The following is a 57,671-nucleotide window of genomic DNA, read 5'->3' on the forward strand; positions in this document are numbered from 1 at the left end:
ATATAGACGATATCAAAAATGACTTGCAACAAGCATTTGATAAAATAAAATAGTAGAATACCTAGGAGAGATTAAGTTAAAGCATGAGTGTTACATATTACAAATCGGAAGAGTCCTTCCAATTCGAAAACGGTTCTAGTCTGGAGGAGCTTTCTATAGCTTACCATACCTATGGAACGTTGAACGAAAATAAGGATAATGTGGTGTGGGTTTGTCATGCATTGACGGCAAATTCTGATGTTTTCGATTGGTGGCCGGGATTATTTGGTGAGGGGGAACTCTTCAACCCGGAGCAGTACTTTATCGTGTGCGCAAATGTATTGGGGTCGCATTACGGTACAAGCAATCCATTGAGCATCAACCCAACGACAGGAAAGCGTTATTTCTTGGACTTCCCACAATTCACTATCCGTGATATTGTGCGTACCAACCAACGTTTAGCCGACCATTTGGGCATCAAAAAAATAGAAATATTAATTGGAGGTTCCCTTGGCGGGCAACAGGTGTTGGAGTGGGTGGCTGAAAAAACAATAGCCGTAAACAGGCTTATTGTTATTGGCAGCAGCGCGCAGGCATCACCTTGGGGCATCGCCTTCAATGAGAGCCAGCGCCTAGCGATAAGCGCTGACCCGACCTTCTATGAACAAACACCAACGGGTGGTGCTAACGGACTAAAGGCGGCACGTAGTATAGCTTTACTATCGTACCGTAATTACCAGACTTATACCAAGACGCAGCAGGAAACAGAAGCCGACAAAGTAGATCAATACCGCGCTTCATCCTACCAGCAGTATCAAGGGGATAAACTGGTGAACCGCTTCGATGCCTACAGTTATTGGTATTTAACCAAGGCTATGGATAGCCACAATCTTGGAAGAGGAAGAAACTCCGTCGAGGAAACATTGCAAGACTTTAAAACGCAAACATTAGTAGTCGGGATACCGACTGATCTTTTGTTTCCCGCAACGGAACAAGAATTTATTGCGCAGCATATTCCTGGAGCATCGTACTACGCCTTAGACTCTTTCTATGGTCATGATGGGTTCTTAATTGAGACAAAAACCCTAACCGATGTTATCGGGAAATTCCTCCAAGAGACAGCAACTGAAACGCAAAAAGAAGCAGAAAAAGAAACCGTATAAAAGCATATAACTAAACCTGTAAAATGAGTAAAAAATTAATTATCGGTATGTTTGGATTTGGTGTGGTAGGACAAGGACTCTACGACATTATCAAAACCAAAAAATTAAATCTAGAAATAAAGAAGTTCGTCATCAAGAATGCAGATAAAAAAAGAAGTTTACCTGCCGAACTATTTACTACAGATGCCGATGTTATCCTGAATGATCCAGAGATTAATACCGTTGTTGAGCTTATTGACGATGCAGAAGCGGCTTTCGAGTTTACAAAAAGAGCCTTAACAACAGGTAAAAATGTGGTATCGGCCAACAAGAAAATGATTGCTACACACCTCGAGGAGCTTGCGCAAATTCAGCAAGAGCATGGTACGTCACTACTTTATGAAGGTGCCGTATGTGGTAGCATCCCTATTATTCGTAACCTAGAAGAATACTACGACAATGAACTTTTGCACTCCGTGAGTGGAATTTTCAATGGCTCATCCAACTATATTCTTTCTAAAATATTCAATGAAGGTCAGAGCTATGGCGATGCCTTAAAGAAAGCACAAGAGCTTGGCTTTGCCGAAACGAATCCGATTTTAGATGTGGGCGGTTACGACCCTAAGTACAAATTGGCTATCGTTGCTTCACATGCTTATGGTATCTACGTAGATCCAGAGAAAATATTAAACCTAGGTATCAATAACCTTGGTGATGATGATGTACGCTACGCACGCGAAAAGAACTTCAAAATTAAACTGGTTCCATTAGCGAAAGAAATTAACAACAATAAAGTTGTGCTTTATGTATTGCCTAAATTCATCAGTAAAGATAACATCCTCTACAACGTAGAGAATGAAAACAACGGTGTATTGGTAAAAGCAGCCTTTGCCGACGAGCAGTTTTTCTTTGGTAAAGGTGCCGGTGGTCACCCTACAGGATCGGCAGTACTTTCTGATATTGCAGCTTTACGTTACGATTACCGTTATGAGTATAAAAAACATCTAGACGCAGAACAAGTGCAATACAGTACCGACTATGAGTTGAATGTTTACTTACGCTATAGCGATGAAGAATTCGTAAACAAACTAAACTTCAATAGCATATCTGAACGCTTCTATGGCGAAGGATTTAAATATGTAATTGGAAAAATTAATCTCCAAGAGATTATTGATAAACGAGACCTTATTAATCAACCTGGAACCTTTATAGCAGAAGTAGTCTAGCTATAAAGTAAAGGAGCAACGTTCTGTTGCTCCTTTCTTTTTTCTTTACGTGGACACACTATACTTTAACGTATGCGACGCTGAATAGATAAACATATCTATGAATACATGCGGCCATAAACATGCGACCCCGCTGGGGTCGGTTATACAGCTCTCCTATCTCTTTCTATAAACATATGACTTCTATAAACATATGACCCCTCCGGGGTCGATTACATAATTCAATTATTTTATGTAAATGTGTTTCCTAAAGCTTGGTAATGAATGAAACATGATAGATCACGTAATCACCGATCTATAAAATCACTCCGGAGGATTGACATATTTATAACCGTAGTACATTGGTAAAATATGCCCCGAGAAGGTAATGAATGAAACATTATAAATCACGTAATTACCAATCTATAAAATCAATCCGAAGGATTGACATATTTATAGCCGTAGTACATTGATAAAATACGACCCGAGAAGGTAATGAATGAAACATTATAGATCCCATAATCACCGATTCATAAAATCAATCCGGAGGATTGACATATTTATAGCCATAACACATTGATAAAATAAGACCCGAGAAGGTAATGAATGAAATATTATAGATCACGTAATCACTGATTCCTAAAATCAATCCGGAGGATTGACATATTTATAGCCATAACACATTGATAAAATAAGACCCGAGAAGGTAATGAATGAAACATTATAGATCCCATAATCACCGATTCATAAAATCAATCCGGAGGATTGACATATTTATAGCCGTAGTACATTGGTAAAATACGACCCGAGAAGGTAATGAATGAAACATTATAGATCCCATAATCACCGATTCATAAAATCAATCCGGAGGATTGACATATTTATAGCCGTAGTACATTGATAAAATACGACCAGAGAAGGTAATGAATGAAACATTATAGATCCCATAATCACCGATTCATAAAATCAATCCGGAGGATTGACATATTTATAGCCATAACACATTGATAAAATAAGACCCGAGAAGGTAATGAATGAAACATTATAGATCCCATAATCACCGATTCATAAAATCAATCCGGAGGATTGACATATTTATAGCCGTAGTACATTGGTAAAATACGACCCGAGAAGGTAATGAATGAAACATTATAGATCCCATAATCACCGATTCATAAAATCAATCCGAAGGATTGACATATTTATAGCCGTAGTACATTGATAAAATACGACCCGAGAAGGTAATGAATGAAACATTATAGATCCCATAATCACCGATTCATAAAATCAATCCGGAGGATTGACATATTTATAACCGTAGTACATTGGTAAAATACGACCAGAGAAGGTAATGAATGAAACATTATAGATCCCATAATCACCGGATTCATAAAATCAACCCCGAGGATTGACATATTTATAGCCGTAGTACATTGATAAAATACGACCCGAGAAGGTAATGAATGAAACATTATAAATCCCATAATCACCGATCTATAAAATCAATCCGGAGGATTGACATATTTATAGCCATAACACATTGATAAAATACGACCCCGACGGGGTCGCATAACAATCACGCGGATAAAGCCTTTTTTATAATGTAACGGGATAATAAATTGTACCAAATGCGGAGAGCTCATCCACATTGCGTTGTTCAGAAAATAACGCAAATAAAGAAGAACCAGAGCCTGACATGGAGACGTAAGTTGCTCCAGCAGCGTACAAAGCATCTTTCAATTCTTCAACAATCGGGAATTGTGGGAATACCGAATCTTCAAAATCATTTTTCACACGCCCTTCCCATTCATCAACAGGAAGCCTAACCAAGTCGCGCAAGTCTGCAGCGGGAGCTTTAGCTTGCACATGGCGATAAGCCTCTGCTGTAGAAACATGCACATCAGGTTTTACAAGTACCATATAATACGAGGATAAATCCAAATCAAACGGACTTAACTCGGTGCCTATACCTTCCGCGTAAGCGACCTTATTTTCAATAAAGAAAGGACAATCTGCTCCCAGCGTAGCAGCTAGCGCTTCACGTTCATCTACAGGGAGATTAAGGTCATACTTACTGTTCAGCATATTGATTAATGTAGCCGCATCGGACGACCCGCCCCCCAAGCCAGCACCAAAAGGAATCTGCTTGTGCAAATGAATATGTATAGCCGGCAAATCAAAACGCTCTTGCAGCAAACGATAGGCACGCAAACAAAGGTTATCAGGCTCCACCGGCAAGTCTAATCCGGTAATGGTTAAATGCGTGTCGCCCTCCTCTTTCTCTGTGATCTCCAAGATATCATACAAAGGAAAAGGATAGAAAATAGTCTCTAAATTATGGTAACCATCGGGGCGCTTTCCGGTGATAGCAAGCCCAATATTTATTTTTGCATTGGCATAAGAAATCATATACAATATTACTCATCTTATCTAACAGTTGGAATAACAAAATAAATCAATACCCTAACCTCGTTAAAAACATGGCCACAGGAGCCATAAACAGCCTTAATTGCCACAGCATTCTCAGGTTTCAACAAAGCTTGAAAACTATTTTTCCTTGAAAAAAATCATCCGTATCTTTGTTTACAATGAATGTAGAGAAACTATTGGAAAGAGCACTCAACTTTGAGTTTTTAAGCAAAGAAGAGGGTGTCTACTTACACCATAATGCGGCAACTGCCGACTTGGTATATGTAGCAAATGAATTGCGTAAAATTCAGGTTCCGCATGGGAAAGTTACGTGGCAGATTGACAGAAATGTCAACACCACAAATGTGTGTATCGCCAACTGCAAGTTTTGTAATTTCTTCCGTCGACCGGGACATGATGATAGCTATATCACCGATATAGAGGTCTACAAACAGAAAATCGAAGAAACCTTCAAATATGGTGGTGATCAGTTGTTATTACAAGGAGGCCACCACCCAGACTTAGGTTTAGCTTTCTATGCGAACATCTTTCGCCAGCTAAAAGAGCTATACCCGAACTTGAAATTGCATGCTTTAGGTCCCCCAGAGATTGCACATATTGCCAAGTTGGAAAACATGTCGCACATTGAGGTCCTTAAAGCACTGAAGGAATCTGGCTTAGACTCTTTGCCAGGTGCAGGAGCTGAAATATTGAACGACCGTGTTCGCCGTCTTATTTCGAAAGGAAAATGTGGCGGTCAAGAATGGTTAGATGTTATGCGTGCTGCCCATCAGGTAAATCTGCCGAGCTCGGCAACCATGATGTTTGGCCACATCGAAACAATTGAAGAACGTTTTGAACATTTGGTATGGATCAGAGAGGTGCAAGCTGAAAAACCTGCAGACCACCACGGCTTTATTGCCTTTATCCCATGGCCATTCCAAGACGACGGAACCCTATTAAAGCGTTTGCGTGGCATCACCAATAACGTTACTAGTGAAGATTATGTACGCATGATTGCCTTAAGCCGCATTATGCTACCAAATATCAAAAATATTCAAGCCTCTTGGTTGACCGTAGGAAAGCGTACAGCACAGCTATGCTTACATGCTGGTGCCAACGACTTTGGATCCATTATGATTGAGGAAAATGTGGTATCAGCAGCTGGAGCACCACACCGTTTCACCTCCAAATCGATACAAGAAGCTATCGCTGAGGCCGGTTTTGAACCGCAATTGCGAACGCAGAAATATGAATTCAGAGAGCTTCCACAAATGGAGGAACAGGTCATTAACTATTAAAATAAAAGAACAACACCTTGAAAGACATCTTACTCCAGATAGAGGCTATTATATTCGCTAGTGAAGAAGGAATATCAGCGAATGATATTCGACAAGTTCTACACGATGCGCTCGCCGTTGAGGTCACCAATCAAGAAGTTATCCAATTGACGAAAATCATTTTCGACAAGTACAATGCTGATGACCAAGTATTCAGTCTAAAGGTGATTGGTAAGCATTATCAATTTTTGACGAAAGAAATCTATCACGAAGCGATAAATCAGCTGCAAGCACATAAGGATAAAAAGAAATTAAGTCAATCGGCTTTAGAGACCTTGTCTATTATTGCTTACCGACAGCCCATTACTAAGCTAGAGGTCGAGCAGATTCGCGGTGTAAACTGTGACTATTCGATACAGCGTTTATTAGAAAAAAAATTAATCCAGATTATTGGAAAGGCAGAAACTATTGGTAAGCCTTTGCTTTATGCGACAAGTGAACAATTCATGAATCACTTCGGAATTAAGTCTACAAAAGAGCTACCGCAATTAAAAGATATTATCGCCGAAGAGAATACGATTGGTGAAATCACAGAATAGTCATATTGAAACACAACAACCTGCAATTCAGTTAATTAAAATTAAAATAAATATTTAAATTTTAAATATTCTTGATTATTTTTACCGCCGGGAACAAATATAGATTTATCATTTTTTAATAAAAAAAGGCTATGGAGCAAGAGGTAGTACAAGAGGTTTTGATTGATGCAGCAATCAATTTTAATGGTCCTGAGGATGATGATGACGATGATTTTGATGATGATTTTGAAATTGAAGAAATGGATTCAATCGGTGATTTGGAAGATTTCGACCAAGACGATTTTTAATCAAGTTCGCAAAAGTATTAATTGAGAAAAGACAAAAAAAGAGGCACAATTCACATTGGGCCTCTTTTCTTTTTTTAGTTACCGCTCTACTTTGATTATTTACTGCGATGTAATTGTTCGTATAGATCAATTACCTTCTTCTGTAAATCAATCACTTCAACTTCTCTCAATTGAAGTTTTTTGCTCAAATTATCGATTTCATCTTGAATTTGTTTTTCTTCTTCTGAATCAGAAGTTGAAAGTAACTGGACTAAAGACAAACCAAATAGTTTAGAGATTTGATTTAAACGAGAAAGGTTTACGTCAGTAATACCTGTCTCAATTTTAGAGAATGCTGGAATGGAGATGTCTAAGCGTTTAGCTACATCCTCCTGGCTCCAACCTTTCTGATGCCGTAATAAGCGGATTTTTTTTCCTAATGCGTTCATGGGTAAATTTTACTTTATTCCAAAAGTAAGAAAAAAAAGTATAAGGTAAAAAATTAAAATTAAGAAATCAAAAATTCTTAAAGAACTTATCCGCAAAACTAACGATATTCATGGTGTTATGCTTAGGCGAAACCATGAACAAAAGATTAAAACCTAGGGACTTAAAGGATTCTAAATAGCCTTCAAGCGCATCCAAATCCGTTAAGAAAACGAAGTCTTTATGTTTAAAAACACGCTTAATATCTTGCTCTAAATCATCTAGAACGATGTTTTTATCCTTTATAGACTCCTTATTAACTAAAACAACAGCATGATCGGATTCATCCATCGATGATGCATATTGGGGAAGAAAATTTTCGTTGATAACATCATAGGGATTGAGCTCCATAATTGTGACCAAACCTTGACAAGGAAACTGCTCCTTGACGGCATGGATGCTCGTTCTAAGCTTGTATGGAGAGAATAAAAAGTCTTGATAAACAACACTTCCGTTCACACTAGCTACAAATTCTAGGTATCGAATCGAACTTTTGAAGCTCGCAATAGCCTTATAAAAGTCATCCCGCTTAACGCCCAACCACTCACACAAGGTGTAAGCACCCGCAATATTAGACAGGTTAAACTTACCAAAAACTTGCAAAGGGATACGATAATCTCCATCATGCAAATAGGTAACACCTTTGTTTATGGAATACTCGGGCATCTTGTAGCCATGACGATTTATTTTACAATCAAAGGTTTGCTCCACAATCTCGCGTAGAATGGTACTTTCCTTATTGTATATTAACGTTCCCTTGGGTACAATCGTCTCAATAAAAGTTTCAAAAAGATTAACATAATCCTCCTTACTAATATTGGTACGGCTATCATTCCATTCTACCCCACTAATCAAGGAGATATTGGGATCAAACAGATGAAATTTAGAACGATGATCGACGGGGGATGCGTAATACTCATCCCCCTCGATCAGAATAATTTTACTCGTTGCTGTAAGCTTAACTAAGCTATCAAAGCCCTCAAGCTGTGCGCCAATGACATAATCAAAAGCGCGGTCGAGTGTCTTTAATACATGCATAACCATACTCATGATGGTTGTTTTTCCATAGGTACCAGCGATGACAACGCGGGTCTTATTCACACAGAACTCATGGATAAACTCCGGAAAGGAGTAAATCCGTATACCTAAGCGCTGCGCCTCCACCAACTCCGGATTATTGATATCAGCGTGCATCCCTAAGATTACAGCATCGATATCTTCCGTTATCTTCTCCGGAAACCAGCCAACTTGCTCAGGGAGCAAATTAGCTTTCTTCAAGCGCGCCTTAGAAGGCTCCACAATCTGATCATCAGATCCAGAAACTTGATGCCCTTGTTCAGCTAATGAAATAGCTAAATTATGCATTACTGCACCGCCTATAGCTATAAAATGAATATGCATATTATTTGTTTCTTACAAATTTTGCTGAACACCAATTCTCCTGCACCTTTTTACTCATAAAGGTAAACCCTTCAGATTCGGCCTTAGCACATAAAATGGCTAAGTCTTCCCCATCATAAAAGCCACTTACGAATAAGAGACCATCGGCAGGTAAACACAGGCGATATTGAGCCAGCTGATCAACTAAAATATTTCGGTTGATATTTGCTAATACCACATCAAAAGAATGGCCTACGATAGCTTCTTTTGACCCTAACGCCGATTGTATCTGTGGTGTATCATTTAACACCTTATTTTCCGCTACACTCGCCACACATACATCATCGTAATCGACCGCCAAAATAGAGCTAGCACCACGCTTAGCGGCAAGAATTGCTAATATTCCTGTTCCGCAGCCCATATCTAAAACAGTCTTTCCTTCGAAAGAGTTTTCCAAAATATAGGATAACATCATAGAGGTTGTCTCATGATGCCCTGTTCCGAAGGACATTTTAGGATTAATTACAATCTCGTATTCCATTCCTGGCTTTGGTTCATGAAATGAAGCACGCACATAGCAACGATCGTCAACAACAATCGGGCTAAAGTTAAGCTCCCACAAGGCATTCCAGTTTTTATCTTCCATATCCTGAATAGTATATTGAACATCAAAACCATCAGCCTCATAAAGCAAAACTGTTTCTAAGGCCTGTACATCCAAATTAGCCGTAGGAATGTAGGCTGAAAAGCCATCACCAATATCCTCAAAGGTATCATAACCGATCCCTCCCAACGCATCAATCAATAAATCCTTTTGCCAATCTTCGATAGCAGGGACCTGAAAAGTTACCGATGAATAACGCATTACTTCGTGTTAAAAGCTTTTACAATACTTAAGAAGTCACGCGATTTTAAAGAAGCACCGCCGATTAATCCACCATCGATATCCGCTTGTGAGAATAAATCCTCTGCGTTGCTAGGGTTACAGCTACCACCGTATAAGATAGTTGTTGCATCCGCTAATTCTTGACCATATTTAGCGGCAAGTGTAGCACGGATAAAAGCGTGTACTTCTTGTGCTTGCTCAGGCGAAGCCGTCAAACCCGTACCGATAGCCCAAACAGGCTCGTATGCTAATACAACTTTTGCAAACTCTTCAGCTGATAAGTGGAAAACACCTTGCTCTAATTGTGTTTTGATGATATCAAAGAAGTTACCTGCTTCACGCTCATCTTTTGTTTCACCGATACAGAAAATTGGCTTTAATTCATTTTTTAATGCCGTGTTAACTTTCTCCGCTAAAAGAGCATCCGTCTCACCAAAATAACCACGACGCTCGGAGTGACCTAAGATCACGTAAGCAGCACCTACAGATTTTACCTGCGAAGCAGAAACTTCACCTGTATAAGCACCTGCATCCGCTTGGTGGATATTTTGAGCACCAACAGCCACTTTAGCAGTAGCTAATTTTGCAATACTAGAAAGGTGAATAAACGGGCTACATACAACAACCTCTTGATCGCCGACAACCTCGTCTTTTACCATGTTTACAATTTCCGAAAACAAGCTTAATCCTTGCTCATAATCTAAATTCATTTTCCAGTTTCCTGCAACAATGTTTTTACGCATAATACTATTATTTAGTCTGTTTTATAAAATCTTCTCTTTGTTTTTTGCTACGCAAAAATACTTCATATAAAATATCTAAGGAACCATCTTCCTGCGGATGGCCGCTATGCAAGGCACGCTGCTTCATCATTTCAGCAAATTTATCCCAGCAGTAGCCTTCCGTTTTCATATCGGTAAGCCACATAAAGTCTGCTACAAATTTGGGAATAATATTGGAAACTGCAACCTGTGCACCTACCCCAATCATCGTTCCTGTAGTAATAGATGAATTGATGCCACACATGGCATAATCGCCCATAAAAAAACCCACCTTTAATGCTCTTGTAGCGCGGTAACTGGCCGTTGTATAATCATACAACGAAACGTTCTTCCAATTATTTTGCAAATTAGAATTCGTAGACCCTCCCCCAACGTTACAGCCTTCACCTAAGACAGCGCAGCCGAGATAACCATCATGGCCCTTTGCCGAGTAGCCCCACAACACGGTATGGCCCACCTCTCCCCCAATCGTGGAGCCAGGACCAATACTCACATTTGGGTATATACGGCTGCCCATTTTAACACGGGCACCTTTTCCTATCGCTATAGGTCCTTTCAAATGGCTACCTTCTTCGATTAGCACATCGTCATCAATAAATATTGGGCCTTGACTACTGTTAAAAGTACAGCACTCCACCTGCACCCCTTTGCCGACAAACAAATCCGACCCGATATGAACATTACTCTCCGGAATCGATTGCGAAACCTTACTTGAGGTCAACAAATCATAATCAAACTGAATCTGCTTCGCATTCTTCAAGAAAATATCCTCCGGAAAGTGCAACACATCCAGCCTATCCGGGTACGAAACGCGGGTAAGAGAAGGACTATCGGGTTCTGCCAACCAACGTTCAGTATGGTAAGCCAACCAATCACCATCTTGCTGCAAACATACACCAACAGGCAACTGCTTCAGGGCTTCAACAAAAGCTAAGTCAGGACAAATATTGGCTCGAATTACCAAGTAAGAAGAAGCTTGGCCGCCCAGCGGGCTTTGAAATTTTAATTGAAGGTAAGGTTCGGTATAGTAACTAACGTCTGCATCAAGAAGCAAACGCCATTTTTCCTGCAAAGTAAGCACACCAACTCGTAAATTGCCGACAGGTCTTGTGTAAGACAATGGCAATAGCGATGTTCGCCAAGGCGCATAATCATGCAGTACAACTTCCATCATAGTAAGATAAAAGTACATAAAAATATCCCGATAAACTTAACTTATCGGGATATTCTTCTGTTAACAGATAACGGTTAAACAGATTATTTTTTGTTGTAACGGCTACGGAATTTATCGATACGTCCGGCTGTATCAACTAACTTCATTTTACCTGTATAGAAAGGGTGTGAAGTATGCGAGATCTCTAATTTCACTAATGGATATTCATTACCATCTTCCCAAGTGATCGACTCTTTAGTAGCTACACATGATTTAGTTATGAAAGAATATTCGTTAGACATGTCTTTGAAAACAACTAATCTGTAGTTTGATGGATGTAAATCTTTTTTCATTTTATCTTATGATTACTAATATTCAACAATTGAGGTGCAAAGATAATTTTTATTTTCTACAAAAACAAAACAATATTTACCCAATCCCTTATTTTAGAGGACGGAGCTCTTTGCATGGCCCAAAGATAAATCTTTATTTGTATAAAGCCTACTATTTCGATACAAAAATCATTAATCACAAAAGAACGACACGACGGTAACGACGCGTTAGCGCCTAAAATTAAGTATACTTAACGCTGAATAGTAGAAAAATACGCTCCCTCTCATTTGTCATAAAAAGCCAAAAGCCCTTTAATGATAGTGCTATTTTCAAAACTACCTATCAAAAATCTTTCTTTTTTGCTATTTTTGCTCCTTAGTAACAATACCACACCTTTCCGCGTTAGCAATCATTACGTTAACATCAGCGTTGAATGGAACGTTTTTTTGACTTTTTACTTATTTATAGCACACCATGAGTACTGTATTATCCGAACAGGAACAACAACGTAGATTAAACCTTCAAGCTATTATTGACTTGGGCATTGACCCATATCCAGCAGAAGAATTTAAGATTAACGTATCTGCTGCTGACATTTTAGAAAACTACGAAAGAGATAAGCTTAACTATAAGAGTATCCGTCTAGCGGGCCGTGTGATGAGTCGCCGTGTGATGGGAAGTGCTTCCTTCATGGAGCTTCAAGATTCTAGCGGACGAATTCAGACTTACGTAAAAAGAGATGATATTTGCCCTGGCGAAGACAAAACTTTATACAATACCCTTTTCAAGAAACTACTCGATATCGGTGATATTGTTGGTGTTGATGGCTATGTATTCACAACACAAACAGGAGAGATTTCTATTCACGTAGAGAAGTTAACATTGCTAACAAAATCTTTACGTCCACTTCCGGTGGTAAAAGAAGCTGATGGTAAAACTTTCGACGCTTTCACGGATCCGGAGCAACGCTACCGCATGCGTTATGTGGATTTAATCGTTAACCCACAAAATAGAGATATCTTCGTTAAGCGTACGAAATTGTTCAACGCGATGCGTAACTACTTCAACAATGCAGGCTATATGGAGGTGGAAACACCAATCCTACAGTCTATTCCTGGTGGAGCATCGGCACGTCCTTTCATCACGCACCACAACGCTTTAGATATCCCTTTATACTTACGTATTGCTAATGAGCTTTACTTAAAAAGATTAATCGTTGGTGGTTTCGACGGTGTTTATGAGTTCTCGAAAAACTTCAGAAATGAAGGTATGGATAGAACGCATAACCCTGAGTTTACAGCGATGGAAATCTATGTAGCCTACAAAGACTACAACTGGATGATGGAGTTCACAGAGAAATTGATTGAAAACTGTGCTATCGCCGTAAACGGAACGACAAAAGCTACTTTCGGCGAACATGAAATCGACTTCAAAGCTCCTTACAAACGTGTAACGATGGCGCAGTCTATCCTTGACTTCACAGGTTTCGACATCAGCGGTAAAACCGAAGATGAAATCCGCCAAGCAGCAAAAGGAATGGGTATCGCTGTTAACGAGACAATGGGTAAAGGAAAGCTTATCGATGAGATTTTCGGCGAGAAATGTGAGGGCAACTACATTCAACCAACATACATCACGGACTACCCTGTGGAAATGTCTCCATTAACAAAGAAACACCGTGACAACCCAGAGTTGACAGAGCGTTTCGAATTGATGGTTTGCGGTAAAGAAATTGCCAATGCTTATTCAGAGCTTAACGACCCTATTGACCAACGTGAGCGTTTCGAAGAACAGTTACGTTTGTCAGAAAAAGGAGATGATGAAGCGATGTTTATCGACCAAGACTTCTTACGCTCGTTAGAGTATGGTATGCCGCCTACTTCAGGTTTAGGAATTGGTATGGACCGTTTGATCATGTTCTTGACGAACAACCCTTCGATTCAAGAGGTGTTATTCTTCCCGCAAATGCGCCCTGAGAAACAAGAGATTGTTGTGGAATTGACGGAAGATGAAAAACTATTATTAGCGCAATTAAGTGAGGAGCCTATCCTATTAGCTGCCGCTAAAGAGGCTACTGCTTTAAGTGGTAAGAAATGGGACGCTGCAACAAAAGGACTACGCCAAAAAGGTTTAATCGACATCCTTGTAGATGGCGATAACAAATCAATTGTCAAAAAATAAAATAGACTTTATATAAAAGAAGAAGGCGTTAAACTAAGTTTAACGCCTTCTTCTTTTATATGGTCTAAGCAAAGTCTCCGAAGAGGCTATCCTTATTTATTTTTTAATAGCCCTTTACAGATATCGCTTACTAAAGCTGGTCCTTCATAGATAAAACCAGTATACACCTGTACCAAAGCAGCTCCAGCTTCTAATTTTTCTATAGCATCGGCTGCCGAATGAATACCTCCTACCCCAATAATTGGGAAGGCACCATTAGATTTTGTCGCCAAATAACGAACGACTTCTGTAGAACGCTTGGTTAAAGGTTTTCCACTCACGCCACCAGCTTCTTGCACTAAAGCGTCCTCACTTTGCAATCCTTCTCTAGAAATTGTGGTATTCGTCGCTATAACGCCAGCAATATGTGTATCACGAACGATATCAACAATATCATCCAACTGAGAATCGGTTAAATCGGGTGCTATTTTTAACAAAATAGGCTTCGGACTTTCTTTCTGCTCATTTAGCTTCTGCAAGGTATTCAACAGGTGCGTTAATGGCGCTTTCTCTTGCAAATCACGTAAACCTGGTGTATTTGGTGAGCTTACATTGACAACGAAATAGTCTACATAGTCAAACAAAGCATTAAAACAGTAGATATAATCATTTACAGCCTCCTCATTTGGGGTAACTTTATTTTTCCCGATATTACCACCAATGATAAGTCCATTTTTATTTTTCAATCTTTTCAATCGACCTGCCGCCACATCAGCTCCTTGATTATTAAAACCCATACGGTTAATCAAGGCTTCATCGGCTACCAATCGAAACATACGCGGCTTATCATTGCCCGGTTGCGGACGAGGTGTAACGGTACCAATCTCAATAAAGCCAAAGCCTAAACCTGCCATCTCCTCGATATAAGCGGCATTTTTATCAAAACCAGCAGCCAAACCAACAGGATTTTTAAACTTCAATCCAAAAACCTCTCTTTCGAGACGTTTATCTTCTACCGTATACAGATTTTTCAATAAGGACTTCGCTCCCCATATTTTTGTGAAGCGTTGTAGGCCTCCAGTTACCGTATGATGAGCAGCCTCAGGGTTAAGGCTAAAGAATAAAGGTTTGACTATTTTGTACATAAGCACAAAGGTAGCCAAAGAAGCAGAAATTATCATTACTTTTGTAGCAAATGATATCAATTAATAATTTAACTTTCGAAATTGGTTCGAGAGCCCTATACGACGAAGCAAACTGGCATATTAAACCGGGCGATAAAGCCGGATTAATTGGTGCCAATGGTGCTGGAAAATCAACATTATTGAAACTGATTGTTGGTGACTATAAACCAACCTCAGGCACCATCTCTATGGCGAAAGACCTAAAGATAGGCTACCTGAATCAGGATTTGCTCTCCTACCACTCCGACAAAAATATTGTACATGTAGCCATGGAAGCCTTTGAGCGCCAAAACCAGCTACATGCAGAAATAGAAGTGCTTTTACAGAAGCTGGAAACAGATTATTCCGATGAAATCCTCAATAAGCTGAGCGATAAACAAATGGAATTTGAAGCCTTAGACGGCTACAATATCGAGTTTCGTGCTAATGAAATATTAGCCGGATTAGGTTTTTCTGAAGAAGAGCAAAAAAGACCTTTAGCTACCTTCTCTGGGGGATGGCGTATGCGCGTTATGCTGGCACGCATTTTACTTCAAGCGCCTGACATCCTATTGCTGGATGAGCCTACCAACCACTTAGACTTACCCTCTATCAAATGGTTGGAAACGTACTTACAATCCTTCGAAGGTGCTATTGTTATCGTATCGCACGATAGGTACTTCTTGGATAAAATCATCAATAAAACGGTTGAATCACGCAAAGGCAAGTTAAATGTCTACGCTGGAAACTACACGTTCTATATCGAAGAGAAATCCTTGCGCGGCGAGATTCAGAGCAATATGTTCAAAAATCAGCAGGCAAAGATAAAGCAAGAAGAGCGCTTAATCGAGCGCTTCCGTTCAAAGGCCAGCAAAGCCAAAATGGTGCAATCACGCATCAAGGCTTTAGACCGTATGGAGAAAGTGGAAGACATCGATGATGATAACCCAGAGGTGAACTTCAGCTTTAAATTTTCGAAACCTTCTGGCCGCCATGTCGTGACCGTAGAGCATGTTTCGAAGTCATACCCGAATCTTGAAATTCTACGCGATACCAGCGCCATCATTGAAAAAGGTGATAAAATAGCCCTTATCGGTGCGAATGGTAAAGGAAAGTCTACGCTATTACGTATTGTTGCTGATGCCGACAATGCATATACAGGTACGAGTACCAAAGGGCATAATGTTTCGCAAACCTTCTTTGCGCAGCACCAATTGGAGTCGCTACATTTAGAAAACTCCATCCTGCAAGAGCTTGTAAATTTCGCTCCGAAACATACAGAAACGGAGCTACGCTCGATTCTAGGCTGTTTCTTATTTACGGGCGACGATGTCTTTAAGAAAATCAAGGTGCTTTCTGGTGGTGAGAAATCACGCGTAGCACTTGCTAAAGCACTTACTGCTGATGCCAACTTCTTGGTGCTCGATGAGCCTACCAATCACTTGGATATGGCTTCCGTAAACATCCTTATCCAAGCTATCCAGCAATATGAGGGTACAGTAATTGTCGTTTCTCACGATCGTTATTTCTTAGATAACATAGCCAACAAAATTTGGTTTATCGAAGATATGGAGATTAAAGAGTATCCTGGCACTTATGAAGAATACGAAATTTGGCAAGCAAAGCGTGTTCCGAAATTAGAAAAGAAAGTAGAGAAAAAGGTTGTTAAAGAAGAGCCTAAAAAGGAGAAAGTACAGCCTTCAGACGACACGAAGAAAATATTGCTACGCAAGAATAAGGAGCTTTCGGCCTTAGAGCAGAAGATTGCCGAAAAAGAGCAACTTGTAAAAGCGCTAGAAATAGACCTTGCCAATGAAGACATCTATGCTGATGCTGTAAAACTGCAAGAAGTAACGCGCAATTATAACAGTACAAAAGCAGAATTTGATCAACTTCAAGAACAGTGGGAAAATCTCGCTGAAGAAATAATGACTTTAGAAGCTTAACATAAAAAGAGGATGTTCGCCATACGAACATCCTCTTTTCAATATTTAAACCTATGAAAATCCTCTTTTTTGTCAGCTTTTGGCTTTGTCAAATTGTTTCCAGCATACTATTTAAGTATGGAGGCATCTACCCTAAGCAACAGTGGAAATTACTTATCGCCGGCAATGTCATCCTTATCTTGGCAAGCTGGTTTCTAGTTCAATTATTTAAAACAGTACCTCAACCTATTGTAATAGCATTATGCTCCGGAGGAACATTCCTAACGGTACAAATAGCCATGTCTGTTTTTTTTAAACAACCCCTCTCGTGGGTTCAAATAATTGGATCACTAATTATTATCGTTGGTATGGTTATGGTAACCTTTGGCGATAAAAGCAACTTAACAAACTAATAACCTTCATAAGGCGAGGTATCCTCACCTCGCTGTATTTCTTCTAGGCGAACAGCATTCATATTCTGAATACTTTCAAAGATAACTTCCAATTCCTTACATAAACTGAGAAGCTTGTTTACATTAACATCATTTAAGTTTTCAAAATGATCTAATTCAAAGGTATAATAGTCTCCTTCCTCAAACAACTCCATTGTTTCTCTCAATTCTCCGTCTGACGCAAGATTAACCAACTGCACAAACACTTGATTTCTAATATCCTCCAACAAGTGTAGCGTTTCAATTACCCTATATCTATAGACCATGATCTAAAAAGTTAAATTTAACCTCTAATTTTTGTTGTATCTCGAAAGATACGTCAATGCTAATTAAGATAATTGTTTTGGACATCGCTCTTAAAATAAATTAAACATGCATAAAAAAAATCATATAAAACAAGCGTTGAGCCAGTTAACATGATGGTTAGCCTCATAATAAATAATGCTTGAAGATATTAAAAAAATGTAGATATTAACTTACATTTTGAAATTTTTTTTCTAAAAACAAAACAATAAATTCTGTCTAGTTAGACAACAAGCGCATATTTTTCAAATAAAAACCTAAAATTTATTTTTTTGCACAAAAAAAATAAATGCAAAAATCTATAAAACAAACAGTTAAAACATTTATTTGTTTTAAAAACAGTATATACAAAGTTCATAATTATGAAACGCAACCACCAGCTTAACAAGCATCTTGCATTTTCATTTGTGCTGCAAAAGACAGCAATTATTTCTTTTTTAACAAATAAGAAAACAAGTTCTTATAAAGAAAATAAACAACCTATTTACTATGAAGCAGATATATTTCAAATTTCTTAAGAAATGACGCGTAATAGCATCCCATTCTTAGGCATAGTAAAATATATAGGGCCGCCCAAATCAAAACGACACTAACCTGTTAAAAACATAACGTAGCGACTTATCTATGGACATCTTGACCGAAAAACAAACAATCACGCTCCTAACGACAATTCATACATTTACTTTCTACAGCTTAAAAAAAAGAATTAAGGACTAAGTCTTTTAGCTTTATAATCAGTAGACAATTTACAAAAAAACAAACACAATCAAAACTTATTTAAAAAGCCATGTACCAGGCGTCATCTTCGACCAAAGAGGGGTTAAAAACAAGAACGCTATACAGTATATAAAAATAGAGCCTAGCATAAACAAGGCTCTATTTAGTAGAATAAGTAATCCGAAAACTTAAAATATGACGCCTTTACTTTTGTAAAGACAAGCCAGCTGCTTTGGCCATCTTCTTCGGGATATCTGTATTTTCCATTTTATGAGAATAGGCTTCAGCACCTGCCCCTATTGCAAAAACAGGAATGTAAGCTGCGGAATGGTTGCCTGAGGCCCAAGCCACAGATCCTACTTTGTTTAATATCTTGATAGCTTCTGCGGCTAACTTTTCATCGGTAGCATATAAACTCTTTGTGGTAGCCTCTTCATGTGCGATAAAGCTCTTTTGATAGATTTTAAAAAGTGCTTCTTCATCCTCTTTACTTACTTTAACAGTACCAAATAAGCCTAAATTAGTGCTCAGCAACTCTTTAACAGCATCCCATGATGCATTTTCCGTTGATAAACGGTAGTTGCTAACCACCTTAGATAACTCGCCCAACGATAGTTTTTGATTTGCTAATATTTTTGTGTTCAAACGGCTACTACCATTACCAACGATAACACCGCCCGTTTCATGATCCGCCGTTACTAAAATAAGTGTCTCTTTAGGATGTTTTAGGTAGAAGCTATACGCACGTTTCACGGCTTCATTAAAGTCCAACATTTCTCTAACCGTCGTCGTAGCATCATTCGCATGTGATGACCAGTCGATTTTTCCACCTTCAACCATTAAGAAAAAGCCTTTATCATTCTTGTAGGTCAACGACTTTATCGCTGCATCAGTAATCTCTGCCAAATTCAAATCACCAGGCTCCTGATCAATAGCAAATTTTAAAGCTTCAGGATCTGTACCCTTTTTATCCATCAGAATTGTCTTCTTTCCTGGATTAGCAATCTTATTAAAATCTGCTAAACCATAAGCCAACTGGTAGCCTGCTTTCTCAAACTGAGGAAAAAGTGAAGGCACCGTTTCATCCTTATAACTTGTTGTAGGCTTTAAGAATCCAGAACCTGCAAAAAAATCAAAATTAGAACGTATTAAATCCTGACCGATTTCATAGTACATATTACGGTCTGGCTGATTAGCATAGAACGATGCTGGTGTCGCATGGTCGATACTCACGGAGGTGGTAATACCAACCTTCATTCCTGCCTCTTTAGCAGCATAAGCTATGCTACGGTAAGATTCTATTGCCGAGCTATCCATCGCTAAGACACCGTTTTTAGTTTTCTTACCAACAGCCAATGCAGTTCCCCCTGCTGCAGAATCGGTCACACCGTGCGACAACGAATAAGAAGTGGCAAAAGTAGCGTACGGAAAAGTAGAGAAAGAAAGTGGGAAAACGGTATTTCTATCTTCTTGCGCAGCAAGAAAGATCTCTGTTAAATTAATTTGATTAAGCCCCATTCCATCACCTATCATAAAGAAAATGTATTTAGGCTTCTGTTGTCCAAAAACAACAATATGGAAAAGAAAAAGACAAAGTAAAGTGGTTATTTTTTTCATAAGTAACAGTTTGTTAAGCCACAAATATAAAAGGCTAATATAAACTCTATGTTAAAATCATGCTTGAATAAGCAATCAACCCAAAATAACTACTAAACTACGTATTTAACACGTAGAATGAATCATCAAAAAGGTAAAATCTATTTTTATAAGAGACACAAAACAAAAGACTTAAGGATTTGTTCCATTATAATAATATACTAAAAAATTATGGAAAATCTATTATTAAATTCAGCAAAGGGTTTCTTTAACGATGAAATCCTTCACCTACTCAGTAGCAATACGGGTGAAAACCCAGATAATGTAAAAAAAGGTTTAGACGCTATCATTCCAGCGGTACTCCTGGGCTTGCAGAGCCAGGGACAGTCGGGGTTATCAGGCATCCTTGATAAAGCAAAACATCTATTCAACTTCGGTAACTTTAACATCAATAGTTTCTTCGAATCAGACGATAGCAGCAAAGAGGGCACAGCAAGCCATGACCTTCTAGGTAGTATTTTTGGTGGCGGTGCGTTGACAGGAATTGTAAGCTCCCTTTCCGGTTTTTTTGGCATTAAAGGAGACTCCATCACGAAACTATTGGGCGTCAGCTTACCAGCTGTATTCTCAAGCATCACTAACAAAGGTACAAACTGGGATGCATCGAGTATCTCTTCCTTATTAGACAGCAACAAAGACAGCCTTCTATCGGCTCTTCCTTCAGGCTTAGGCCTAGCGAGTTTGGGTCTTGGTAGCCTAAGTGGATTAGGCAAAGGTGCTAAAGACCTTGTCGACAGTGCTACAAAAACAATATCTAAAGCAGCACACGAAATACCAACAGCAACACAAGTAAAACATGTCATCGAAAAGGAAAAAAAAGGCGGTGGTCTTTGGTGGCTACTTATCCCATTAATTCTTATTGCGGCTTGGTTATTATTTGGTAAAGGATGCGGGAGCGCTGATAAGCCTGTCGCAGACACAACTGTACATGTAAATACAGTAGACACCTCAAGCCTTACAGCAACAGCCCCATCGCGCGAAAACGTGAGTCTTAAACTTCCGAATGGACAAGATCTATCGGCATGGACAGGTGGCATTGAAGATCAACTGATTAAATTCCTTCAATCAGGCGATTATAAAAATTTATCAGAGGCAGACTTAAAAGACAAATGGTTTGACTTTGACAACCTAAACTTTGAAACAGGAACGGCAACTATCCTTCCAGAGAGTCGCCCACAGTTAGCCAACATCGCTGCTATATTAAAAGCATTTCCAGATGTTAAGCTAAAAATCGGAGGCTACACGGACAAAACAGGAAATGAAGCCGTTAACAAGAAGATATCGAATGAGCGTGCGGAGTCTGTAAAAAAATATTTAACAGAGCAAGGCCTAGGTGCTCAAGTAGCAGGTGCTGAAGGCTATGGTTCAGAGTTTGCTAAGTATGAAGCTTCAGCTCCAGAATCTGACCGCATTAAAGATAGGAGAGTATCCATCAGCATTCGTAAATAATAAAACCCTTTTACGACGAAAAAGCACCATTCATGGTGCTTTTTTGTTATGAAACCTTATTTTTGTGCAAGATGACAGCACAACAAAAAGAAATGATTATTGGGGATTTTGAACGCTATATGCGCTATACAATCCAAGAGAAAATAGCCTTTACCCTTGATAAATTTATCGCTTTAGCTACCTCGTTGGTCAACTTCTACGAAGGTAGTGACCTCATCGCGACGGCCGAACGTGAAGATGCTGCCCTCCTACTTTTACAGGCTTTTAATGCGGGTATTGGCAACCGCATCAGCAACGATGATTTGCTAGAAATCACCGGGCTAATAATTTCGGAAACCACTCTTGATTATTCCATGCTAAATATTATATTTGCACAGCAAAAGGGGGATTAGCTCAGCTGGCTAGAGCGTTTGGCTGGCAGCCAAAAGGTCATCGGTTCGACTCCGATATTCTCCACATAACAAAAAATAAGCCCTTAAACATACCCTGTTTAAGGGCTTATTTTTTTGCATCAAGCAGGGCTTACTAACGCCGTCGACCTCACCTAATGCGGAGCACTATTCCTACTAAAAATTGTTTGCGGAATCATAAATACCTAATTCCCTATAAATACCTATTTTTGTAAAAAAAACAATTGTATACAAGAGAGGAAGCTAAAAAGCTAAAAGAACAATTTTGGACCAGTTTTGGGCAATTCATGTCATTAAACTTATCCGAAGAAGGAACGAAAGCCAATTGGGTTAATTACAAAACAGGCATCAAGCATATCTTTTTCCGCATGGATGCAGATAACAAATCGGCGAGCATATATGTGGAAATCAACCATCCCGATGCAGGAATACGAGAGCTTATCTATGAACAATTTGTAGCGTTCAAAACAATATTTGAAGATGCGCTAAATGAACCTTGGGAATGGGATGCTATCTATCACGATGCCTACGGAAAACAAACGGCACGTATTGGCATCGTATTTCCACACAAAGTATCCGTATTTAAACAAGAAGACTGGCCTGCGCTCATTCAGTTTTTTAAGCCGCGCATGCTTGCGCTTGATAGCTTTTGGTCTGATGCGAAGTATGCGTTCGACCTATTTCGCTAGCATTTTATAGAAAACAAAGCAGGCATATCTACGAAAAATTGTAGGTAAAAGCCAGAATAAGTTACTTAACTTTGCCCCAACGATAAAAATTTATTTTAACGCATGAGAAATCTATGTAAACTTGTTTTCATCTGCTTCTTAGCCTTACAATATCAAGCGGTAAACGCTTGGGGATTGACTGGCCACCGTGTAGTAGCAGAGATCGCTGAAAACCACTTAAACAACAAAGCGAAAAAAAACATTCAAAAAATCATTGGTAACCAAAAATTAGCGTATTGGTCCAACTGGGCAGACTTTATTAAGTCGGATCCAGATCCAGCTTTAAACCGTACAGGTTCATCGCACTTCGTGAATACAGAAGCCAACCTTAATTACGATGACTTTGTTGCTGCTTTAGGCGCTAGTCCAGAACACAATCTGTACAAAAGCTACAAAAGAATTAAAGCAGAAGCACAGCAAAAAACAGGCTCTTTAAAAGACCAACAGCAAAATTTATATTTCATCATCCACCTTTTAGGTGATGCCCACCAGCCGATGCACGTTAGCCGTGCTGAAGATTTAGGGGGCAACAAGATTGAAGTAGATTTTTTTGGTAGAAAGTCAAATATTCACCGCGTATGGGATTCTGACCTTGTTGATGGCGAGCAGTACAGCTTCACAGAATATGCACGTGTATTGGATATTTACAATGCTAGCTACTACAAGCAATTTACAAACACAAGCTTAGAGCAATGGTTGTATGAATCGCACGAATTAGCGAATGCTATTTACGATGATGTTGCTAAAAATGCAAACCTACGTTACGAGTATGGCTATAAATACAAGTACATTATGGAAGCTTGTTTATTAAAAGCGGGTATCCGACTAGCACACGAATTGAACGACATTTACGGTAAATAAGTAAAGTCCAAAATATAATTAAGCCCCCAAGATCAATGATTTTGGGGGCTTAGTTATTATATAGCTTTTTATTTCCTATAAAGAAACCACTACTTCTTTAGCTTATCGGCTACAACAATAGCGATAATACAGCTGATGATAAATCAATTATCAAACATTTTCGTATATTAGAATCATGCAAAATATTTATCACTTCTTTATTTAACATATGGTAATTAACTTGAAGTTATTTTTACCATCGTTATGTTTAGCATTCTTAGCCTGCGCACAGCCGGCAGAAAAAAACAAAATCGAGGTAACAGCGCAAAATAGTGCCGATTCTATAGCCCTTGCAAAAAAATTAGCCGAAGAGGCTAAAAAAATTATTCCGAAAACAGCAGCCGATATAACGTTAAGCAAATCGTTCCTCTACGATCAGCATACGCTGGAGGATAGCTATCCTTATCAGAAGAAAACGCGCGTTTTCCAAATGGATAAAATAAAGGAAAAACTAGCCTGGATAGAGAATTTTCAGCAGGAAAAAAAGAATTATGCTGTACTTCAAAACTATAAGAATAAAAATAGAGAGGCACCGCTCGTTAAAAGCTATCACCGTGATGCCTACACACGCATATCCGATAGTTTAAACACGGAACGTTACCAATCGGCACCTTTATACCTTCTTGGCGAAACAAAAACACCAACCATATATGGGCGTGATGGCTCCTTAGTACAGCTGCTAAGCAGTGACACCATAGACATGGTACGCTTTGCTGGAATCTCTTTGGATGGAGAGTGGGAAGTTCCGAAGCGCTATGTAAAAACAATTGGTGATAGTGTGACTTTCTACAAAGTAGTAATTGTAGATGTTACAAACCAGAACATCATGACCTTGGAACGTGAAAGCCCCGGCAAATGGCTTATCCGTAGTATGAACCCAGCGACAACAGGTAGACACAACCCTCCGTATGCGCAAGAGACTCCCGTAGGAACCTTTGTTTTACAAGAGAAAAAATCAAAGATGTTCTACTATGGTGATGGTACAACAACCATTGAAGGTTACGCGCCTTATGCCAATCGATTTACGAATGGAGCCTATATACATGGTGTTCCCGTGAACAATCCGCAGGGAGCTATTGTGGAATACAGCTGGTCATTGGGAACGACGCCGCGCTCACATATGTGTGTACGAAATGCCTCATCCCATGCTAAACATGTTTACAACTGGACGAAGACCTTTAATGCACTTTTTGTAGTTATTGATTAACAATAAAGGCCATAAAAAGTCAATAAACAGCCATAAAAAGTCTCTTAACAAAACTTTAACAGTTTGACCATCAAATTACTATTAAATTTGCATCGAATTAAAATATATAAAATATGCGTAGTTTAGTCCTCGTGCTGTTGGCTGCATTTTTATTTCTTAATTACGTTCCGATGACGGGTCAATCTAAAAACCCGCATCGTGAAAACACTAAAGTAGCCGCAGCACCTGTTAATAAAAAATCGGAAGCAGAAAGCTTATACACAACCATGAATTTGGAGAATATCCTCCCGTATGAAGCTTTTGAACAAGCATTCCAAGGGTACCAACAACTGCAACCCGCAAATAAAAACATCTTAAGCATTATTGACTTTACCCAGCCCTCTACAGAAAAAAGAATGGTTGTTTTAGATATGCAGAACCATAAAGTACTTTACCATACTTTAGTGTCGCATGGTCGAAATTCGGGAGAGAAATATGCTGTTTCCTTTTCCAACAGAGAAGGATCATACCAAAGCTCACTAGGGTTCTATAGTACCGCCAATACCTACCAAGGTGGAAATGGCTACTCTTTAGTACTTAACGGACTTGAAGGTGGTATCAATGATCAAGCGAAGGCTAGAGCGGTTGTCATCCATGGTGCAGACTATGTGAGTCAACAAATTATTCAAAGCACAGGAAGACTTGGCCGTAGCTACGGCTGTCCAGCCCTGCCACGTGAACTTACAAAACCAATCATTAACACAATAAAAAACGGAACGTTACTCTACATCTATGCGAAAAACAAGGAATACCTTGCAAAAACAAAAATTATTAATCAAGGATCGACGACCATGTTAGCACAACATGATAGATTAGAGTCTACAGATTTGAAAAACTTAAATTAAAGTTGTAGAAAAAATAAAGCCTCCTAATGAATCATTAGGAGGCTTTTCTGTTTATTAAATAGCATTAGCTACCGCGCGGCGCCTGCCTGTTAAACTTCTCATACAGCTTACGTACATTTTCCTGTTCCAACGCTCCTGCGTCAATATAAATTTGACGGTCAGCCCCTTCCACTATTAATTTTTCATGCTTACGATTGCGCCAAATATTGGCGACAGCCAACCTACCGATTGTCGTCTTCGAAAGACCTAATAAGGAGCAAGAATAATCCCCCAATAGGTAATGGTTATAGAAAAGATGAATCTCGCGCATCATCTTACGCATCAAAGCTGTTTTTGGATAAAAAGCGTGTATCGGTTCCTCCTGAAGAGCATGTGCCAGGCTCTTGCTATCGGCATCGCCCTCACGCTGGGTCATCGTCCAATAGTATAGCTGCTCGATAGCCTCCTCCTCGTTATCAGCTAAAAGCTCCAACGGAACCCCCAGTAGATGGCTCACATACTTCCAGAAATGAAATAATCCAGCTACCTCCTCTTTTGTCGGTTCCAGCCCCATCTTGCGTAAACCAACCAAGAAGACTTGTGTAAAACCGAGATGCGTAGCCAGCATATCCCATGTATTCAAAGGCTTTCCCCAGCTAGACTCATCCCAATCTGTTTTCTTCTGAATATGCTTCCGTGATAACGCATGCATGATACGCGTACGTACAATCTGCTTGAAGCCCTCCTTTCGGTAATGAATATTTCCAGGCTTCGTGATCTGTACCCAAAACTCGACCGTATCGCTCAATCTACGAACGGCACCTTTTTCTAAGGCTCCTGTATAGATTAATGGTTTATTTATGGCGGCTGATTCATAGCCCCCCATTAAGCAATAGTCGCGCAACACAATGAGGGAGGTCAATCCTCCACGTTGGCACAAACGCTGCCCTACGGCTAGCAAGTCCCAATCTACCCAATTAGGCTCTAAATCAATCTTAGCAAAGAAATCATCAAAAATAAAACGAACATATTGTGCGAGCGTTCTATTTTCTAAATAGTCTATAAGCATACGATGGCCTGCTGCAAAACCAAACTTAAGATGAACCTCCTCCACCAACTTATCCGCAAGATCATCGCTTTTAAAAAGCAATGGAATATACGCTTCAGCTTCCTTAAGGTCCAAGTTTTTGTCCAATTTATGCAACAACTCAACTCCTGCTCCTGCCGACCAATAATGAGCAAAAGAAGACGTATTATGTTTATATCTGAATGGTGCCTCCAATTTAGGTTTAGTTATCAAGGTTCCAATTAAAATAATTTGCTCGTGCCACGACACACTCTTTCACATAGGAAAAATTAAAATCTAAATAATCCATCTGACAAGCGGTACTATCTGCGCAGCAGAACCGTCTATTGATGGTAAATTTCAATCGGAAAGAACCTTCCTGTGTAGAACTATCGAATTTAACGGCGTGAACTTCAAAATCGTCAAACTCGGGGCTTCCATCTTTATCTTGAAGCAAATCAAATAGAAAGCCTTTAAGATCATCCAGTTGCTGGGGCATCAAAAGATCATAAAAAAGTTGCGGACGATCAATGATCTCCGGAAACAAAAAGTTAGGTATATCTAGTTTTATCGCTATCGCCGAGTCCGTATTCATAAGCTAAAACTTTATCATAATTTTTATACAGCGGAAAATGCCGCTCCCGCAATGAAAGTAACGTCTTTTCCGATAAATTTTCATAAGTAGAAATGGCTAAAAAAACGCCATAATCTAACACCTCCATCTTTAACCGATGTAGATTTTTATCGAAGGTAATCAACTTTTTCTTAAGACAAATAGAATAAGGATTTGTTTTAAGTTTACGAAAAGCAACATTCGGAATTAAGCAAGAAAGTCGCTCTTCCCAATTACCCACCATAACCAGCAGTCGCTCCTGTAAAATTTCCTGTATTAATCGATCCCGTTGCACGGCCGAAAGGCCTTTATCCGCTACATAAGCATGCAAAATATGGTTATTAAAATATGGCTTTATACGGTGGGAGGAAATTTTAAGTGGCCAGCTACGATCGAAAATGTCAAACCTATCCATTCGAATTTCTTGTTCAACGAACACAGCATCAGCGGATAACTTGCGTATACACCAGATGGCCTCCTCCTTCGGTAAGGTGGCCTGCACAGCTACTACCCTTGCCGTAGCATCCCACTGTAGCACGCGCACTCCTTCTTCTTGCTGCAAGAGAATCTCTACATCAAAACCATCAATAGACCATAGCATATAAACAAAATAAGTAAAAAATCTAGGCATTTGACACAATAGCTTTACATTTTTTCCAAACTTCTTTTATTATGTTTGTGTAGACAAAAAACTAAATGCATATGAGAAAAATACTTGCAATGGCTACGATGCTAGTTGCTGCTGGAGGCTATAGCTCCGCGCAAACACATCAAGCCATTAATCAATCCTACATGGACAAAAGCGTTCGTCCACAAGATGACTTCTACAACTACGTGAATGGAAACTGGATGAAAACAGTAGAAATTCCATCTGACAAAGCTCGTTGGGGTTCATTCGACGAATTAAGAGAAAATACAGACAACACTGTTCTACAAATCTTAAAAGAATCTTTAAGCCAAAAGTTTGCACATGGTACCGACGGTCAAAAAATTGCTGACTTGTACAAATCATACATCGATTTCGCAAAAAGAGACCAATTGGGTACAAGCCCTATTCAACCTTACTTGAAAAAGATTGATGCTATTCAAAATGTAAATGACCTATACAACTACCTAGTAGAAGTAGGCCCAGAGGGTAAAAACCCTTTCTTTGGCGCTTACGTATCGGCACACATGAAAAATAGCGATATCAACGCTGTTTATTTAGGCGGTGGCGGTCTTGGTTTAGGTCGTTCATACTACCAAAAAGTAGATGAGAAAAACACCGAAACATTAGGTCAATACAGCTCGTTCATTTCTAGCTTGTACGGCAAGATAGACCCTAAAACAAGAGACCTTAAAGGTCCTAAAGTTTTAGCATTCGAGAAGCAAATAGCATCTTACCTAAAAACTATTGAAGAGTCGCGTGATGCACAAAAACGCTACAATCCAGTTGCAGTAAAGGACTTGGGTAAGATGGTTAAAAATGTAGATGTAGCTAAGTATATCAAAACTTTAGGCTTTACAGCTGATACCGTTATCATCGGTGAGTTGAAATACTACGAGAATCTAGACCAAATCATTAACCAAAAGAACCTTCCACAAATTAAAGAGTACTTGAAGTTCGGCGTAATGAACGGAGCGACAGGCTACTTGACAAAGGAATTGGATGAGCTTTCTTTCGACTTCTACGGTAAGCTTTTACGTGGACAAAAAGAACAACGTGCTTTAGATAAACGTGGTTTAGAATTTGTTAACGGCACAGCAGGTGAACTATTAGGTAAACTATATGTAAAAGAGAATTTCCCACCTGAAGCAAAAGCTGCTTGTGAGGAAATGGTACAATACTTAATTGGTTCTTTCCGTACACACATTGAAGACTTAGATTGGATGTCAGCTGAAACGAAAGTTAAAGCTTTAGAGAAACTATCGAAGTTCAAAGTGAAAATTGGTTACACCAATAAATGGAAAGACTACTCAAAATTAAACGTAGGTACTTCATTGTTTGAGAACATCAAAAACTTAAGCCAATGGTCTTTCCAAGAGAACTTAGCGAAACAAGGTAAACCTGTAGACAAAACAGAATGGGGCATGACGCCACAAACGGTTAATGCATACTACAGTCCTTTATACAACGAAATTGTATTCCCTGCGGCAATCTTACAACCTCCATTCTATGATTACAAAGCAGACGCTGCTGTAAACTTCGGTGGAATTGGTGCTGTAATCGGTCACGAGCTTTCACATGGTTTTGATGACTCAGGATCACAGTATGATGGTAATGGTAACTTAAATAACTGGTGGACTCCTGCTGATAAAGAGAAATTCGAAAAAGCAGCAAATGCATTAGTTGCGCAATTTGAGGCTTTCGAGCCAGTACCAGGTGTATTCGTAAATGGTCGTTTCACATTAGGTGAAAACATTGGTGACTTAGGTGGTTCTTCTGTTGCGTTCGACGCCTTAAAAGCATACCTTAAAGATAAAGGAAACCCAGGATTAATCGACGGATTCACACAAGAGCAACGTTTCTTCCTTTCATGGGCAACCATCTGGAGAACAAAAACTACAGATGAATTTGTAATCAATCAAGTGAAAACAGATCCGCACTCACCAGCACAGTACCGTGCTTTTGCGCCGATCATCAACTTAGATGCTTTCCATGAAGCTTTTAACACCAAACCAGGTGACAAGCTTTACAAAGCTAAAGAAGATCGTATCAAAATTTGGTAGTCTATCACCACGTATAAATAGAAAAGGGATGCTTCATAAGCATCCCTTTTTTGATTAATCAAAGGCCTTAAATATTATAAAGGAACTTCCATCAATAAGAATTGAGCCGCTGAATTGGCCTCTATCTTCACTTCTTTTGTCCCGCTGATGCCTAATCCATCGCGTGTATGCAAAAGTTGTCCTTCAACATTTAAACTACCGCTTAAATTGAATATATACAAACCTGTATTTTCACCTTTAAACGTGTATGTTTTCGTTACTCCTTTATCAAAGGATGCTAAGTGAAACCAAGCATCTTGATGAATCCACAAGCTTTTATCTTCTGGATTTGGAGAAACAATCTGTTGAAAAGTATTATGTCTTCCCGCTTCATCGAAATAAAGCTGATCGTAGCGAGGTTCTACATCACGCTCATTAGGGATAACCCAAATCTGCAAAAAGCGAACCTCATCTTCTTTACTTTTATTATATTCACTGTGTGTAACGCCCGTTCCAGCACTCATCACCTGCACATCACCTTGGCGTATAACACCACTATTGCCCATGCTATCTTGATGCTCTAAATCGCCTACTAACGGAATGGAGATAATCTCCATATTATCGTGCGGGTGTCGACCAAAGCCCATACCACCAGCTACTATATCGTCATTCAATACGCGAAGCGCACCAAAATGCATACGATCTTCATCAAAATAATTCGCAAAACTAAACGTATGTCTAGATTGTAACCAACCGTGATTGGCCTCTCCACGAGAATCTGCAGGGTGAAAAACAAATTTTGTCATAATATTTACCTTAACAATTTCTAACCATAAGGAAGCAGTATAGCTCCTTTACTTTGAATATGCTACAAAGGTAAGGCCACAAAATGAACCCACCGTTAACATAGGATAAGAAAGCTCCTACAGCAGATGATCTGTAAACTCTAGCCTACGTAACCCCAGCTCTAAACTCGCGCGCTCTGCGGCCGTCAAGGTGCGTAGCTGTGCTATCGCTGGCTGCAATTCATGCAGCTGCGCTAAGGTGCGTATCCCCAAAGCTGCCGTTGCAACAAGTGGATTTGACAAAACGTAGGATAAAACGATAGTCATAGTGTCTACGCCCAAATGCTCAGCGAGGCGGTCAACCTGCTTGCGAGCATGGCTAACCTCACTAGAGCGTAACTGCAAATAGTTGTCTGCGGGTTTATCCAGCAACAGACCTTGAGCAAGTGCGCCCCGAGCGACTACAGCAATCTGTTTGCGCTGCAATAAAGGGAATAGCGCTTCTGCTCTCCTATCCAACAAACTATAAGGCATCATCACTGAGGCGATGTTAGCGCGCTCGGCATAAGCCTTAATCACATTAGGACGGATGGATGACAGTCCATAATAACGAATCTTACCTTGTTTCTTTAGAAGCTCAAATGCCTCGATTAGCTCATCGATAGGGTCCTCAATCATGCCACCATGCAGCTGATAAAGGTCAATATAATCGGTTTTCAATCGAGATAAGGAAGCCTCTACCGTCTTGATGATATAAGGTTTACTGGCCTTCCAGTTCCATGTCTGCCCGTCGGAGTTCCATTGATTACCAACCTTTGTTGCTAAAACTACTTTATCACGAACAGGGTGTAACACCTGTCCAAGCATATCTTCATTCAGCCCGCGTTCATACAAGTCTGCCGTATCAAAGTAGTTTACACCTTGATGGTAGGCCTCTTGAATGATGCGTGTATTCAGCATCGTTGAGCCACCTTTCAATGACATCATACCCAAGCTGATTCGTGATACCCATAAATCGGTATTTCCGAGTTTACTTTGTTGCATCTTGCCCTTTAATTCCCAAAAGCTCAATATCAAACACTAAAGCGCTGTATGGCGGAATATTAGCACCGGCACCACGCTCACCATAGCCTAAAGCTGAAGGAATGTATAAACGATATTTAGAACCTACTGACATCAATGGAATACCAATCTGCCAACCACGAATAACCTGCGCCAATGACAAATCAATAGGACGACCACGGTCGTAAGAACTATCGAATACCTTTCCGTTGGCTAAGGCTCCTTTGTAATGTACATTGACTTCATCCTCCATGGTAGGCTTAGCGCCTGTACCTTCCGTCAAAACCTCATAATATAAGCCATCCTGCAAAAGCTTCACTTTTGGGTTGTTCTTCAAGGTGTCAAAGAAAGCTTGTTCTTCTTTTTTCAATCCAGCGGCCTTAACTTCGGAAGCTTTGGTAAATGCGGCACGGATGATTTGCATTTTTTCCTCTTCGCCAAATAACGTTGTTTTATTTTGTAAAACAGCCTCCATCCCTTGTATAAAACTTTGAGAATTCAAGGGAAGCCCACTTGTAGAAAAAGACTTCGCGACATCCATGCCTAAAGCGTAAGAAACAGAATCGACAGCGACTTTACGCACGGGCGCTTGTGTCGTGGTTTTCTTTGCCGGCGCAGCCTTATTTGTTTTTTTTACTTGTGCAAAAGTTGTTGTCGTTTGCACGCCTGTCGCCAACATTAAAGCGGCAGCGATTTTAAAATATGTATTCATTATTTATGTTTCTCTACTATCGATGATATTATTTCTTGTGTATTATCCGGGTAATCTACGGTAATTTTTGTTTCACTATTTAGCCACGACTCAATGGCATAATCATTTTTCTTCTTGAGGTTGAAAATAACAGGAACGCCCATTTGTTCGAGTGCCGCCGCATTTAGATGCTGCTCATATTGATTTTTCATGGGTACAACCAAAAGCTTCTTACCAAGAAATAATGCCTCAGCAGGTGTCTCAAACCCAGCACCACATAGCACGCCCGAAGAATTGGCCATACTTTTCACAAACGTATCACTTTGAATAGGGTTAATAGATACGTTCTTCACTGTAAAAGGACGCTTATTGTGCTTAGAGTAAACATCCCATTTGACATCAGGAAATTTAGCTAAGTTCTTAAGAAGATGTGCATCATCATAAGCGGGCAAATACACGGTATAATGCCCTTTATCTTGTGGATCCAATTCTCGAATAGACTGTCGAATAACCGGTGTAAAAATCTGGTTGCTATAGCTTTTGAAATGAAAACCGTAGGAGCTGCTCGATGGAGCATAGTTTTTCATAATGAACTTACCCAACATATCTGATTCTTCCGATTTGGGGCTCGCAGCGTCTAAAGCCGCTATCTGATGGCTCAACCCGACACAAGGGATATCCCTCGACTGGCAGGCCCAAGCAGAGATAGGCTCAAAATCATTGATGATAAGATCGTAGTTCTCAACAGGCAGGCTGTTAATCTCTTGGATAAACTTACGTACCGTAGAACTCATAAAGGTGCGCCATAAATCGACTCCGCCCGACTTACCGAAAATAAAGCTTAGACCATGCAGTTTATATTTCACATCAAAAGGCAATCCGATATCTGCCTGTATTCCACTAACTAATACATCAACCTCACCAAACTTTTTTAGTGCGGGGATGATATCAAGTGCCCTACATAAATGACCATTACCCGTACCTTGTACTGCGTACAATATTTTCATAATCGCTTACTCTTTTTGCTAGTCCAAAATAGCAATTTAAACTGTATTAATCGCCATAATCAAGGTAATCCCCAAAAATTATACCTAAATAAATAGCTTGGTTTATTGGGGTAAAATAAATATATTACAATTCCCGAAACACACCTTAAACCTATGCACTATGAAAAGGCTCATCCTCTCCATCGTGGCCTCCTTAGCTTGCTTCAGCCTAAGCGCTTGGGGCTTTTACGCACATAAGCTAATCAATGAACACGCGGTCTATAGTCTACCTCCACCCCTATCTATTTTCTTCAAAGAACATCGTAAGTTAATACGTGAAAAAGCAATTAATGCGGACAAAAGATGCTACACCGATAGCTTAGAGCCACCTCGTCACTATATTGACTTGGATCGCTATGAGAAAAGTATTGTAGATAATATTCCTTTGTACTGGTCAAAAGCCCGCGAGAAATATGGAGAGCGACAACTTCGCAAGCATGGGATTGTTCCTTGGCAAATACAAATAACATATCAACAGCTTGTCCAAGCATTCATCAAAAACGATGCAGCGCAAATAATAAATAAAGCTGCTGATATCGGTCATTATATCGCTGATGCGCATGTCCCATTACATACCACGATGAACTACAATGGACAATTAACAGGACAGATGGGTATTCATTCCTTTTGGGAGAGCAGGCTGCCCGAGCAGTTTGCGAAGAGCTATAAACTTGCTGTTGGCCGAGCAACCTACATTGAGAATACGCAAGAACTTGCTTGGACTATAGTACATGAAAGCAATGCTTTGGTGGAGGAAGTCTTGGAAATCGAGAAAGAGCTGTCCAAAACTTTTCCTTCATCTATGCAGAAAAGCTACATCAACAGGGCAAATATCACCATACTTACCTACTCCGACGCTTACGCCCATGCTTATCATGAACGCCTAAAGGGAATGGTGCAAGCAAGGCTACGCCTATCGATACAACGAATAGCTTCATACTGGTATTCCGCTTGGGTAGACGCCGGACAACCGATACTTCGCTCTGGCTACAAAGAGCCCACAGCGGCTTCTGAAAAAAAAGTGCTAGACAGGAAAATACTAGGACGTGAGGAATGGCACTAAGCGTAGATATTCTTCTTCAAAATCTGCACTACAATATCCATCTCCTGTTCGTTGAGGTGTCCAAAACCTAAGCGCATGGCGGATACATGCTGATTTTGATACAGCAATGTTTTAGGAATTAGCAGATCATCCTTAGCACAATTGGAGGCTAATTTATACAGCGATATATCACGACTCCAATTGGTCCACAAGGCCAGCCCCCCAGAAGGAACCTGAAAGGTGACGACCTCATTGAGATTTTCTACGAGTACTTTACAAAAATAATCTCGACGCTCGCGGTATACTTTTAACGACTTCTTCAGGTGTCGATGAATCTCTCCTTCTTCAATCATTTCACCCAAAGCATACTCCATCACCACATCGCCCTGCCTATCGATAATACCGAGATACTTCTGCATCTCCACCATAATGGTATGTGGAGCCACCACAAAACCCGTTCGAAAAGCAGGAGCTAAAGACTTCCCAAATGAACCTACATAAATTACCATCCCATCTTGATCAGCACTAGCCAAGGGCATCATATGTGCTTTCTCATACTGAAAATCATAATCGAAATCATCCTCCACAATCACGAAACCGTAAGCTCGAGCCAGCTGCAACAAGGCAATTCTGCGTTGCGCCGATAACGTAACCGTCGTGGGGTAATGATGATGCGGGGTTATATAAATCAAACGGATGTCGCCGGGACTAAAATGCGCTCGGATATAATCGACATCAATTCCTTCCTCATCGATTGGAATCGTACGTATCGTCGCTCCCATTTTTTGAAAAACCATGTTCACCGTAAACATGCTTAGCTGCCCTACTAAAACAATGTCGCCAGGGTTTAATAAAATCTGAGAGATAATATACAAACTCATCTCTGCGCTTCGCGTGATTAACAAATTCTCTTTCTCAATATGTAGACCTCGACTCAGATTAAGGTAATTGCTCAGTTGCTCCTTAAAATATTCACTTCCTTCTTGATGATAAGCGCTCAACCGCTTGCGATTACTCTTACGTTTTAATGAAGCGCTATAAGCACTACTCAGCTGTTGCAGTTGTGTCAAACGTATATCGGGCACCCCATCGTTAAAACTATACGAGCAGTTGGTATATTCAAACGGGTTATCCAGAATATTAGATTTACGAAAGCTGTACCCTGTTTCTTTAGGATACTTTGCTAAAGCCGTCAGCTGCGCCTGTCCCCGATCCACAAAACTATCCTGCCCCTGCTCAATAACAAAAGTCCCTTTATTTGGGCGCACCTCTACCCAACCTTGCGCCTCCAGCTCTGCATATATAGCGACCACTGTTTTACGGTGTACACCAAGCAAGTCACTGAATACACGGGTACCCGGCAGACGAGTACCTACTAATAAATAACCACGCTGTATGGCGTTCACAAGCTGCTGAACAGCCTGTAAATACATAGGCACCAACAACTTGCGATCCAACTTCACAATGCTTTGCAACAAAATCTCAACCGGACTACTCATATTCTCAAAATCGGATCAGTCTAATGAGCCAGAAAGATAGCAATTTTGAGCCATGAAAAACAAAACGAAAGTATATTTCATTTTAGCAGGTGCTTTGCTACCGCTATTGACAACAGCACAAATAAACAAGCAAGAGACGATTGATGAAATCATAATCAAAGAAAATAGAATTCAAATTCCTTTTCAGAAAAATAACAGAAACATAGAAATCCTAACGGCAGCGCAAATACAAAAACTTCCCGTAAAGACCATCAACGAAATGCTCGGCTACCTTAATGGGGTAGACATCCGCCAGCGTGGTCCTTTTGGTTCACAGGCCGATATTAGCATCGACGGCGGCAGCTTTGAGCAAAGCTTAATTCTGCTTAATGGCATGAAGATTTCGGACTCCCAAACAGCGCACCACAACATGAATATTCCCGTTCCATTGGAAGCAATTGAGCGTATTGAAGTATTGCGTGGCCCTGCAGCACGTATATATGGTATAAATGCATTAACGGGAGCAATCAATATCGTTACCAAACAGGTACAAGAGACGACTATTTCGGCAAACTTATACGGTGGCTCGTCCTTCAAGAATCGCGATGAAGAGGATAAATCGAGTGTTTACTATGGTGCTGGAGCTCGCATCGGTGGAACATGGCATAGCGACAAACAGCAACACCAGTTTTATTATAGCAAGGAGAAATCCAACGGACAACGCTACAATACGGCTTCTGAAAATGACAAGCTATACTACCAAGGTCAGCTTCATATCAATGAAAAGAATAGCGTAGACTGGATGGGGAGCTATATGTACAATAAATTTGGAGCTAATGGTTTCTATGCCGCTCCTGGCGACAAAGAATCGGAGGAAATTGTAGAAACGGTGATGGCAAGCATTTCTAGTAAGCATCAACTCAGCAATAGGCTAAGTATCAGCCCTCGTGTAAGCAACCGCTATAATGAGGATGATTACCGCTACTTTAGAAACGACCTCTCTAAAGCGAGAAGCAGACATTACAGCAACTCCCTTTCCCTAGAGCTTAATGGTCGTTATGAAACGGACTTTGGTGATTTTGGCTTAGGCTGGGAAACACGCATGGACCATATCCAAAGCTCTAATATTGGGCAGCATAGTAGAGAGAACCACGGTGCTTTTGCGGAATTCAGAACGGACAAGATTAAAAATATAGACTTAAACATAGGCACCTATGTCAACTACAATACACAGTATGGATGGCAAATTTATCCGGGCATTGATCTAGGCTACCATATCCATGAAAATTGGAAAATCGTCGTGAATGCAGGTAGTAGCCAGCGTGTACCTTCTTTCACAGACTTATACTTGAATCAACGTCCCGGAAATATTGGGAACCCTGACTTAGCACCCGAAAATGCGTGGCAAGCAGAAGGGGCTTTGAAATATTCGAAACAAGGAATCACAGCGCAAGCGGGCTACTTCTTCCGGAAGATAAAAAGCTTTATTGATTGGGTACGTGAAGATGCCAAAAATCCATACCAGCCTTTCAATATGGGTATAAACAACATGAACGGTATAAATACAAACTTCGCTTATACTTTTGCGAAAGGTGAAACAAGCTACTTCGTGAATGTTGGCTACAACTACTTGCAGCCAAGTCTAAAAACTGAAGAAGGTATTATCTCGAAGTATCAGATGGAGAATCTTAAACATCAAGCAAAACTACTGTTGAGCGCGAGTCAAAAAGATTGGTCTGTGTCGCTTGCTAATCGCTTCAATCAGCGTGTGTCCAACAAATCATACTTCATTTCTGATGTCCGGTTGAGCCACAACATGAAAGCATTTAGCATCTATGTTGATCTTCAGAATCTATTTGATGTAACCTATGTAGAGAGTATGGCCATTCCAATGCCAGGACGCTGGTATAGCGCAGGGGTTCGCTACCAATGGACAAAGAAGTAACAAAAAATAAGCATGAATTAACAAATGCTATTGTGAAATTACAAAGCGAGTTTCGCAATAGCACAACTCTTTAAAATAAAAAACGACGGGCTACACATACGGAGCTCGTCGTTTTTTTTATTATAAAAAACTTCCTCCCCTTTTGGCTTAACATATTTCAGTTCGACCTTTGATTCTAGCTTTTACAAACTACATAACAATTCTAAATCGACAAACAGTCTCGATAAAAAGCCTTAACCACCGTCCCCTAATAAGGACTATATGTATGCTTCAGGCACTTTTTATAAGAATTTTCACCAGTACTAAAAACAGAAATACAGAAAACAAGAACATTAACTAAACACTACTTTAATGATAAATAATTAATACAAAAGAATATTTAGATATATTATCATTAAATTTAATTACGCTTTAGAAAAAGCAATACTATTAATCATATTTAAACTTCTCCAAGTTAAATTAAACTTTACTACAAATGAGAAAACTATTTTTTATGTGCTTAGGCCTTGGTATCGCCTTATTCACCAACTGTAACAAAGACAAACTGTTTGACCCGTCTCTGGCAGATAATTCATTAAACCAAACTCAATTCACTAACAATGTAAACTTACCAGACCCCTGGACAACATCTACAAAAGTACTGGTTTACGTCAAGAACATCAAGCATAGTTAAAGACCTCATAATCAAATTCTAACCATTTATCAAATTATCAGAAAATACTCAACATTTCAATCAAACTTAAATTAAAAAAAATGAAAAAAATATTAATATTATTATTCATAATTACTACATTTTTATCCTGCAAGAAAATCACAAATATTGCTGATGATGAAAACGACTTTAGTAGTTTACCAAAACAAGGAGTACTAAAATTCAACTCAGATACAATTTACTATAGTCTAAAAGACGGTCTTTATTATTTAGATGATGACTATTACTTAGAACCTATTCAACTTAAAAGAATTTTAGCACGATTGGACACGATAAAAAATGCTAGAGGGTTAACAATTGACGATGCAGATTTACTTTGGCCAAATGGTACTATTCCTTATACAATATCCTCGAACCTTCCTAATCCTCAAAGAATCTACGATGCAATCAACAAAATTAATGCAGAAACAGGAATCAAATTAATCCAACGATCTGATCAAAAGAACTATGTAGAATTCGTTTCTGGATCACAGAGTCAATCTCCTCTGGGTAAAGTAGGTGGCTTCTTAACTGGAAAACAGAAAATAGAATTAACAAATAGTGCTCCTGTTGGAACTGTTATTCATGAAATATTTCATGCAGCAGGATTAATGCATGAACATCAAAGATCAGATGCTATTTTTAATATTAGTATAGATTTTAGCAATATTAAAAATGATTGGAAAAAACAATACCAAAGCCGACAAGGAAATAAAGCTGGACCATTCAATATAAACTCGATTATGAATTATGGATCAAGAAATTCAAGCGCAGCAATTGATCCAAATAAAGCTGTCATTTATAAAATATTAAGTAATGGAAATTTATCAGAATATAATTCTAATAGAGATTCGATAACCTATACAGATAAATTAGCTCTTCGTTTTTTGTATGAACCTAGAACTTCAGCATATTTACAAATACATCTGCTAAGTACAGAAATAAATGAACAGTACACAGACCAATCATCTGATATATACGACGTAACCAGAAACTATCGTATCACTTTCCATAGTTCTCCTGAAACAATAAACACTCCAAATTTCACAAGTGGATTCATGAAATTAAAGATACTATATTATATGAGATACTTTGGTAATGGTCCGCTCAATTTAGAATCATACCTAACACAATCTTTCATTATAATCCCACCTAATAGATCGTATTACGATTTTTCATTATCATCAAGAGATGATACTTATTTAGGCTATTACCAGCCATCAACATACATGGAACACTTATACAATGTTGAGGTTGATTATTCAAGGCCATAGCTTTAAAACACTAATAGTTATACTTCTATCTTTACATAGCTATTCGTGTTTAGGACAAACACTTGGTGTTTCCTATGGAAAAACGATAGAAAACATGGATTGGAATATTTCAGGCAACGAATTCGGAGAATCACCAAATATAAAGTCCGAACTAATATTCAGAGATATTGAATCTTTAAATATTGGCGTTGAGTTTCTAAAGAAAATAAATAAAAAAAATATAATCAACATGGCATTAGAGTATTCAAAAAAAAGGAATGGAACAATAGTGGACGTCGATTATTTAGACGATAATAGAAAGAATGTGTATAACTATGAAACTTACCCTATAAAACAAGGGCATTCTTTTACAGTTAACTTAAGCTATGCTTACAATATAATTAATACATCGGCTATCATTTTGAGTTTAGGACCTAGTATTCAACGCTTATCAAATCATTACCCAATTCAAGACTTAAATATTAATTTAGATAGTTTTTATAAATTTAAGAAATCTTCTATGGGTGGATTCATTAAAATAGAACATAGTAAAATAATAGATTTCACATTGGCAAACTCTCTTTATTTCACGAAGTTAAAAACTACAGGCTATTGGAATTTAAGAAAAGATTTACACAATCCATCATTTGAACAGTATATTAATGGACCAACTTATATCTTAGATATTAAAGCTACTTATCCGCTGTATAATTATAGAATTGGATTGATGCTTTGCTATATGGATTTCTTTGGAAAAAAAGGAGAGGATTATACTTACACAGTTGAAAAAACAATAAAAGCTAGACTTAACGAATTAAACTATACAAAGTACAATTTCGCACTAACAATTTCAAAGTCATTTAAACCTTAATGAAAGTTAATAAAAAACGGGCGCTCTAAATAGAGCGCCCGTCAATTATAATGTTATTAAACTTAGTTAAAGATATAACGAACTCCTAACTGAGCAGACCATCTAGATGGTGTATCTAAGTAGTAGTAAGGTGTATTATTATTTAAGTTATTCAAACGATAAGTAGGTTTCTTACTACCTGCTTCGTATCCAGCAAATGTAACTGGCTTAAAGCTGTTATCCCAGAAACTACCTGATCCGTCATACTGTTTACCCCAGCTACTTTTCAATAAGTTACCCACATTCATGATATCGATAGACAATTGAATTTTGTTTTTCGTTTTACCAATGTTTGTAAATAAATCTTGAGCTATTTTCAAATCAAACTGATGACCAAAAGGCATTCTAGCACCATTTCTTTCTGCATATTTTCCTCTACGAGATTTCAAATATTTATCAGACTCAATAAAGTTATTCAACTCATCCCATTGTTGTTGAGGAGTTTTAGCACCATTTTGAACGAAAGCAATCTCAGACTGATCTCTAGGAATATACATCAATTGGAATTGATTACTACCAGTAGTCGTATAACCAATTAAGTTACCACTTACTAAGTATGAATATCTAGGACCACTTTGACCTGTATAAATCAATGAAATCGTAGTTCCTAAGTTTTTAAGATATTCTTTAGAGTAAGAAGCAACACCTACAACACGACTACCTGTACTAAATGGAGAATGCGCTAAAGTTGGGCTATTGGAACCATTTACTGTAGATACACGGTAGAAATTAGATTGGTTTTGTGAAGATGTTCCAGATGTTAAATCTTTAGACTCTGTATATGTATAAGCCAAAGTTGCATTCAAACCGAAATCAAATCTTTTCGCTAAGCTCGCAGTAGATGACCATGAATACCCTTTATTCACATTGTCAATATAGATTACTTCTGTATAGTTATCCAAGACACGTCTGTTATTGTTATTTGCGTCATAAACAACACGATTGTCAGCTCCATCTAAAACACCAGTAGGACGTTCTAAGTTAAGATCTGTAAAACGGAAGGCACTTATGCTTTTTGAGTACATAAATTCTAAAGTACCTTTAACACCCCATGGCAATTCTTGATCTACACCAGCAGAGAAACGTGCAATTTGTGGAAGCTTAAGATCCTTGTCTAATACAGAAATATTTCCTGATGGAGAAACTGTACCATTGAATTTTGGTTGGTTATTTGGATCAGCAATGAAATCAACGTTAGCAGCAGTACCATTCCCCAACGAATGTCCACCCAACAAAGCACCACTTTGCGTGAAGGCACCTGAAGCCCATACAAATGGGAATCTAGATGTAAAAATACCAACACCACCACGAACAATCGTCGAGCGATCGGACTTAACATCCCAGTTAAAACCTACACGAGGAGAAAACATCAATTTAGCACCAGGCATTCTATTTGTTTTCACGTCATACATTTTAGCCAAAATGGAGTTATTAAAATCTGTGTTCTCCATTGGCACATCGTTATAAATAGGAATATCTACACGAACACCTGCGGTAATTTTTAAATTCTCTTGCATTTGGTACTCGTCTTGAACGTAAAACCCTAACTGCATCGCAGAGAACTTAGCTCCTTGACGAGGATCCGAGGTATTACTGTATTGAGAGTTATACGAAGCGGCTTTACCTCTTGCAAAATTCTCTATAGCAGTATAAGGCTTACCTGTTGCCGGATTAACGTCAGTAACTGGTGAGTCATTGAAATTATAGAATCCATTAGAGTTGTTAATATAAGCATTATACATCTTATAGAACTCATTATGCGTACCAAATGTTAGTGTATGAACACCTTTGTACCAAGTCAAGTTATTAGTTAACGTAATAACATCTTGATCTAATTGGTTTACATTCGCAACAGCATCTGTTCCTAAGTTGTAGGTACCATTTGTTGTGCGGATAGAAGCACGAGGAAATAAATCACCATTAAAACCACGTGAGTCACGTACTTTATTATATCCAATAACTAAGTTATTAGAAAGTGAGTTATTAAAACGGCTACTTAACTCTGCTGTCAAAGTATTATTACGATACTTCTTCAATGTACCACCGTTTGCGAATGTCACACTTCCTCCATTTCTAAAGTTTGACATATCGTCAGCTTCTGTATACCCATAGCGTACAGAAAACTTATGCTGTGAATTAATGTTCCAATCTAAACGACCGAAAATTTTATTTGATTTATTTGTATTAGCTAAATCAGCATAAGAACCTGGTTCATAACCATACTTATTTACAGCGATGTCATAAATTTGATCAGCTTCATCAAGTTTTAAGTTAGAAGCTGATGAACCTATTGGAAAGTTTAATGGTGTATTCGATTCAGTACGCTCATAATTGGTAAAGAAGAACAATTTATCCTTAATAATCGGACCACCAACACGAATACCATATTGTTTTTCAGAAAAATCTTCTAAACGTTTAGCTTTTTCATCTCCTTTAATAAGATACTTAGGCGTCTTACCTGTAAGATTTTGATTTCTAGTGTAATAATAAACTGACCCTTCAACATTATTAGTTCCAGAACGTGTTACTGCAGAAATACCTCCACCAGCAAAACCGCTTGAACGCACATCAAATGGTGCAATCTGTACTGTAATCTGATCGATAGCATCTAATGATACCGGGTTTGTATTTGTGCTTCCCCCATTTGTACCACTTGCATTCAAACCAAAAACGTCATTTGAAACAGCTCCATCTACCGTAAACTGGTTAAATCGATTGTTACTACCTCCAATAGATAAAGAAGAACCTTTTAAATCAGCTTGAGGAGTCAAACGCGTAAAATCCTGAATACTACGAGATACAGTAGGTAAATTATCCAGCTGAGCGCGAGAAATAAACGTTTCAGCTCCAGTTTTAACACCACGAGCTTTTTTTAACGCAGAAACTTTAACTTCATCCAATGAAGTAGTATTACTTCCAAAGACTGGATTTAACACAAAAGGCTGCCCCAATTGAAGGAATACATCATCGTAAGCCAAAGGGGTTTGACCTACATAAGTTACTTCAATACGGTAAGGACCTCCTACACGAATATTTGGTAAACTTACACGACCAGCTGAATTCGCTGAACCAGAATAAACCGTTCCTGATGGTAAATGGGTTGCTTTAATAGTTGCACCAACGGTAGCTACACCTGTAGATTGTGTAACAACTCCAGACATACTACTTGTAGTAACCTGTGCCTGAATAGTACCGTAACTAGCCAGAACTAAAGCAAAGAAAAGTAGAGATTTTTTCATACTCAATTATTCAATTTTTGAATTTGTACTGCAAAATTAGAAATACAACTTGATATTCATAAAACTTAACATAAACTTAATATTAAAAGACACACAGATTTAACACAATAGATTCAAAACATCTTAACAAAAATTAACATTTGATAAAAGTTTAAACACACAACTAGATATTTTTGCAAAAACATCAAAAAACAGCTATTAAAATTAGTTTTTTAACAAAAATTAACAATTGGAAATTTTCGTAACACAACGACTACAAAACACTAAAAACAAAGGGATTATCAGAAAACTAACACGAAAACAAAATAGTTAGTTACACAATTAAAAGCTTTCAAAAATTAACTTATAAGAAAATTAAACAAACATATGTAGAATAAAAAGCTTTTAAAACAAGGGTTTACGGTTTCAATTATAATTGTTACCTTTGCAACCAATTTAAAAAATTGCTCTCGTAATGAAAAAAAACACTGCCCTGTGGACAGCCTTTTTGGCGTTCATGCTTATTAGTAACGCATCTTTTGCTCAACGGATGCTTACTGGTAGAATCACGGATGGAACATCCCCTATCGCTGGCGCTTCTATCCTTGTCTCCGGTACAAAGACCGGCTCCTCCTCCGACGCCGAAGGAAACTTCAGCATCAACAGCAACCTAGAAAGCGGACAGCTTGAAATCAAATTCCTCGGTTACCTATCCCAACTCGTAAAATTTTCTAAAAACAAAGACCTCGGCACAATCGTCCTTGCTCCTAGTGATAATCAATCATTAGAAGAAGTCGTTGTTGTAGGTCGTGGTGTAATTGATATTGCAGAAGGCCGCATGACGCCTATTGCTGTTTCGACAATCCGCCAAACGGAAATTGAAGAAAAAGTAGGTGCACAAGATATTACGTCTACTTTGGTAAACACACCATCTGTGTATATCACCAGTCAAGCACGTGGCTTCGGGGAGTCATCCATGAACACACGTGGTTTTGATCAATCAAACACTGCTTTCCTTTTAAATGGACAACCTATCAACGGTATGGACAATGGTCGTGTATTCTGGTCTAACTGGTCTGGATTAACCGACATTGCTTCTGTTGTTCAAATTAAACGTGGCTTAGGTTCTTCGAAGCTAGCCATTTCATCTGTAGGTGGAACGATCAACTTTGTTACCAAATCTACGGATATGAAGCAAGGTGGTTTCTTAAAACAGACTGTTGGTAACGATATGTATGTAAAATCTACCATAGGCTACAACACAGGCTTAATGAAAAATGGATTTGCTGTTTCAGCAATGTTTACACATTGGCAAGGTGATGGCTATATGAACAAAACTGGTGGTCAAGGACAAAGTTACTTTCTATCGATTGGCTACAAGGTAAACGAAAAGCACAACTTAAACTTAATGGTTACGGGTGCACCACAGTCGCATGACCAAGCTTTCAACTCTACCTTAGAAACTTTCTTACAGAACGGACGTAAATTCAACAGTAACATCAAAACCATCAATGGTGTAGCTATGAATCCACGCATGAACTATTATCACAAACCTGTAGCTAACTTCAACTGGGATTGGAAGATTGATGATAAATCATCTTTATCTACCGTTGTTTATGCTTCTATGGCACGCGGTGGTGGCCAATCTGATCGTACGGATGCCAGCAAACAAAGAGTACCTTATTTAGCGGCAGACGTTAACAACCACCAGTGGTATGGTATCGTTTCTAACTACAACCGTAAATTAACGGACCATTTAAACTTTAATGTAGGTTTTGATTTAAGAGACTACAAAGGAGAACACTACAGACAAGTGACAGACTTATTAGGCGCTCAGTCGATTACACATAGTGGTAACGTAAATTATAGTGGTCCATTAACAGCATCGAACGTTTACACTACAAATCCATGGAAAGCATGGGGTGCTAAACCTAAAAATGCAGAAGACCGTTTAGCTTGGGATTACAACCAAATGATTCGTTATGCCGGACTATTTGGACAACTAGAGTATGCTAAAGATGGCTTCTCAACGTTCTTCCAAGGATCACTTTCGCAACAACAAAACTCTCGTGAAGACTTCTTCTTATATAAAATAGGTGAAGGAAAATCCAAAAAAGTAAACAATTTTGGTTACAATGTTAAAGGTGGCGCTAGCTACACTGTAGGTCATCATAGCCTTTTTGGTAACGCGGGCTACTACGCACGTCAACCTTACCAGAATAATATCTTCATGAATTTCAAAAATGACATTAATGAAAATGCCAAAAATGAAGAAATTTTAGGTTTAGAATTGGGCTACAAATTTGCTTCCAAATATGTTGATGTAAACATCAATGCGTACAAAACAACATGGGCACACCGTGTAACGAGTAATTCTCGTCTGGCTAGTGCTAAAGATGTTGAAAAATACAACCCTACTAACAACCCTGATATCTTAGTTGTAGGCGACTATGTATATTCTACAAACTATGGTGTAAAACAAGATCACCAAGGTGTAGAGCTAGACTTTGTAACTCGTCCTTTCACAGGTTTTGAGTTCAAAGGGTTTGCTTCTGTAGGCGATTGGGTTTATAAAGGGAGCTCGACAACTATTGTTCGTAATCAAGACCGTGTAGAATTAGCTACAGAAAATACAGATTTAAATAATGGTAAAGTAGGTGATGCTGCGCAAACATCTTACGGATTAGGCGTTAAATACAGTATTATCAAACACCTTTCGGTGGATGCAGACTACAGAGCGTATGACAGATTATATTCTTCACGTCAAGCAGGTCAAGGTAACGTATTACAATTGCCTTCTTACCAATTGCTTGATGTAGGTGCTTCTTACAAAATCGTATTAAGCCCAACGAATTCATTAAGCTTCCGTATCAACATCAACAACTTACTAGATAAATTCTACATCTCTGAAGCAAATACAAACCTTTTTGCAACAGAGGGAACAAGTACATGGCGTGGAATTAACACAGCGAACAACGTGTTAATCGGTACAGGTCGTACATGGAATGCTTCGATGAAGTTTACCTTCTAAACGTTTTTATCACGTTTACTAACAGGAAAATCCCCGCCAAAATTGGTCGGGGATTTTTTTATTTCGTAGCTTTACAGCATGCAGGACCACACGATTAAAGCCGTATTCTTTGATGTCGACGGAACGTTATTAAGCTTCAAAACCCACGAAGTAGCCGCATCGACACAACAAGCCATAAAGGCACTTAAAGCGAAAAATATTAAAGTTATTGTATCGACAGGGCGATCTATCAACAGTTTAGATCAGATTCGTTTTTTAGACTTCGATGGTTACATCACATTCAATGGTGGCTATTGTATGACAAAAGAGGGCGATGTTATCTTCAAGCAGGCCATAGACCCGAAAGATATCCAATCGCTACTGGACTATGCTAAAGAAAATCCACTGAGCTTTTCGTTCATGTCGGAAAAGGAAGTGAGCATCCACGATGTCACTCCCGAGATAGCAGGTATGTATGCACACCTAAACCTACCCGTCCCTCCTTTGGTAGATTTGCATAGCGTTAGGAATGATGATGTCTTACAGACGAATATTTTCTTAAACCCAGAAGAGGAAAAGGTATTTATGTCGACAGTGATGCCCAATTCATTAGCCTCGCGCTGGACGCCCCTTTTTGCTGATGTAAACCCGAAAGACCAAAGTAAACAGGTAGGTATTGATGTTTTCTGTCGTCATTTTGGATTTGACCCTAGCGAGACCATGGCCTTCGGCGATGGAGGAAACGATATCCGCATGCTAGAGCATGTCGGTATCGGCGTAGCGATGGGCAATGCTAACCCGGAAGTAAAAGAGATTGCCGACTATGTGACGAGCCATGTGGATGATGATGGTATCGCTAACGCATTAAAGCATTTCAATATCATATAAAAACAACAAAGCCAGCATCTAAAATGCTGGCTTTGTCTTTTATCGTATCTACAGAACTTTTAAAGTAGCGGCAGGGATTGGAGCGGCATCCTTTTTTCACGAAGCGCTAGCGCCGTGGAAAAAGATATAGCGTAAAGCCCGATGCGTAGCAGCCGCCCAAATCTTAAAATCGCTTATTAATCTTGAAGTGCTGATATAATGCGTGCATATTGCGATGAATCGCGCGCTGTAATTTCAAATAAGTTACGGTATAAATCGAGCACAGCGAAAGCTTCCGCTTCATCCCCAAGTTTATTTGCTAAGAATAATTTAAATGAATACGTCTCTTTGCTTGATAAGTCTAGATTTTTCTTGTTGGATGAAAACGTCAATGGTAATAAAGTTTTCGAGCTAAATTGTCCTGAAGAGGTCAATCCATAAAGCTTGGCCAATGCTCTTACGTAATGATCGGACTCTTTCCCAAGAGAGCTAATTTTAACGCCTCCTTTATGAAAACCGCGCTCATTATTAACTGTTCCATCTAGAAAAATGCCCGCATTCAGCCCATTAATGACTTCAATTTTCAATCCTACGGTATCCTTATCGGCTACAGACTTAGCGGCATACACCGTAGATGAATCTGTTTTAACAGCATCTACAAGTGTTAAAAAAGCACCCGGAATACGCCCTTCAGCAGGCACAGTAAAGGCTGTCAGTTGACGTTGACCTTCTCCTGAGGTCGATTTCTCTTTTGCCCCTTGCCCGGTACACGCCGATAAAAGACCTACAAAAGAGATAAATAACAAAGCTTTCATAAAACGATTTTTCATATTGACTCCTATTTTATTGAAAATTAACAAATAAAACCTGTAAAATGTTTTTCATTATTATTTTATTAATGCATCGTACAAAATCTCTACCGGATGGTAGGCTTTTCGCTGCACACCGTCCTTAATTTGGTGACGACAAGAAGTTCCTGCGGCAGCAATCAATGTATCCGCAGATGCCTGACGCACAGCGGGCAACAAAACCAACTCAGCAACCTTCATAGAGACATCATAATGCTCTTCTTCATAGCCAAAGGAGCCTGCCATACCGCAACAACCGGAAGGAATTACCTCTACGGTAAACTGCTGCGGCAAAGACAATAGACGCTCAGTGAAACCTACCAGGTGAAATGCCTTTTGGTAGCAGTGGCCATGGAGCTTAATATGTTTTTTATCGCTAGTAAACTGTTCGGCGTGAATGCGTCCTGCCTCGAGCTCTTTAACTAAAAACTCATCAATCATGAAGGTATTTTTCGCCAGTGCCTTTGCTTTTTCACGCTTATCCAAATCTACTAAATCTAAATACTCATCGCGGAAGGTAATGATTCCGGAAGGCTCAATCCCCAATAATGGGCTTTCTTCGGACACCAGATTGTGCAAGAGTTCAACGTTTGTATTTGCTATTTCTTTTGCTTTTTTCACAAACCCCTTAGACAGGTAGGTTCTGCCACTTTCTATATGCTTAGGCACCACCACTTCATAACCGAGCGCCACCAACAATTTGTAAGCCGTGATCCCTATAGCCGTATCATTATATTCGGTAAACTCATCGCTAAAGAGATAAACACGTCGCTTGGCAACAGGCTTAGGCTGCTTTTTAATCCACGAAGATAAAGTCGTGAAGCTCACCGTTGGTAAAGATCGTTTCGGCGCAAAACCAGCCACCTTTTTTATCAAGCCCGCAATAGCTGGAGTGTTCACCATACCATTATAAATAGGTGCAAAATAAGAACCTAAAGCTTGACTCTTGGTGAAGTTGGCAATGAGATGAGCACGGAATGAAGCACCGTTAGCATCATAATAATGCTGTAAGAACTCCGCTTTCATTTTTGCGACATCTACGCTAGAAGGGCATTCGCTTTTACAAGCCTTACAGCTTAGACAAAGGTCCATCACCTCTTTTATCTCTTCATGATCGAAGCGATTTTTCTGCGTGGAGCTTGTCAAAAATTGACGCAGCATATTGGCACGTGCACGGGTTGTATCTTTCTCGTCGCGCGTAGCCATAAAAGAAGGACACATAGTGCCTCCCGTAATTTCCGTTTTACGACAGTCGCCCGAACCCGAACATTTTTCAGATAGACGCAATATACTCTCCTCTTTGGTAAAATCGAAGTAGGTTTTTATGGCCTTAGCATCCGTTATCTGGTCATAGCGTAAGAAAGTATCCATCGCTGGTGTATTGACAATCTTATGGGCATTGAATATACCTTTAGGGTCAAAAATCTGCTTTGTATCTTGCAATAATGCATAGACACGCTCGCCCAACACCTTTCCGATAAACTCGCCACGTAGACGCCCGTCGCCATGCTCCCCGCTGAGGGAACCATTATATTTAAGGACCAAATCTGTCGTTTTCTCCAGAATACTGCGGAACTTACGCTTGCCGTCGGCAGTCTTCAAGTTCACGAAAGGCTCAATATGCAGCTCTCCAGCGCCAGCATGTGCATAGTAAGAGGCATGAACACCTTCCGACTGCAATAAGTCTTGCACATCCTTTACGTAGGCCGGTAGATCCTCTGGAGAGACAGCACAGTCTTCAATCAAATTGACGGGCTGCTCATCGCCCGGAAGGTTACGAATCAAGCCTAAACCGGCCTTGCGCACATCCCACACCAAATTTGTTTGCGTAGCTCCCGTTATAAAAGGATAGGCATAGCCCAATCCTTTCTGGATAAGCTCGGCTTTCAGGGCTTCGGCCTTTTGTGTTAAATCATCAACATTATCGGCACGAAATTCAATGATTAATAAAGCTTGTGGATCGCCCTCAATAAAGAAGCGATTATACTGATAAGTAGGATGGCCTACGGTAAAATCTAGAATATATTTATCTACCAACTCGGAGGCTTCAGGCTGATGATTTAGCGCGATAATATTGCCTTCCATACAGGAAATCATATCCGAAAAATGCACACATAACAATCCTATTTCTTTGGGTGGCAGTGGCATCAATTGCAACTTAGCCTCTGTAACTACGCCTATGGTACCTTCGGAGCCGGCCAATAGTTTACACATATTGAAAGGCTGCTCTTGGTCTATTAAAAAATCTAACGCATAGCCTGTATTCCTGCGGGTGATATCTTTTTTCGGGTAACCAGAGGTGATCGCTTCTTTATTAGCGCTATCGGTTATTAAACTATTCAGCGCGCGATAGATTTCTCCCTCACGAGAGGAAGCTGCTAATTTTTGAAAATAGGCCTGCGGAGTGAGCGCTTCAAAAACAACTTCAGAAGCATCATCCAATAATACGTGGGCAGCGATCAAGTTTTTACGTGTATCGCCCCATACAATGGAATGCAAACCAGAAGAGTTATTTCCAATCATCCCTCCTACCATGGCTCTACTGGCTGTAGAGGTCTCCGGACCAAACATCAAACCGTAAGGCTTCAGGTAGTTATTGAGGTCATCCCGAATAACTCCTGGCTGAACACGGACCCACTGTTCTTCAACATTTAATTCTAATATCTGATTAAAAAAACGGGATACATCCATCACGATACCCGCACCAACGACTTGGCCGGCAAGCGACGTACCCGCTGTACGTGGGATTAGCGTAACACCTGTTTTTTGGGCGAAGCTTATTAATTTTTTTAGATCTTGTTTATCCTCAGGTATAGCTACCGCTAAAGGCGTCTCTTGATAAACAGAAGCGTCCGTAGCATAGGCCAAACGCATCGTTTGATGCTTTGCATTCTTTGGATCATAGAACAGATCTCCACGAAGCGTAATAGAAAGTTCCTTTAGATTATCGATTATTCCCACGTATTTGTTAATTTTATAAAACAAATCTAAAGAATTACGACAAAACTTACCAGTATTTTGAGTTATTATTCATGAAGATTTAAAAAACACGCACAAACAGGCATTCCTAGCACGAATCCTAAACCCGGTTAATTAACAATTATTCAACACATTACTTTTACAAACGAATAAAATTCTATTTACTTAACGAAAGTTTGAATTTTATTCAAAAATTACTATTTTTGCAGCACTATGGGAAAATTGGAGTACAATCTAGACCAAATCGATTATCAGATCTTGCGTATTATGCAAGAGAATGCTCGTACGAACAACGCAGATATTGCACGTGAATTGGGCATGGCCCCTTCTGCGATCCTTGAGCGTGTAAAAAAACTAGAACAAAAAGAGGTTATTTTACAGTACAATGCAAAGATTAATCCAGCAGCCCTAGACCAAACGCTATTGTCTTTTATTTTTATTAAAGCACAAGACATTATTGGCGAACAAAAAGTTGGTTTTTTATTGGCTGAAATCCCAGAAGTACAAGAGGTACACGATATCGCTGGCGATGATGGTTACTTAGTTAAAGTGCGCACAAGTGATGCCGCAGGTCTTGTAGACTTGATGCGTAACACCTTGGGTAAAATTGAAGGTATCATTTCTACACGTACCACCATCGTACTAGCAACAGTTAAGGAAGATCAAAAGTTAGTGATTCCAGCTAAAAAATAATATGAATAAAGAAATACAAGGAACCCCTAGTTCGACGAGCATCGTTTTTGCTTATTTAGTAGTCTACATCGTGTGGGGTTCTACGTTCTTTTTCATTGAGAAAGCCTTGCACAGCTTTAGTCCATTTGTATTGGGTTCTATTCGGTTTATTATTGCCGGTACGCTACTGATGAGCTATTGCAAAATTCGAGGTTATAAAATATACATCAAGTCGGCCGTAAAAGACGCCTTATTTATAGGTTTCCTATTACTTTTTATCGACATGGCTGCTATTATCTGGTCGGAGCAATACATTTCAAGTGGTATTGTTTCTATATTATCTGCTGCGACCGCCATTTGGTTTATCATTTTTGATAAACCAAAATGGAAGCAGAATTTCAGTAGCCCACCCATCATTCTAGGTTTACTTTTCGGGTTTATAGGTGTTTTCATGCTCTTTGCGGAGCAAATATTTGGCGACACGGCCCATGGTGAAGACAAAACCATGAAACTGACGGCTATGGTTGTTTTAATATTTGGAACCATAGGCTGGACAATAGGCTCTTTGATTTCAAAATATAGCAAAGAGAAACGTCCTGTAGACAGCCAGGAGGAAGAGATGAACGTGTTGGTGAAAACCGCTTGGCAAATGGTATCAGCAGGTACTGCTTTTACTTTGGTAGCCTTGATAAATGGAGAATATGCCCGTTTTGACATCGCTAGCGTTGCAATGGCCGATTGGGGAGCGATGGCTTATTTAGCTACAATGGGGTCTATCTTGGCTTTTGGTAGCTACTTGTTCTTACTACAACATCGTCCAGCAACAGAGGTGAGCACGTATGCATACATCAATCCTATCGTCGCTTTAATGCTGGCTCATTTCTTCACAAGCCATCAAGTTACCAACATGCAGATATTTGGCTTAATAGTTGTACTATCAAGTGTGTTGCTTATGAATTGGGATCTTTATAAAGACAATAAAAAGTTTAAAGTCTATAAAAGAGCTAAGCGTATAAAGAAATTACGTGAAATGGCACCTCAAAGCAGTATTCCACGCATTGTGGAAATATCTAACTTTAATAGTAAGCACGAAAAGAAAAAGGTTAAAACGCCACAAGATTAGTTTAGGTCAATCGGATAGGCACGAAAAGCCTATTCCTGTTACTTACTAAAATGAAGCGCCAAGCGTTTGAAATAAAAATTCACCTAGGACACAACCTAGGGCCAACCCTAATAATACACAGATGGAAATCCTTATCCAAAAAGGAAATCCTAAAAACCTAGTCATACCTCTTAGTTTAAATTAAATAACTTCAAGTTAAATTTAGAACTTATTTTTTGCATTAAACAGCAATCAATTGTTATTTAAATATTAATGTAGCATCCTAGCTACAACATTATTGTATAGAAAAACAGAATTAACTCAATAGTTAATCGTTAAACGATAAATCGTATTCTTAAAATAATTTTTAGCTGTCAATTGTTTTTATTGCTTCATAAAAAACATGAGCATTTTCTTTCCCCTACTGTAGCGTACTGTCTATGAGCCCCGTATTAAGGGGGTAAACACAAAAGAGTTCAAATATGAAAACACTTCCTTTGAAATTATTTTTATGTAGCCTAATAGGTTTACTAACCTTCGGCAGCTGTTTAAAAGATAATGACGATTACCAAAACATTCCTGCGGGATTTATGATTCATGTGAATGCATTCCCTGAGGACAATGCATTGTATTACTACATTGATGGCCGTGGTATCAACAACAACATAGCTCCTATCGCATTCAAAAGCTATGCTTCCACAAACTTATTCACGGGACAACGCAACTATAAAGTGGTTGGCATGAATGCAACTAAAGCTTTGATAGACTCTACAATCACCGTTAAAGATTCCACAGCATACACCTCTTTTGTTTTTGGTACAAAAGAAAAACCTAAATTCGGGTTAACTATAGATAAAGGCATCAAAGATTTAGGTGATAAATCAGGGATACGTTACTTCAACTTAGCAAACAATGTAGAAGAGACGAATCTTTTCATTGGCACAGCTGAAACAGCATTGTTTAGCAAACGTCCTACAGAAACTGGTGCTTCGATTGTACAATACCAAGCATTCCAAGCGAATGCATCGGGCAACTTGCCTTTGATTATTAAAGATAACGCAGGCAAAGAGCTTGTAAAAAGAGATTATAACTTCGTTAAAGGGCAATATTATACCATTATCCTGACGGGCGTTAAAGACAATGCGCAAACACCACTTTACATTGGTGTTGTCGCAATACCTTAAGATTCTCAATATTTTTCTATTTTAGATTTTTTAGTCTGAAAAGCTCAGTTTCTGAGCTTTTCTTTTTTTAAGAAAAATCATCATCAAAATATGAACAGCCTCGAAGAAAAATGAGTATTTTCGTCCTTCAAATAAAAAACGAAATAGGCTTAGTTCATGCAATTAACAAAGTTAGAGATAAAAGGCTTTAAAAGCTTTGGCGATAAGATTACCATCAACTTCAATGAAGGGGTCACCGCTATTGTAGGCCCTAATGGCTGTGGCAAGTCCAATGTTGTCGATGCCATACGTTGGGTACTTGGTGAGCAGAGTACACGGATGCTACGTTCGGAAAAAATGGAGAACATTATTTTCAATGGTACCGCAAACCGTAAGCCAGCCAACTTGGCGGAAGTGTCTTTAACCTTTGAGAACAACAACAAACTCCTTCCTACCGAATTTTCTACCGTCACCATTACGCGTAAGCTTTACCGCAACGGCGATAGCGAATACCGCCTTAACGATGTAAAATGTCGACTTAAAGATATTACAGATTTATTTCTTGATACCGGTATCGGTGCTGACTCCTACTCTATCATTGAGTTAAAAATGATAGACGAGATCATTAATAATAAAGAGAACTCCCGCCGTAACTTATTTGAAGAGGCTTCCGGAATTTCCAAATATAAGGTACGTAAGAAGCAAACGCTAGCGAAACTTAAGGATACAGAAGGTGATTTATCACGCGTGGACGACCTTTTGTATGAGATCAGCAAAAATTTAAAGCAGCTAGAAACACAGGCTAAAAAAGCAGATAAATATTTTCAGCTTAAGGAAGAATACAAAAGCTCAAGTATAGGCTTAGCCTACTACCGTCTTGATGGTTTTAGTGGTGAACTTGAGCGCATCGCAGAGCAGGAAGGCAAGCAGCAAGAAATACTATCAGGCACTGCCGACCGCATCGCTCAGCATGAAAATCAGCTGCGTGAGTCAAGGAACTCTATCTTAGCGAAAGAGAAGAATTTAGCTACACAACAGAAGAGCACCAACGAGTATATCAACAAAATCAGAGCTTACGAGTCGGATAAAAAAATTAAGAACGAGCAGATGCGTCACTTACAGGATAAGGAGATGCGCCTTACAGCCGAGCTTAACAACGACAAGAAGCAACTGGAGAATGTTCTTTATACGATGAAAAGACTCAACGAAGAACTTTTTGAGGAACAAGGAAAGCTTGATGTATACCAGATAGGTATTGAAAAAGAGAAAAATGAAGTCGATGAGCTACGTGTTCAACAAACGTCTTCAAAAGCTAAATTGGATAACTTTGCACAGCAGAGTAGCACGATACAAAATAAGATATACCAGCTAGAGAAAGATATCGCCGTTCTTCACATCCAGAAAGAAGCATTACAGCAAGAGTCTTTACGTAACCTAACAGATACCACTTCTAAGGAAGCGGAATTAAACGAGTTTAACCTCGTTGTGAACGATCTGGAAGAGCGTGTTGCAAATCAGCAAGAACAATTTGATGAAGCTATTCACAACGAAGAGACTTTACAATCAGAAATGCAAACTATTGAGCAACGCCTACAGGAGACACGTGAGCAATTAAGCCGTGAGTCTCGTTTGGTGGATGCGAAGCAGAATGAATACAACTTAACAAAATCATTGGTCGACAATCTGGAAGGATTTCCGGAGTCTATCAAGTTTTTGCGTAAGAATGCAGGATGGAAAAAATCATATCCCCTATTCTCGGATATTTTATTCTGTCAGGAAGACTACCGTGTAGCCATTGAAAACTACTTAGAGTCTATCATGAACCACTATGTCGTGGACGACCAACAGGAGGCTGTACAAGCCATCCAGTTGTTGAGCGCTTCCTCTCGTGGCCGTGCCAACTTCTTTGTTCTTGACGCGATCATAAACACACCTGCTGCTGACTTAAACATCCCTACGGGGCTGATTCCAGCGATGGAAGTCATCAAAGTAGATAAGAAATATGCGGCTCTTTGTCAGCAGCTCCTTCAGCATGTTTACCTTATTGGTCCTGATGCTGCGGACAACTTAGAGTCTACTCTTCCTGAAGGGCAGCTTGTGATTCTTCACCCGGAGGGTAAATTCTCGAAAACACGCTTAGGCTTAAGCGGTGGATCCGTAGGTTTATTTGAAGGTAAACGTATCGGCCGTGCAAAGAACTTAGAAAACCTAGCGAAAGAGATTAAGGCTTTAAACATCCTAATTGAAAAGCTACAAACACAAGAGACTGCCGACATCGATGCCTTAGCTACGTTGCGCATCAACTCAAAGCGCGAAATTATCGACGAATTGAGAACGAGCTTGAATCGTTTAAACAATGAGCTTATCTCCGTAAAAACAAAACAAGAGCAATATCAAACGTTTATTACGACAAGTAAAAACAGAAAACATGATATTGAAAGCCAAGTTACGGTTATCAGCTACGACCTACAGAAGTCAGAACCTGAGTTACAAATTTTAAAAGTAGAAAGCGATACGCATCATAAACAGCTCCTTGAATTACAAGAGGCTTACAATGAGATTCACGAAGTGCTGAACGACAAGTCTACAGCCTTCAATCAGGAAAATATACGCTACCACCAGCAGCTGAACAAGGTATCTAGTCTACAAAAGGATTTAGAATACCGCGAAAGCCAACAAGAGGCTTTTGAAGTACGCATGGATAAAAAC

At 39.2% G+C, this 57,671-nt stretch carries 47 protein-coding genes and 1 tRNA gene (2 of these 48 cut by a window edge); 27 read left to right on the forward strand and 21 right to left on the reverse strand.

From position 1 onward, the window contains the following. The 3 genes in view from WH223_RS18035 to WH223_RS18045 are tightly spaced (at most 30 nt apart) and all read left to right on the forward strand, a layout consistent with a single transcriptional unit that may run on beyond the window. Positions 1 to 53, forward strand: partial view of an O-acetylhomoserine aminocarboxypropyltransferase/cysteine synthase family protein gene (locus tag WH223_RS18035; protein ID WP_340049249.1) — the final stretch only. It extends 1,258 nt beyond the left edge of the window; the window shows 53 of its 1,311 coding nt (coding positions 1,259-1,311); its start codon lies off the left edge, out of view; it ends in the stop codon at positions 51 to 53. Between the two features lie 30 nt (positions 54 to 83). Then, positions 84 to 1,142 (forward strand): homoserine O-acetyltransferase family protein, encoded by a 1,059-nt coding sequence (locus tag WH223_RS18040; protein ID WP_340049250.1) that lies wholly within the window; start codon positions 84 to 86, stop codon positions 1,140 to 1,142. Positions 1,143 to 1,165: 23 nt separating this feature from the next. After that, positions 1,166 to 2,347 (forward strand): homoserine dehydrogenase, encoded by a 1,182-nt coding sequence (locus WH223_RS18045; RefSeq protein WP_340049251.1) that lies wholly within the window; start codon positions 1,166 to 1,168, stop codon positions 2,345 to 2,347. Positions 2,348 to 3,922: 1,575 nt separating this feature from the next. Here WH223_RS18045 and ispE read toward each other — a convergent pair. Further along, positions 3,923 to 4,735 (reverse strand): 4-(cytidine 5'-diphospho)-2-C-methyl-D-erythritol kinase, encoded by an 813-nt coding sequence (ispE, locus tag WH223_RS18050; RefSeq protein ID WP_340049252.1) that lies wholly within the window; start codon positions 4,733 to 4,735, stop codon positions 3,923 to 3,925. A 179-nt stretch (positions 4,736 to 4,914) separates the two neighbouring features. Here ispE and WH223_RS18055 point away from each other — a divergent pair, with 179 nt between their 5' ends. The 3 genes from WH223_RS18055 (at position 4,915) to WH223_RS18065 (ending at position 6,901) form a co-directional block, all read left to right on the forward strand. Beyond that, entirely contained in the window at positions 4,915 to 6,036 is a 1,122-nt protein-coding gene (locus WH223_RS18055; RefSeq protein WP_340049253.1) for a CofH family radical SAM protein, read from the forward strand. A gap of 17 nt (positions 6,037 to 6,053) precedes the next feature. After that, on the forward strand, positions 6,054 to 6,614 hold the full coding sequence (gene scpB / locus WH223_RS18060) for an SMC-Scp complex subunit ScpB (protein WP_340049254.1): 561 nt from the start codon (positions 6,054 to 6,056) through the stop codon (positions 6,612 to 6,614). 131 nt (positions 6,615 to 6,745) lie between these two features. Next, positions 6,746 to 6,901 (forward strand): hypothetical protein, encoded by a 156-nt coding sequence (locus WH223_RS18065; RefSeq protein WP_340049255.1) that lies wholly within the window; start codon positions 6,746 to 6,748, stop codon positions 6,899 to 6,901. A gap of 95 nt (positions 6,902 to 6,996) precedes the next feature. On the opposite strand, the gene WH223_RS18070 is transcribed toward WH223_RS18065, so the two are convergent. From WH223_RS18070 to WH223_RS18095, 6 genes are all read right to left on the reverse strand, one after another. After that, positions 6,997 to 7,329 (reverse strand): helix-turn-helix domain-containing protein, encoded by a 333-nt coding sequence (locus WH223_RS18070; protein WP_340049257.1) that lies wholly within the window; start codon positions 7,327 to 7,329, stop codon positions 6,997 to 6,999. Positions 7,330 to 7,396: 67 nt separating this feature from the next. After that, positions 7,397 to 8,767 (reverse strand): Mur ligase domain-containing protein, encoded by a 1,371-nt coding sequence (locus WH223_RS18075; RefSeq protein WP_340049258.1) that lies wholly within the window; start codon positions 8,765 to 8,767, stop codon positions 7,397 to 7,399. Position 8,768: 1 nt separating this feature from the next. Beyond that, positions 8,769 to 9,611, reverse strand: coding sequence for a 50S ribosomal protein L11 methyltransferase (gene prmA, locus WH223_RS18080; protein WP_340049259.1), 843 nt, complete (start codon positions 9,609 to 9,611; stop codon positions 8,769 to 8,771). Then, entirely contained in the window at positions 9,611 to 10,375 is a 765-nt protein-coding gene (gene tpiA / locus WH223_RS18085; RefSeq protein ID WP_340049260.1) for a triose-phosphate isomerase, read from the reverse strand. The genes prmA and tpiA overlap by 1 nt, the downstream gene beginning before the upstream one ends. Positions 10,376 to 10,382: 7 nt before the next feature. Beyond that, entirely contained in the window at positions 10,383 to 11,588 is a 1,206-nt protein-coding gene (locus WH223_RS18090) for a putative sugar nucleotidyl transferase (protein WP_340049261.1), read from the reverse strand. Between the two features lie 83 nt (positions 11,589 to 11,671). Then, positions 11,672 to 11,920: a type B 50S ribosomal protein L31 gene (locus WH223_RS18095; RefSeq protein WP_340049262.1), complete on the reverse strand. Its 249-nt coding sequence runs from the start codon at positions 11,918 to 11,920 to the stop codon at positions 11,672 to 11,674. A 454-nt stretch (positions 11,921 to 12,374) separates the two neighbouring features. Here WH223_RS18095 and lysS point away from each other — a divergent pair, with 454 nt between their 5' ends. Then, entirely contained in the window at positions 12,375 to 14,081 is a 1,707-nt protein-coding gene (gene lysS / locus WH223_RS18100; RefSeq protein ID WP_340049263.1) for a lysine--tRNA ligase, read from the forward strand. Positions 14,082 to 14,173: 92 nt separating this feature from the next. Here the strand turns inward: lysS and WH223_RS18105 are convergent, their stop codons facing one another. Continuing rightward, positions 14,174 to 15,205 (reverse strand): quinone-dependent dihydroorotate dehydrogenase, encoded by a 1,032-nt coding sequence (locus WH223_RS18105; RefSeq protein ID WP_340049265.1) that lies wholly within the window; start codon positions 15,203 to 15,205, stop codon positions 14,174 to 14,176. A 50-nt stretch (positions 15,206 to 15,255) separates the two neighbouring features. Between WH223_RS18105 and WH223_RS18110 the strand changes: the two genes are divergently transcribed. Together WH223_RS18110 and WH223_RS18115 are read left to right on the forward strand one after the other, a co-directional pair. Continuing rightward, positions 15,256 to 17,169 (forward strand): ABC-F family ATP-binding cassette domain-containing protein, encoded by a 1,914-nt coding sequence (locus tag WH223_RS18110; protein WP_340049266.1) that lies wholly within the window; start codon positions 15,256 to 15,258, stop codon positions 17,167 to 17,169. A 53-nt stretch (positions 17,170 to 17,222) separates the two neighbouring features. Then, positions 17,223 to 17,561, forward strand: coding sequence for a hypothetical protein (locus WH223_RS18115; protein ID WP_340049267.1), 339 nt, complete (start codon positions 17,223 to 17,225; stop codon positions 17,559 to 17,561). Here WH223_RS18115 and WH223_RS18120 read toward each other — a convergent pair. Then, positions 17,558 to 17,866 (reverse strand): hypothetical protein, encoded by a 309-nt coding sequence (locus WH223_RS18120; RefSeq protein ID WP_340049268.1) that lies wholly within the window; start codon positions 17,864 to 17,866, stop codon positions 17,558 to 17,560. The two genes, WH223_RS18115 and WH223_RS18120, sit on opposite strands and share 4 nt — an antisense overlap. 958 nt (positions 17,867 to 18,824) lie before the next feature. After that, on the reverse strand, positions 18,825 to 20,237 hold the full coding sequence (locus tag WH223_RS18125) for an alkaline phosphatase (protein ID WP_340049270.1): 1,413 nt from the start codon (positions 20,235 to 20,237) through the stop codon (positions 18,825 to 18,827). Positions 20,238 to 20,447: 210 nt separating this feature from the next. On the opposite strand from WH223_RS18125, the gene WH223_RS18130 reads away from it, so the two are divergent. From WH223_RS18130 to WH223_RS18160, 7 genes are all read left to right on the forward strand, one after another. Continuing rightward, on the forward strand, positions 20,448 to 21,725 hold the full coding sequence (locus WH223_RS18130; RefSeq protein ID WP_340049271.1) for an OmpA family protein: 1,278 nt from the start codon (positions 20,448 to 20,450) through the stop codon (positions 21,723 to 21,725). Between the two features lie 71 nt (positions 21,726 to 21,796). Continuing rightward, positions 21,797 to 22,117 (forward strand): hypothetical protein, encoded by a 321-nt coding sequence (locus WH223_RS18135; protein WP_340049272.1) that lies wholly within the window; start codon positions 21,797 to 21,799, stop codon positions 22,115 to 22,117. Beyond that, positions 22,108 to 22,181: transfer RNA gene (locus WH223_RS18140), tRNA-Ala, on the forward strand. The genes WH223_RS18135 and WH223_RS18140 overlap by 10 nt, the downstream gene beginning before the upstream one ends. Before the next feature lie 178 nt (positions 22,182 to 22,359). Continuing rightward, entirely contained in the window at positions 22,360 to 22,824 is a 465-nt protein-coding gene (locus WH223_RS18145) for a DUF4268 domain-containing protein (RefSeq protein WP_340049273.1), read from the forward strand. A 102-nt stretch (positions 22,825 to 22,926) separates the two neighbouring features. Continuing rightward, entirely contained in the window at positions 22,927 to 23,724 is a 798-nt protein-coding gene (locus tag WH223_RS18150) for a S1/P1 nuclease (protein WP_340049274.1), read from the forward strand. 208 nt (positions 23,725 to 23,932) lie between these two features. Then, the gene (locus WH223_RS18155) at positions 23,933 to 24,970 is read left to right on the forward strand and encodes a L,D-transpeptidase (RefSeq protein WP_340049275.1); all 1,038 of its coding nucleotides are present in this window, start codon (positions 23,933 to 23,935) and stop codon (positions 24,968 to 24,970) included. A gap of 113 nt (positions 24,971 to 25,083) precedes the next feature. Next, entirely contained in the window at positions 25,084 to 25,854 is a 771-nt protein-coding gene (locus WH223_RS18160; protein ID WP_340049276.1) for a murein L,D-transpeptidase catalytic domain family protein, read from the forward strand. 64 nt (positions 25,855 to 25,918) lie between these two features. On the opposite strand, the gene WH223_RS18165 is transcribed toward WH223_RS18160, so the two are convergent. Genes WH223_RS18165 through WH223_RS18175 form a run of 3 tightly spaced genes read right to left on the reverse strand, consistent with a single transcriptional unit; the run spans position 25,919 to position 28,143 of the window. Then, positions 25,919 to 27,133, reverse strand: coding sequence for an oxygenase MpaB family protein (locus tag WH223_RS18165; protein ID WP_340049277.1), 1,215 nt, complete (start codon positions 27,131 to 27,133; stop codon positions 25,919 to 25,921). Beyond that, a complete protein-coding gene (locus WH223_RS18170) occupies positions 27,123 to 27,494 on the reverse strand; it encodes a hypothetical protein (RefSeq protein ID WP_340049278.1) in 372 nt (123 codons plus the stop codon). Before WH223_RS18170 ends, WH223_RS18165 begins: the two co-directional genes overlap by 11 nt. Continuing rightward, positions 27,451 to 28,143 (reverse strand): hypothetical protein, encoded by a 693-nt coding sequence (locus WH223_RS18175; RefSeq protein WP_340049279.1) that lies wholly within the window; start codon positions 28,141 to 28,143, stop codon positions 27,451 to 27,453. Before WH223_RS18175 ends, WH223_RS18170 begins: the two co-directional genes overlap by 44 nt. Before the next feature lie 71 nt (positions 28,144 to 28,214). Here WH223_RS18175 and WH223_RS18180 point away from each other — a divergent pair, with 71 nt between their 5' ends. After that, positions 28,215 to 30,221, forward strand: a complete 2,007-nt coding sequence (locus tag WH223_RS18180; protein ID WP_340049280.1) for a M13 family metallopeptidase — start codon at positions 28,215 to 28,217, stop codon at positions 30,219 to 30,221. Between the two features lie 74 nt (positions 30,222 to 30,295). On the opposite strand, the gene WH223_RS18185 is transcribed toward WH223_RS18180, so the two are convergent. The 4 genes from WH223_RS18185 to WH223_RS18200 all read right to left on the reverse strand — a co-directional run bounded on the left by WH223_RS18185 (position 30,296) and on the right by WH223_RS18200 (position 33,745). Next, entirely contained in the window at positions 30,296 to 31,006 is a 711-nt protein-coding gene (locus WH223_RS18185) for a pirin family protein (protein WP_340049281.1), read from the reverse strand. Between the two features lie 117 nt (positions 31,007 to 31,123). Beyond that, positions 31,124 to 32,029, reverse strand: a complete 906-nt coding sequence (locus WH223_RS18190; RefSeq protein WP_340049282.1) for an aldo/keto reductase — start codon at positions 32,027 to 32,029, stop codon at positions 31,124 to 31,126. Then, positions 32,016 to 32,759 (reverse strand): FKBP-type peptidyl-prolyl cis-trans isomerase, encoded by a 744-nt coding sequence (locus WH223_RS18195; protein WP_340049283.1) that lies wholly within the window; start codon positions 32,757 to 32,759, stop codon positions 32,016 to 32,018. Before WH223_RS18195 ends, WH223_RS18190 begins: the two co-directional genes overlap by 14 nt. Beyond that, a complete protein-coding gene (locus WH223_RS18200; RefSeq protein WP_340049284.1) occupies positions 32,759 to 33,745 on the reverse strand; it encodes a glycosyltransferase family protein in 987 nt (328 codons plus the stop codon). The genes WH223_RS18195 and WH223_RS18200 overlap by 1 nt, the downstream gene beginning before the upstream one ends. Before the next feature lie 160 nt (positions 33,746 to 33,905). On the opposite strand from WH223_RS18200, the gene WH223_RS18205 reads away from it, so the two are divergent. After that, positions 33,906 to 34,847 (forward strand): zinc dependent phospholipase C family protein, encoded by a 942-nt coding sequence (locus WH223_RS18205; protein ID WP_340049285.1) that lies wholly within the window; start codon positions 33,906 to 33,908, stop codon positions 34,845 to 34,847. On the opposite strand, the gene WH223_RS18210 is transcribed toward WH223_RS18205, so the two are convergent. Beyond that, positions 34,844 to 36,325 carry an aminotransferase-like domain-containing protein gene (locus tag WH223_RS18210; protein ID WP_340049286.1) on the reverse strand — a complete coding sequence of 494 codons (1,482 nt, stop codon included), beginning with the start codon at positions 36,323 to 36,325 and terminating at the stop codon, positions 34,844 to 34,846. The two genes, WH223_RS18205 and WH223_RS18210, sit on opposite strands and share 4 nt — an antisense overlap. 52 nt (positions 36,326 to 36,377) lie before the next feature. Here WH223_RS18210 and WH223_RS18215 point away from each other — a divergent pair, with 52 nt between their 5' ends. The 3 genes from WH223_RS18215 to WH223_RS18225 all read left to right on the forward strand — a co-directional run bounded on the left by WH223_RS18215 (position 36,378) and on the right by WH223_RS18225 (position 41,064). Beyond that, positions 36,378 to 38,249, forward strand: a complete 1,872-nt coding sequence (locus WH223_RS18215; protein WP_340049287.1) for a TonB-dependent receptor plug domain-containing protein — start codon at positions 36,378 to 36,380, stop codon at positions 38,247 to 38,249. A 753-nt stretch (positions 38,250 to 39,002) separates the two neighbouring features. Beyond that, positions 39,003 to 40,214 (forward strand): M12 family metallopeptidase, encoded by a 1,212-nt coding sequence (locus WH223_RS18220; RefSeq protein WP_340049289.1) that lies wholly within the window; start codon positions 39,003 to 39,005, stop codon positions 40,212 to 40,214. 94 nt (positions 40,215 to 40,308) lie between these two features. Further along, positions 40,309 to 41,064: a hypothetical protein gene (locus tag WH223_RS18225; protein ID WP_340049290.1), complete on the forward strand. Its 756-nt coding sequence runs from the start codon at positions 40,309 to 40,311 to the stop codon at positions 41,062 to 41,064. 62 nt (positions 41,065 to 41,126) lie between these two features. On the opposite strand, the gene WH223_RS18230 is transcribed toward WH223_RS18225, so the two are convergent. After that, the gene (locus WH223_RS18230) at positions 41,127 to 44,342 is read right to left on the reverse strand and encodes a TonB-dependent receptor (protein WP_340049291.1); all 3,216 of its coding nucleotides are present in this window, start codon (positions 44,340 to 44,342) and stop codon (positions 41,127 to 41,129) included. 454 nt (positions 44,343 to 44,796) lie between these two features. Here WH223_RS18230 and WH223_RS18235 point away from each other — a divergent pair, with 454 nt between their 5' ends. Together WH223_RS18235 and WH223_RS18240 are read left to right on the forward strand one after the other, a co-directional pair. Further along, on the forward strand, positions 44,797 to 47,352 hold the full coding sequence (locus WH223_RS18235; protein ID WP_340049292.1) for a TonB-dependent receptor: 2,556 nt from the start codon (positions 44,797 to 44,799) through the stop codon (positions 47,350 to 47,352). 78 nt (positions 47,353 to 47,430) lie between these two features. Beyond that, positions 47,431 to 48,219, forward strand: a complete 789-nt coding sequence (locus WH223_RS18240) for a Cof-type HAD-IIB family hydrolase (protein WP_340049293.1) — start codon at positions 47,431 to 47,433, stop codon at positions 48,217 to 48,219. Positions 48,220 to 48,395: 176 nt separating this feature from the next. Here WH223_RS18240 and WH223_RS18245 read toward each other — a convergent pair whose 3' ends face one another. Next, a complete protein-coding gene (locus WH223_RS18245) occupies positions 48,396 to 49,028 on the reverse strand; it encodes a hypothetical protein (RefSeq protein WP_340049295.1) in 633 nt (210 codons plus the stop codon). A gap of 57 nt (positions 49,029 to 49,085) precedes the next feature. Beyond that, positions 49,086 to 52,007: an FAD-binding and (Fe-S)-binding domain-containing protein gene (locus tag WH223_RS18250; protein ID WP_340049296.1), complete on the reverse strand. Its 2,922-nt coding sequence runs from the start codon at positions 52,005 to 52,007 to the stop codon at positions 49,086 to 49,088. 231 nt (positions 52,008 to 52,238) lie between these two features. On the opposite strand from WH223_RS18250, the gene WH223_RS18255 reads away from it, so the two are divergent. From WH223_RS18255 to smc, 4 genes are all read left to right on the forward strand, one after another. Further along, the gene (locus tag WH223_RS18255; protein WP_340049297.1) at positions 52,239 to 52,718 is read left to right on the forward strand and encodes an Lrp/AsnC family transcriptional regulator; all 480 of its coding nucleotides are present in this window, start codon (positions 52,239 to 52,241) and stop codon (positions 52,716 to 52,718) included. A gap of 1 nt (position 52,719) precedes the next feature. Next, positions 52,720 to 53,820, forward strand: coding sequence for an EamA family transporter (locus WH223_RS18260; RefSeq protein WP_340049299.1), 1,101 nt, complete (start codon positions 52,720 to 52,722; stop codon positions 53,818 to 53,820). A gap of 461 nt (positions 53,821 to 54,281) precedes the next feature. Further along, complete coding sequence (locus tag WH223_RS18265) at positions 54,282 to 54,983, forward strand: DUF4397 domain-containing protein (RefSeq protein WP_340049300.1); 702 nt, start codon at positions 54,282 to 54,284, stop codon at positions 54,981 to 54,983. Positions 54,984 to 55,139: 156 nt separating this feature from the next. After that, on the forward strand, positions 55,140 to 57,671 hold the 5' portion of the coding sequence (gene smc / locus WH223_RS18270; RefSeq protein ID WP_340049301.1) for a chromosome segregation protein SMC. It continues 1,014 nt past the right edge of the window; only the first 2,532 of its 3,546 coding nucleotides appear in the window; its start codon is at positions 55,140 to 55,142; the stop codon falls past the right edge of the window.

Source organism: Sphingobacterium sp. MYb382 (assembly GCF_037572665.1).
Taxonomy (GTDB): domain Bacteria; phylum Bacteroidota; class Bacteroidia; order Sphingobacteriales; family Sphingobacteriaceae; genus Sphingobacterium.

Bases quoted from the DNA above. Each gene is read 5' to 3' on its own strand.
- WH223_RS18240 (WP_340049293.1), top strand. From the start codon at position 47,431: ATGCAGGACCACACGATTAAAGCCGTATTCTTTGATGTCGACGGAACG.
- WH223_RS18225 (WP_340049290.1), top strand. From the start codon at position 40,309: ATGGATTGGAATATTTCAGGCAACGAATTCGGAGAATCACCAAATATA.
- WH223_RS18065 (WP_340049255.1), top strand. From the start codon at position 6,746: ATGGAGCAAGAGGTAGTACAAGAGGTTTTGATTGATGCAGCAATCAAT.
- WH223_RS18130 (WP_340049271.1), top strand. From the start codon at position 20,448: ATGGAAAATCTATTATTAAATTCAGCAAAGGGTTTCTTTAACGATGAA.
- WH223_RS18115 (WP_340049267.1), top strand. From the start codon at position 17,223: ATGAAAATCCTCTTTTTTGTCAGCTTTTGGCTTTGTCAAATTGTTTCC.
- WH223_RS18265 (WP_340049300.1), top strand. From the start codon at position 54,282: ATGAAAACACTTCCTTTGAAATTATTTTTATGTAGCCTAATAGGTTTA.
- WH223_RS18255 (WP_340049297.1), top strand. From the start codon at position 52,239: ATGGGAAAATTGGAGTACAATCTAGACCAAATCGATTATCAGATCTTG.
- WH223_RS18090 (WP_340049261.1), bottom strand. From the start codon at position 11,588: ATGATGGAAGTTGTACTGCATGATTATGCGCCTTGGCGAACATCGCTA.
- WH223_RS18175 (WP_340049279.1), bottom strand. From the start codon at position 28,143: ATGCCTAGATTTTTTACTTATTTTGTTTATATGCTATGGTCTATTGAT.
- tpiA (WP_340049260.1), bottom strand. From the start codon at position 10,375: ATGCGTAAAAACATTGTTGCAGGAAACTGGAAAATGAATTTAGATTAT.
- WH223_RS18195 (WP_340049283.1), bottom strand. From the start codon at position 32,759: ATGAATACATATTTTAAAATCGCTGCCGCTTTAATGTTGGCGACAGGC.
- WH223_RS18040 (WP_340049250.1), top strand. From the start codon at position 84: ATGAGTGTTACATATTACAAATCGGAAGAGTCCTTCCAATTCGAAAAC.
- WH223_RS18190 (WP_340049282.1), bottom strand. From the start codon at position 32,029: ATGCAACAAAGTAAACTCGGAAATACCGATTTATGGGTATCACGAATC.
- WH223_RS18220 (WP_340049289.1), top strand. From the start codon at position 39,003: ATGAAAAAAATATTAATATTATTATTCATAATTACTACATTTTTATCC.
- WH223_RS18170 (WP_340049278.1), bottom strand. From the start codon at position 27,494: ATGAATACGGACTCGGCGATAGCGATAAAACTAGATATACCTAACTTT.
- WH223_RS18045 (WP_340049251.1), top strand. From the start codon at position 1,166: ATGAGTAAAAAATTAATTATCGGTATGTTTGGATTTGGTGTGGTAGGA.
- WH223_RS18210 (WP_340049286.1), bottom strand. From the start codon at position 36,325: ATGAGTAGTCCGGTTGAGATTTTGTTGCAAAGCATTGTGAAGTTGGAT.
- WH223_RS18205 (WP_340049285.1), top strand. From the start codon at position 33,906: ATGAAAAGGCTCATCCTCTCCATCGTGGCCTCCTTAGCTTGCTTCAGC.
- WH223_RS18105 (WP_340049265.1), bottom strand. From the start codon at position 15,205: ATGTACAAAATAGTCAAACCTTTATTCTTTAGCCTTAACCCTGAGGCT.
- WH223_RS18125 (WP_340049270.1), bottom strand. From the start codon at position 20,237: ATGAAAAAAATAACCACTTTACTTTGTCTTTTTCTTTTCCATATTGTT.
- WH223_RS18185 (WP_340049281.1), bottom strand. From the start codon at position 31,006: ATGACAAAATTTGTTTTTCACCCTGCAGATTCTCGTGGAGAGGCCAAT.
- WH223_RS18180 (WP_340049280.1), top strand. From the start codon at position 28,215: ATGAGAAAAATACTTGCAATGGCTACGATGCTAGTTGCTGCTGGAGGC.
- WH223_RS18075 (WP_340049258.1), bottom strand. From the start codon at position 8,767: ATGCATATTCATTTTATAGCTATAGGCGGTGCAGTAATGCATAATTTA.
- WH223_RS18135 (WP_340049272.1), top strand. From the start codon at position 21,797: ATGACAGCACAACAAAAAGAAATGATTATTGGGGATTTTGAACGCTAT.
- WH223_RS18120 (WP_340049268.1), bottom strand. From the start codon at position 17,866: ATGGTCTATAGATATAGGGTAATTGAAACGCTACACTTGTTGGAGGAT.
- WH223_RS18245 (WP_340049295.1), bottom strand. From the start codon at position 49,028: ATGAAAAATCGTTTTATGAAAGCTTTGTTATTTATCTCTTTTGTAGGT.
- WH223_RS18260 (WP_340049299.1), top strand. From the start codon at position 52,720: ATGAATAAAGAAATACAAGGAACCCCTAGTTCGACGAGCATCGTTTTT.
- WH223_RS18160 (WP_340049276.1), top strand. From the start codon at position 25,084: ATGCGTAGTTTAGTCCTCGTGCTGTTGGCTGCATTTTTATTTCTTAAT.
- WH223_RS18215 (WP_340049287.1), top strand. From the start codon at position 36,378: ATGAAAAACAAAACGAAAGTATATTTCATTTTAGCAGGTGCTTTGCTA.
- WH223_RS18110 (WP_340049266.1), top strand. From the start codon at position 15,256: ATGATATCAATTAATAATTTAACTTTCGAAATTGGTTCGAGAGCCCTA.
- WH223_RS18200 (WP_340049284.1), bottom strand. From the start codon at position 33,745: ATGAAAATATTGTACGCAGTACAAGGTACGGGTAATGGTCATTTATGT.
- WH223_RS18070 (WP_340049257.1), bottom strand. From the start codon at position 7,329: ATGAACGCATTAGGAAAAAAAATCCGCTTATTACGGCATCAGAAAGGT.
- lysS (WP_340049263.1), top strand. From the start codon at position 12,375: ATGAGTACTGTATTATCCGAACAGGAACAACAACGTAGATTAAACCTT.
- prmA (WP_340049259.1), bottom strand. From the start codon at position 9,611: ATGCGTTATTCATCGGTAACTTTTCAGGTCCCTGCTATCGAAGATTGG.
- WH223_RS18095 (WP_340049262.1), bottom strand. From the start codon at position 11,920: ATGAAAAAAGATTTACATCCATCAAACTACAGATTAGTTGTTTTCAAA.
- WH223_RS18055 (WP_340049253.1), top strand. From the start codon at position 4,915: ATGAATGTAGAGAAACTATTGGAAAGAGCACTCAACTTTGAGTTTTTA.
- WH223_RS18230 (WP_340049291.1), bottom strand. From the start codon at position 44,342: ATGAAAAAATCTCTACTTTTCTTTGCTTTAGTTCTGGCTAGTTACGGT.
- WH223_RS18235 (WP_340049292.1), top strand. From the start codon at position 44,797: ATGAAAAAAAACACTGCCCTGTGGACAGCCTTTTTGGCGTTCATGCTT.
- WH223_RS18150 (WP_340049274.1), top strand. From the start codon at position 22,927: ATGAGAAATCTATGTAAACTTGTTTTCATCTGCTTCTTAGCCTTACAA.
- WH223_RS18155 (WP_340049275.1), top strand. From the start codon at position 23,933: ATGGTAATTAACTTGAAGTTATTTTTACCATCGTTATGTTTAGCATTC.
- ispE (WP_340049252.1), bottom strand. From the start codon at position 4,735: ATGATTTCTTATGCCAATGCAAAAATAAATATTGGGCTTGCTATCACC.